Genomic DNA, 55783 nt, shown 5'->3' on the forward strand with positions numbered 1-55783 from the left:
CCGGCACTCGGCCTTACCGTCTATCGGATCATCCAGGAATCACTCACCAACGTTCTGCGCCATGCTAGAAGGGTGAGCTCAGCAACGGTCGAGGTGACGTGGATGCCCGATGACGTGACGATCCTCGTCAGAGATGCGGCGGCCGCGGTAGCGATGCCCGCCAGGGCCGGGCGTGGCATTCTAGGGATGCGCGAGCGAGCAGCGCTCTACGACGGCATCGTCGAATCAGAGCCTCACGAAGATGGTGGGTGGCGCGTATTCGCGCGACTGCGAGGGGAAGAGCGGTAGTGGCGGGAGACGCAATTCGAATACTCCTCGTCGACGACCAGGAACTCGTTCGCTTCGGCTTCCGGCTGATGCTCGAGTCCACACCAGGGATGACCGTGGTCGGCGAAGCGGCTGATGGCGCGCAGGCAATCGGAGCCGCCCAACGGCTTCGTCCTGACGTGGTCCTGATGGATATCCGCATGCCAGGCGTCGATGGAATCGAAGCCACGAAACGCATCACAGGACTCCGCCCCGAAACGCGCGTTCTGGTGCTCACTACCTATGATCTCGATCACTACGCGTTCGGTGCGCTCGGTGCCGGTGCTGCCGGATTCCTGCTCAAGGACACTCGCCCAGATGAGCTCGTTGCGGCGATTCGCGCGGTCAACTCGGGTGACGCGGTCGTCTCGCCCCGCATCACTGCGAAACTCATCGAGGTCGCAGCCCCGCACCTCGGTGTGCGGCGGACTGTTGACGCCGGCGAGTTGTCAGAGTTGACCGAGCGCGAACGCGAAACTTTCGTCCTCATCGGGCGCGGCGAGACGAACAGGGAGATCGCTGCGGCCCTCTTCGTGAGTGAGTCGACTGTCAAGGCGCACGTCGGCCGGGTTCTCTTCAAGCTCGGTCTGCGCAATCGCGTCGAAGCGGTGATCCGGGCCTATGAACTCGGAATCGTTGGTCAGTGACGGGAGCGACGAGCAGCACAGCCACCGATGCGCCGACTCCGGTTGCGGCGCCGAGCGACTGGACCTCGCACGGCTCCTGTCAGAGAGGCGTCGTTCAGTCGACGAGTTGACGTTGAAGAAACGCGGCGGTTCTGGCAAATGCCAGGGCCGCCGCGTTTTTGTCAAGCAGGTCGGGCACCGTCGCATTTGCAAACGAGTGCTCTGTGCCGAAGTAGTCGTGTCGCTCGACAGTGGTGCCGTCTTCCCGCAGGCGTGCAACAAACGAGTCGGGGTCGCCAGATGGGGCCCAGTCGTCGACCTCGGCGAAATGCAGTTGCACCGGACACGGCAGCACCCGGTGCTCATCGTCGTCGAGCGTGGCGTAGTAGGAGATCGCAGCGTCGATCTCGCCCGACTTGGCGAGGGTGAGCGCGAGCCAGCCACCCATTGAAAACCCGATCAGCCCAACGTGCGGGGCGCCGGCGGCGCGCTCCGTGCGGGCGAGGTCGCCGATATAGTCGAGCGCCTCCACCAGATCGAGGCCGTCGAGCAGGTCTTCGGCTGCGCGTTCGTCGGTCGTCGCCCATCCGTTGTACAGGTCGGGGATGAGTACGTGAAAGCCCTGCTGGGCGATGGCACGCCCGTACTCTTCTAACCACGGGAGGCGCCCATACCAGTCATGCACGACCACGACCACGGGTTGACTGGTTCTGCCGTACTCGAGGGGCAGCCCGGGGAACGGGATCTGGACGAGTGCCATGGTGCCCACCCTAACCCGTGGATACACAGTACGGTGAGGGCAAAAGGGATGCGCTTCGGGGAGGCTAAATGCAAGATATTGACCTGTCAGTGTTCGTGAGTCCCGCGCTCCTGACCATCGATTTCATCATCCGAATCATCGCGATAATCGTCATCCCGCGCAATCGGAAGCCCACGGCGGCGATGGCCTGGCTGCTGGCCGTCTTCTTCATCCCGTATGTCGGCCTGTTTTTCTTCCTCGTGATCGGCAGCTCCAAGCTGCCGAAGAAGCGGCGACTGAAGCAGTCGCAAATCAACGCGTTCATTCTTGAAAGCACGGCGGGCATGGACCTGGTGGTGCGGGAGCCCTCATGGCCGGCCTGGCTGGAGTCGGTGGTGCGGCTCAATCGCACCCTCGGCGCCATGCCGCTGGTCGGAGCGAACTCTGCCTCCCTGATCGGCGACTACAACGAATCGATTGCGGCGATGACAGCCGACGTCAACCGTGCTGAACGCTTCGTGCACTGCGAGTTCTACATCCTGTCGTACGACACGGTGACCGCCGACTTCTTCAAGGCGCTGGGCGATGCCGTCGCGCGCGGGGTGACGGTGCGCGTGCTGCTCGACCACGTGGCATCCATGCGGTCTCCCCGCCACAAGGAGACGGTGGCCACACTCAATCGCATCGGCGCGCAGTGGCGTTTCATGCTCCCCGTGCAGCCGTTGAAGGGCAAGTACCAGCGGCCAGACCTGCGCAATCACCGTAAGGTGCTGGTTGTTGACGGCCACGTGGCGTACATGGGGTCGCAGAACATGATCGACCGCAGCTACAACATCAAGAAGAACATCAGGCGCGGCCTGCAATGGCAAGACCTGATGACCCGGCTGCACGGCCCGATCGTCGCCGGGGTGAATGCCATCTTCATCACCGACTGGTTCAGCGAGACAGACGAGCTGCTCGCCAGGGAGACAGAGCCGATCAGAGCGGATGTCGTCACAGGGCCGAGCGCGCGGCTCGACTGCCAGGTCGTGCCGAGTGGCCCTGGGTTCGAAGGGGAGAACAACCTCCGGCTTTTCCTCGCACTGCTCTACAACGCCGAAGAGCGGATCATCATCACGAGCCCGTACTTCGTGCCAGATGAGTCGATGCTCTATGCCATCACCACAGCGACCCAGCGCGGCATCGACGTGCAGCTGTTCGTGTCGGAGATCGGCGACCAGGCGCTGGTGTTCCATGCCCAGCGGTCGTACTATGAGGCGCTGCTTCGGGCTGGCGTGCAAATCTGGATGTACCGCGCGCCGTACATCCTGCACGCCAAGCACTTCACCATCGATGACGATGTGGCCGTGATCGGGTCGAGCAATATGGACATCCGCTCATTCAGCTTGAACATGGAGGTGTCGCTCATGGTGCGCGGGCGGAGCTTTGTGGCGGAGATGCGCAAGATTGAGGACGGCTACCGGGCGGCCAGCCGTGAACTCACACTCGACGAGTGGATGCAGCGGCCATTCCGCTCGACAGTTCTCGACAATCTCGCCCGTCTGACGTCGGGGCTGCAGTAGCGCCCCCGCTCGCCGAGGCGGCTGTTCACGGCACGCACAACAGCGCGGCCCCTGGAGAGTGATCCAGGGGCCGCGCTGTGTGGTGTTGCGTGGTGTTTAGTACCAGTTGACCGCTTCAGAGTGGGCCCAGGCTGCGCACGGGGTGCCGTACGAGCTCTTGATGTACTGGAGGCCCCAGGTGATCTGGGTGGCTGGGTTGGTTGCCCAGTCGCTGCCGGCCGAGGCCATCTTGCTGCCTGGCAGGGCCTGCGGGATGCCGGTGGCACCGCCGCTGGCGTTGTACGCGGTGTACGACCAGCCGGACTCGCGCTCCCAGAGCTGCGAGAGGCAGCTGAACTGCGATTCACCCCAGCCATAGCTCGACGCGGCCATGTCGCGCGCAATGGCACGCGCGCCGGCTGGCGTCTTGGCGGCGGAGGCAGCGGCAGCGGCGTTGGCTGCAGCCTGGGCGGCGGCTGCGGCGGCCTGCTCTGCTGCGGCCTGGGCGGCCTGCTGCGCTGTCTGCTCTGCGGCGGCCTGGGCTGCTGCAGCGGCTGCGGCTTCAGCGGCAACGCGGTCGACTTCTGCCGCTGCGGCCTGGACCTTCTGCGTTTCCGTCTGGGTTGCCTTGGCCAGGGTGGCGATTGTGACCGAATCGAGCGAACGGTAGTTGCCGAGCGATGCTACGGATGAGGCGAGCGGTGTGGCGTCAACCTTGTCCTGTACACCGGCGATCACCTCGTTGGCTGAGGCAATGGTGGCCTCGGCGTACTGGTGCGTGCGCTCACGGTTCGGCGTGAGGAATGAGGTGAGCTGCAGGTGCTCGTCGGCGGTTCCGGCAATATCGGAAACTGAGGCCGCTGCGGTGCTCTCACTGGCGACGGGCGTTGCGGCATCCTGCAAGAAGACTGAGCCGGCCAGCAGGCCGAGCGAAAGAACGGATGCTGCGGCCACGGTGATGCGGCGCTTGGAGCGATCCTGGGTGTTGCGAGAGTTGCGGGTGGTGCGAGTTGCTACGGGCGTTGCGGATGTTTCAATTGGGTCGATGTGCATAACTTCCAATTTGTGAGCAGCCGGCAGCGCGCTTCGCGCGTCATCCTGGTCGCTCTCGGTTCTTATTCCGACGTATTTCGCCAAAAGGTGAAGTTGCAATACTGCAAGATTATTCTGGACGATCCCTCACTTTCACCTGTGCAAAAGATGCATAGCGGGCTCACAGGCCTGTGTTTTCGCGGGTTTAAGGGGGGAGAATTGCCTCATGAATGCGGCCGAAGAAACACCTGAGCAGGGTGGAAAGCAGCCGACGACGCTTGACAGGGTCTATGCCGTAGGAGTGGTCATCAAGGGCATCGACGGTGCCCTTGAGCTGCTGGTCGGACTGCTGTTGTGGCTGGCACCCGGCACACTTGCGGCGCTCATCGGCCGGGCAGCGGATGACGCGGCATCAGGTCATTCGGAGGCCGGGCATTTCGCCGCGCACTATCTCGGGCGACTTGACGACGCGCTCGTGCACGGCCCGCTCACGTTCGTGATTTTTTTCCTCGTGCTGCACGGCATCGTGAAACTCGGCCTGGTGTTTTGCCTGCTCAAGAAGCTCTACTGGGCCTACCCGTATGCGCTTGCTCTTCTGGGTCTTTTCCTCGTCTACCAGCTCTACGCGCTGGTCACCAACCCGACAGTGTGGATGATCGTCTTCACCGTGCTCGATGCGGCGATCATCTACCTTGTCTACAAGGAGTACCGCGAGCTGACAGCCGAGAAGGGTTCCGCTGCAGTGTCGCAGTGACTTAGTCGGCGGCGGCGGCTTCGGCAGCAGCAGCTGCTGCGGCCTCCGCTGCTTTCACCGCCTGATCTTCAGCGCTGCCGAGTGACGCCTCAGCCTCGGCCGGTACCGGTATGGAAGCGGGTTCGGCCCGCCCAGTACCGGTCACCTCCAGGCTGCCGTCTGGATACCAAACGGTGATCAGGTCAGTGAGTACCGACACGTCGATCCTGTCGCGAACAGGCACTCGCGCAGTAGCGGAGAGCCGGAGACCGGTGTCAGGAAAGTCCTCGTCACGTACGCAGGTCGCTACGAACTCGGTGTCAGCGCCGACTACCGCAAGACACACCAGATTCGCTCCCACCCGCGCTGCATATGGGCGTGGGTAGAAGTCGCCCGGATCACCCGGTGTTAACAGCCGGAATGTGACGCCATCGTATGCGGCAGGCACATGCTCGTCTGGGATGTCCTCTGCGATCTGTTCTCGTTCGAATACCGTCAAGGCTGGTACCCGTTGCGCATCAGGTATTGGAGTGCTGGAGACCACGGGTCCGCCTGCAAACGACGCGTCCGCGCTGCTCGACCGAAGCTGGGTGCCGATTCCAACGCCGAGTATGAGGGCAGCGACAACGCCAGCACTCACGATGGCAGTGCGAGAGGGACGGCGCCAGAAAGCAGCGGGTTCCTCCGGGTCGGTGGTCGTGACGTCATCGGTTGAAACATCATCGAGTTCACGGTCATCGAATACGACGTCATCGAAGCCGACGTCGTTGGATGCGTCGTTGCTTAATATGGTGTCGGCGGGGGAATCTCGGTCGGTGCTGTGCCGATCCGCCGGGGCAGTCGGTGCGCTACCGCGCGCGCCAGCCGCTGCGATGGCGGCATCGATGGCCTGGCGTTCGAACCGGAGCTCTGCCTCGACCTCACGGAGCCGCGTTGCGGCATCCTGATCGCCGGCCGCGCTCCCGGCGGCAGAGAACACTTGCCTCTGCAGTTCCCGAAGCTCGAGAGCGGGCGATGGGCAGCCACTCGGCGCCGACTCAAGTGGATGCTCGATCCACCACAGTGCGTCGAGAACCTCGTTCCTACCCGCGTATGCGTCCCTCACGCCGTCAAGGAAGTGCTGATCGCAAATTGCCCGTTCATAGGCGGTTTCGCCGGTACGTGCACTCGCCACTCAAGCCCCCCGACCATCGCTGATGTGCACATCCTGACATACCCGGTGATCAGCCGGGCAATGGGCCTGGCACTCGGCGCCGGGGCCTACCGTGCCGGTCGAGTTCCCACGACGACGGTCGCGTCGAGCTCATCGGAGTGCACGACACGGCAGGGCAGCCCATTGTCGGCGAGGAGTGCGGCGGTTCGCGGGGCCTGAAGCATGCTCGTCTCAATGAACACGTGACCGCCAGGGGCCAGCCAGCGTGCGGCATCCTGGGCGACCCTGCGCTGCACATCGAGCCCGTCCTCACCGCCGTCGAGTGCGATCAGGGGTTCATGAAACCGAGCCTCTGGCGGCATCATGGCAATGGCATCCGTTGGAACATACGGCGCATTGACGGCCAGGATGTCAACGCGCCCAGCCAGGATTCGGGGGAGCGGCGCGTAGAGGTCGCCGGCATACACGTGGCCGCCGAGCGGCTCGAGGTTGTGCCGTGCACACGCCACAGCGGCGGGATCGATGTCGCTGGCGTAGACGTCGGCGTCCTCCAGCACGGTGGCCAGCGCCGTGCCGACGGCGCCAGACCCGCAGCAGAGATCAACGATGACAGCGGGGTCGATGGCGACGGCCAGAGCCTCCTGCACGATGAGCTCGGTGCGTCGGCGGGGGACGAAGACGCCGTCTTCCACGTGGATGCGAACGCCGAAGAACTCCGCCCAGCCCAGGATGTGCTCAAGCGGCCGACCGGACACTCGCTGGTCCACCATGGCGGCGAGTTCGGCCGGCGTTGTCGCGGCGGCGATGATGAGGTCGGCTTCGTCTTCAGCGAAGACGCAGCCGGCAGCCCTGAGCGCAAGAATCACGCCAGAGCGGGAGGGTGAGAGCGGACGTACTGGCATGGGATGCCTTTCGGTTGACCGGGGGTAGTCCCCGGTTCACCTGGCCGAAGTCGTGAGTGAAGGCCATGCTATCGACACCGAGCATCATGCCGCATCACGGATTCGCCTGATGAATCAGTGAATATCGGCGTGGAGCGTACTCCCGGCGCTGGAACTGGGCTTTGCTTGGGTCGTCGGCATCGGCCGACAGGGTACTGAGGGGCAGCCATGGGACTATTCGATCGCCGACGAACCGTGGTGCATGTCACCCCGTCACCGTCGTCACGCCCGATTCGGACGCAGTGGAACGATGGCTTCGGGCGCCTCGCGACCCGAAGCGTGCAGATCATTGCCGTACTGATCGTCGTCAGTGTGCTCATTTTCGGCATCACGCAGCTCAGTTTGGTGTTCATCCCCATCGTGATTGCGCTGATCCTGGCATCCGCCATTAACCCGCTGATGAGCTGGATGCGATCGCACCACGTGCCAGCCATCCTGGCGACCTGGATTTCGCTCATCTCGCTCATCGTCATCCTGGGCGGTGTGGGGTGGCTGATCGTCAACGCGGTGCGCAACCAGTGGGGACAGCTGGTCGACTCGGCCACCAATGGCCTGGACGAGCTTCAGAAATCGATCTCGCACCTGCCGTTCGCGATCACCTCCGATCAGCTGGACTCCCTGCAGAAGACCGCGGCCGATTTCTTCACGAGCAGCCAGTTCGGCAGTGGCGCCATTGCCGGGGTGTCCGCGGCGACGAGCTTCATCACCGGCCTGGTGCTGATGGTCGTGCTGCTGTTCTTCTTCCTCAAGGACGGCCCGAAGATCTGGGAGTTCCTGCTCCGTCCGTTCACCGGTGTCCAGTATGAGCGCGCTCGCCGCGTCGGTGACACGACGGTGTCAACGCTCGGTGGCTATGTGCGCGGCACGGCCATCGTCGCGGCCGTTGATGCCATCGGAATCGGTGTGGCCCTTGCGATCCTGGGTGTGCCGCTGGCGTTGCCACTGTCCGTCATCGTCTTCCTCACCGCCTTCATCCCCATCGTGGGTGCGACAGTGGCCGGAATCCTCGCCGCGCTGGTGGCTCTCGTGGCAATTGGGCCGGGCGTGGCGCTGATCGTGATCATCGTGGTCGTTGCCGTCAACCAGCTCGAAGGCAACTTCCTGCAGCCTGTCGTCATGGCGCGTTCCCTCAAGCTGCATGCCCTCGTGGTGCTGCTCGCCTTGACCGTCGGCACAATTGTCGGCGGCATTGTCGGCGCTGTGCTCGCCGTGCCGATCGCCGCCGTGGCCTGGGGCATCGTGAAGATCTGGAACGGGCCGAACGAGCCCGCAGAGCCGGCCAAGCAGAAGCGACCTGAGTAGCCGCAACAGCTACCGGAGATTCGCCCTGAATGGCGCCCTCGATGGCAGCTCTGAATAGGCGCTCTGAATGGCCGGAACGGTAGCGCTGGCACCTGTCGGTCGGCGCTGCGGAGGCGGATAATTTTACTATCCCCGAAAGCGGCGTCGGGGGAGTGAGCGGAGGTGCCCGAGATGGGCAAGGTCATCGCAGTTGAGTACCTGTCGCTCGACGGCGTCATGGAAGAGCCGGGGTGGAGCGGGCTCTACTTCAACGACGAACTCGCGAAATTCCAGTCCGACAACCTGTTCGAGAGCGATGCCCTCTTGCTCGGTCGCATCACCTATGAGGGCTTCAAATCGGCGTGGCCGACGATGGAGGGAACAGGTGAGTTCGGCGAACGCATGAACGCGCTGCCCAAGTACGTCGCAACAAACACCCTGAAAGAGCCGGAGTGGAACGCCACATTCCTCGCCGGGGACGTGGCAAGCCAGGTCTCCAGGATCAAGGCAACGACGAGCGAATCGCTCCTCATCAATGGCAGCGGTCAGCTCTTCACCTACCTGGGCGAGCGCGGGCTCATCGACGAGTATCGCTTCATGGTCTTCCCCGTCGTCGTTGGAGCAGGGAAGCGCCTGTTCGATGACGGCAAGGGGCGAGCGTTCACACTGGTCAAGAGCCAGATCACGACGAGGGGCGTTGCGATCCTCACCTACACGCCGGCGGAGTAGCAAACGCGGTCGGCGGCATCCGCTTGAGGTATCCGAGCCAGACTACTTGTGCGCGAGCAGGCGCTCGACGCGGGGCTTGACCTCGGTGGCGAGCAATGTGATCGACTCCAGATAGTGCTTCTGTGGCAGTCCACCGATGTCCATCTGCAGGAAGTGCCTCATGTGGCCGAGGTGCCCGTGCAGGTCGACGATCCGTGCGGCGACGTCATCAGGGTCGCCGACGTAGTACGCACCGGCTCCGTGGGCCTGCGCGAGGAACTGGCGCTCGTCCGGTGCCGGCCAGCCGCGCAGCTTGCCCATCTCGATGTTCAGGTTGTACCAGCCGGGGTAGAAGCGCTCAAGCGCCTCGCTCTTGGTCGGGGCGATGAGTCCGAGCGCGGCAACGGAGACCTTGATGTTGTCGCCGGTGTGTCCGGCCTGGGCCGCGCTGCGACGATACAACTCGGCAAGTGGAGCGAAACGAGCCGGGGCGCCGCCGATGATGCCGTACGAAACGGGAAGTCCGAGCTTGCCGGCCCGGGCGGATGACGGTGCGCTGCCACCGGTGCCGACCCAAATGGGCAGGCTGCCGTTGACCGGGCGCGGCACGACGGTGAGGTCGTTGAGCGGTGGCCGGACGGATCCAGACCACGTCACCCGCTCATTCGCGTTGAGCTTCAGCAGCAGGTCGAGCTTCTCGGTGTACAGCTGGTCGTAGTCGCGCAGGTCATAACTGAAGAGCGGATACGACTCCACCGACGATCCTCGCCCCGCCGTGATCTCCACCCGACCGCCAGAGACTGCATCTGCGGTCGCGAACTGCTGGAAGACCCGCACAGGGTCATCCGTGCTGATCACGCTGACCGCGCTGCCGAGCTGAATCTGTTTCGTGGCACCGGCTGCCGCCGCGATCATGGCGCCGGGCGACGACGCCGGCATGTCGAGGGTGTGGTGTTCGCCGACGCCGAAGAAGTCGAGGCCGACCTCATCGGCCAGCACGATGCCGTCGAAGAGGTTCTTGATGGCCTCTGCGGTGGTTCGCAGGCTGCCGTCTGGTTCGCGCTGGGTGTCGCCGAAGCTGTAAACGCCGAGTTCCATGATGTGCTCCAAAATGTGGGGTTGAACGCTCAGACGTCCAATGGTGAACGGGAAATGGTGGGATAGCGAGGGGCGAGCGGATGTCCCGCGCCGAGGATCGCAGGCAGGCTTGGCCTAGGAGGCGGCGAGGGCGAAACCGGTCGAGCCGGCATCTGCGGTGTCGAGTCCCGCGGTGTTAAGTCCTGCGGTGTCGAGCCCTGCAGTGTCGATGCCTACGCGTCGCAGCTCGCGCCGCAGTGCATCCGCGGTGTGCGGACCGCCAAAGATCGTGGTGCCGGGCTGGACCGCGGCACCGGTGGCGAGCTGTCCGCTGTAAACCGGATCAAATCCGAAACCCTCAATGAGTTCCATGACGCGAGCGGCGGCATCCGCATCGTCGCTCGCAATGGCCAGGGCGCGACGGTTCTCGGCACCGGCCGGTAGTGGGTCGCTTTCCAGCTCGTGGTAACCGATGTGGTTGAGGGTCTTCACGACACGAGATGCGGCGAAGTGGTCGGCGACGATTTCGCTGCTGGTACGCGGGTCGTTCTCGAATGTGTCGAGCTCACCGTCGATCGGGGCCCAGTAGTTCATGGTGTCGATGACGACCTTGCCGGCCAACGAGTCGGCCGAGACGGTGTGGTGCTTGTGGAGGGGCACGGCCACGACCACGATGTCGACATCCTGCACCGCATCGGCGGCGGTCATGGCGTGAGCGCCGGGAACGATGATGTCGACGAGCAGTTCGATGTCTTCGGCAGGTCCTGAGGTGGCGATATTCACGGTGTAACCCGCCTTAAGCGCGGCACGACCGATCGCGGTGCCTACGCGGCCGGCGCCGAGTATGCCAATAGTTGTCATCAAATCTGCTCCTACCTGTTGCAGAAGCCGAAATGGTCGATCTGCGTTGCGACGGCCACCCTTATAGGTTGACCTGTCAACCACCATAGCTCTTTTGGGTGACATATCAACTACACTGGGTCTATGTCAGTTCCCGCACTCTCCGCAACTCAGGCCTCGTCGTGGTCGAGCTACCAGCGCATGCGTGCCAAGCTCACCGGCCGGTTGGGGCGCGAGCTGACGCGGGAGACGGGTGTCTCAGAGGCTGATTTCGAGATCTTGCTTGCCCTGGTCGAGTCGCCGGACGATTCCGTGCGCGCCCTCGCCCTGCGCTGCGGCCTGGAGTGGGAGAAGAGCCGCCTGTCGCACCAGTTGCGTCGTATGGAGCAGCGTGGGCTGGTCGCGCGTGACGAATGCGTCGAGGACAACCGCGGTTCGGTCGTGCGCATAACGGATGCCGGCCGTGCGCTTGCCCTGGAAGCCAAGCTCCAGCATGACCGGGCTGTGCAGCGCTATGTGGTGTCAGCGCTGACCCCCGCACAGCTTGAGTCGCTCGGCGAGATCGCCGAGTCGATCCTCGTGGGACTGGACGAACCGCACCGCGCGTAGGCGCCACAGCACCGATCAACGCAGCACCGATCAACGCAGCAGCGATCAACGCACAGAAGGCCCGACCATCCTGCATGGTCGGGCCTTCCGCGTGTGTGCTGTGGTGCGACCTAGTCGGTCGGCATCAGTACGGTGTCGATGAGGTAGACGGTCGCGTTGGCGGTGTGCACGCCTCCGCAGATGACGGTGGCGTCGTTGACCATGAGGTCGTCTCCGCTGCCGCTGACGGTGACGGTTCCACCTTCGACGGTGGTGAGGTCGCCGGTGAGCTCATCGGGCGAGATCTGGCCGGGGACCACGTGGTAGGTCAGGATCTTGGTGAGCGTCGCGGCACCTTCCGGCGTCTTCAGCGTCTCGATGGTTGCGGGGTCGATCTTGGCGAACGCGTCGTCCACCGGTGCGAAGACCGTGAATTCGCTGCCGTTGAGGGTGTCAACCAGGTTCACGTCCGGGTTGAGCTGTCCGGAGACGGCGGCGGTCAGGGTTGTGAGCATCGGGTTGTTGGATGCGGCGACAGCGACGGGCTCTGACGACATTCCGACGACAGATCCCGGTCCGTCCGGGTTGGCCTCCGCATAACCGGCGCAGCCTGCGCCGACGAGGTCGGCAGCCGGGTCAGCCGTCATAGCCGGGGAACTGGTGGCGCTGGACGACGGCGAGCTGGTGTCCTCTGTCGATGATTCCGTTGACGAACATGCCGAGAGGCCGAGCGTTGCGACAGCGACGAGTGCGAATGCTGCAACGGTGTGGCGCTTAGTGAATCGCATGGTACTTCTCCTTGATAGATGGGACCTGCACGTGAGACCTGTGAGTGAAATCAGTGCGTATTGCGGTGGATAACTTCGGCGGCTGGTCCTGCTCACCGCGGTGGGTGCGCAACCGGCCTTCATAGGGTCGTTCGGAAACGCATCCAGAACGGATTGGAAGTTTTTCGAGATTCTTTTTTCCAATCGAATTGGCTGTTCGTGCCGAACTCCCTTGTGACCCACATCTGGAGGACACGTGTTCACGCTCGCTCTCATCGGCTTTCTCGGAGGCCTCATCACGGGGATCTCTCCGTGCATCCTGCCTGTCTTGCCCGTCATCTTCTTTTCGGGCGGCGTGCAGGGGGCCAGAACGGATGCCGATGCGCTCGCTAGGCCGTCACGCTGGCGGCCCTACCTCGTGATCCTCGGCCTCATCACGAGCTTCAGCCTGGTGACGCTGATCGGCTCGCTGATCCTGAGCGTGCTCGGCCTCCCGCAGGACGTGCTGCGCTGGGCGGGAATCGTCGTGCTGATCCTGATCGGCATCGGGCTGATCGTGCCGGGCTTCCAGCACATCCTCGAGAAGCCCTTCTCCCTCATCCCGCAGAAGGCCGTCGGCACCGACCGTGGCGGCTTCCCGCTCGGTCTCGCACTCGGCGCCGTCTATGTTCCCTGCGCGGGTCCGGTGCTCGCGGCGATCACCGTGGCCGGCTCCACCGGGCGGATCGGCGTCGAGACCATCGTGCTCACCGTGACCTTCGCACTCGGCGCCGCGCTGCCGCTGCTGATCTTCGCGCTGGCCGGCCGCGGGGTGGCCGAGCGGGTGAAGGCATTCCGCAAGCGCCAGAAGGGCATCCGGATCACCGGCGGTGTCGTGATGATCGCCCTGGCGATTGGACTCGTCTTCAATGTGCCGCAGGTGCTGCAGCAGCTGGTGCCTGATTACACAAGCAACCTGCAGTCGCAGATCGCCGACTCCAAGGAGGTCACGGCTGCGCTCAACCTCGGTGGTCTGGTGAACGACGAGAACAAGGATCTCGACACGTGCACCGACGGGGCGACAGAGCTGGAGAGCTGTGGCACCGCACCGAGCATCACGGGCATCCAGCAGTGGTTCAACACCCCTGACAACCAGCCCATCAGCCTGGCCGACGAGAAGGGCACGGTGGTGCTGATCGACTTCTGGGCGTACTCCTGCATCAACTGCCAACGATCCCTGCCGCACGTGACCGCCTGGTACGACACCTACAAGGACTCTGGCCTGCAGGTCATCGGCGTGCACTCGCCCGAGTACGCGTTCGAGAAGGAGCCACGCAACGTGATCGCAGGGGCCGAGGGATTCGGCATCCGCTACCCGGTCGCCATCGACAACTCGCTGTCGACCTGGACCAACTACCGCAACCGCTACTGGCCGGCGCACTACCTGGTCGATGCTGAGGGTGTCGTGCGGAACATCAAGCTCGGTGAGGGTGGCTATGCGACGACCGAGAAGCTCATCCGCGAGCTGCTGACGCAGGCGAATCCGGATGTGACACTGCCGGCTGCGACAGAGATCGCCGACGATACGCCGGGGGTGGGCACGACGACACCCGAGACCTATCTCGGCACGACGAAGCAGGTGAACTTCGCCGGCACTGAGAAGTATCGCGCGGCGACCACCGAGTTCAGCCTCCCGAAGAACCAGCAGGCCGACACTTTCGCGCTCGACGGATCGTGGACGCTCGGCACCCAGTCGATCGCCCCGGTCGGCCCTGACGCTGCCACCCTGCGCCTCAACTACACCGGCAAGGAGGTGCGGATGGTGCTCTCAGGCGAGGGCATGATCACCGTCACTGTCAACGGCACGGCAACGCAGGTGTCGGTGAGCGGAACACCGAATTCGTACGAGATCCTGAAGAACGACACCGACTCATCCGGCACCATCGACGTGTCGGTGACGCCCGGTATCCAGGCCTACTCCTTCACTTTCGGATAGCGGGACCGGTGTGCTGCCATGCTTGAGCTTGTGAGCAATGATCGAGAACCTAGCGACGCCGAGGTCGACGAGGCCGTTGACGATGCAGTGGCGACCGTTGATCGACTCGTCGAGGGCGTCGCCACCGGCGACCAGAGTGCCTTCGCCGAGTTGTACGACCGGACAGCACCGCGGGTGCTCGGACTTGTCAGGCGGGTGCTGGTCGATCACGCGCAGTCGGAGGAAGTGGCGCAGGAAGTCTTCCTGGAGATCTGGAAGACCGCAACGCGGTTCGAGGTCGGACGCGGAAAAGCGATGACGTGGATCCTGACGATGGCGCACCGCCGGGCGATCGACCGGGTGCGGGCATCGCAGGCCGGGCGTGACAGAGACGAACGAATCGGCAAGCGGGACACAGAGCCCGACTACGACCAGGTCAGCGAAACAGCAGAGATCCGCATAGAGCACGAAAGGGTGAAGAGAGCCATGGCGCGGTTGACCGAGCTTCAACGCGAGGCGATCACGCTCGCTTACTACGGCGGCTACAGCCATACGGAGGTTGCAGAGATTCTCTCAGTACCTCTCGGTACCGTTAAAACCAGACTTCGAGATGGAATGATCAGGCTTCGAGACGAAATGGGGGTGGCATCATGACCGACAACACACGTGGCACCGGCCACGATGACGCTGACCCCCGCGACCTGAGCGGCGCATACGCGCTCGACGCGGTGACCCCAGACGAGGCGGCTGACTTCGAGCAGGCGGCCGACGCGTCGGAGTCACTGAGGGCCGAAGCGGATGGCCTCCAGGAGACTGCGAGCCTGCTTGGCCTGGCCGCCACTCCTGTTGCTCCGCCCGCGTGGATGAAGAGCGACCTGATGGCGAAGATCGCGTCGACGCCGCAACTTCCCGCGCCTGCCTCGGTGCCAGAGACTGCCTCGGCGCCCGCGACTGCTACGGTTTCTCCCGCCGCCGGGCAGGCCGAGACGCGTGCGCGCGTGCGGTGGTTTACTCGCCCGGCCAACATTTTGGTTGCCGCGGTCGCCGCCGTCGCGCTCTTCGTGGGAGGGGGCGTCGTCGGCGGCATCGTGACTCGTGAGAGCGCGCCATCCGCTATCGATGCCTCGGCCGCTGCGCTCGCCGACATTCTGGCGGCGAATGACGCCCAGCGCGCATCCGCTCCGATCGAGACAGGTGGCACGGCCACCCTCGTCTGGTCGAACACGCTCGGGCTGTCTGCCGTGCTGGTCGATGGGCTCCCTGAACTGCCAACGGGCCAGGTTTACGAGGCCTGGTACATCGACGACGGCGGTGCTGCATCGGCCGGAACCTTTACCCCGTCGCCCGTCGGTACAACGTGGCACGTGCTTGACGGAACCATGTCGGCCGGCGATGCGGTCGGTGTCACCGTGGAGCCGAAGGGCGGCTCAGACCAGCCGACGACGGATCCGATCCTGGTGATGCAGAGCGCCTAGCGCGTCCCCGGCCCGACCGTCTCGTACGCCTCTGTGACCAACGCTTCGATGGACGCGTCGAGATCGGAGATCTGCTCGATCGACAGGCGGTGCGTGAAGACCGTCTCTGTGGTGGGAAACGACGAACGCAGCCTCGGATGATCGACCTCGCGGAGAAGATCGATCGCAAGCTCGAGGCGGTGATGCGCGATGAAGGATGCCGCGAAAATACGCACGCGCACGTACTGCAGTTCGGTGCGGTGAATGCGCTCTTCGACGTCGGGATGCAGAAGGGCAAGCGATCGAAACGCCTCGAGCATTGCGATCTCTTTCGAGGTCATCTCGTCGGAGAATTCCTGCCACGTTGCCTGCACCATGTCGCGCCGCCCTCCACCCGGCTCGTTCGCTGCGACGCCACGGGAGCGGGCACGAGCGGATATGCCCTGCAGGGTACCCCCTGGGCTAGAGGGTGATCAGGCCCGTCGCGAGAGCGATGATGGCAATGATGGCAAGCACAATCGAGACGATGCAGAGCACCCACTCCCAGGGCGTGAAGACGCGCAGGCCACGCTCGCGCCGAGCGATGACGTAGAGGATGGTTCCGGGGGCGTAGATGATGAACGACACCAGGAGAAAGCTGGGGCCGGCGAAGATCACGAGGAACAGCGTGTAGATCGTCGCGAGCACCGCCACAGTTCGACCCCGCTTGGACCGGCCACCAGGGTCGTCGCTCGCTCGCGTTTCGAGCTTCAACGCGTACCCGGCTGTCAGCAGGTAGGGAATGAGCGCCAACGAGCCGCACATCTTCAACATGAGGGTGAAGGCATCCTCTGAGAAGAGCGTGACGACCAGCAGGAGCTGCACGAACAGGGCGGTGAACACGAGAGCGGCAACGGGCACACCGCGCGCGCTGGTTCGAGCCAGGAAGCGGGGCGCATCCTCGTTCCGTGCGGCCGAATACAGCACCTCGGATGCCATCAGGGTCCAGGCGAGATAGGCGCCGAGCACCGAGACCACCAGGCCGATACTGATGAACCAGTACCCCCACGGACCAACGATCGATTCCAGCACCCCTGCCACCGACGGTTGCCGCAGCACAGCGAGTTCACTGCGGGGGAGTACGCCGAATGAGAGCAGGCTCATCAGGAGGAACAGTCCGAGCACGCCCAAGAAGCCGAGCATGGTCGCGCGCCCGATGTCACGCCTGTTCTTGGCGTAGCGCGAGTAGACGGTGGCACCCTCGACACCGATGAACACGAATACCGTCACGAGCAGGGTCGATTGGACCTGGCCGAACAACGATCCGAGGTCGGGCTGCGCTGTGCCCCAGAGATTGAACGAGAATGTGGGCCAGTTGAAGCCGATGGCGGCGACGATGACGATGAACATCACCAGGGGCAGCAGCTTTGCCACCGTCACGATGGTGTTGATGATGGCTGCTTCTCGCACGCCGCGCGTGATCAGGAGGTGGAAGAGCCACACCCCTGCCGAGGAGACAACGACCGCCAGCACCGTGTCGCCATAGCCGAACCCAGGGAAGACGGCGCCAAGGGTCGACCCGATCAACACCCAGTATGTGACGTTCCCCGCGCATCCGCTTGCCCAGTAGCCAAACGCGGAGAAGAAGCCGACGTAGTCGCCGAAGCCGGCTTTGGCAAAGGCGTAGATGCCGGCATTGAGATCAGGCTTACGCACGGCGAGGCGCTGGAAGACGAACACGAGGGTCAGCATCCCCACCCCGGCAATGGCCCAGGCGATGACCGAGCCGATCACACCGGTTGACTGCGCGAAGTTGCGCGGCAACGAAAAGACGCCCGCACCCACCATTGAACCCACGACAAGGCCGGCCAGCGCGATCACCGGAAGGGTGCGCTTCTTCGTCGCCCCGGTGTGGTCGGTGCTCGATGGCGGGAGAGTCATGCGCGGTACCTCCGAGGACGGATGTCCAGGCGTTGGTTGTGTGACGTGCGAAAGCGGATGCCGACGCGCTGTGCGGGAAAGGGTCGGCACCACCACTGAGAGGGCGAGAGACGACGCGGATGTCCCGTGAGACACGGTGACATTCAATACTACGTACCGGAATCGGTGCGGCGGACAGCTGGGCGAGAGCTGGCGGGAAAGCTGGGCGACTGCCAGCACCGCCACGCTCGATGCAGTCACTGCACATATTCAGCTTCTGCAGCTAGCCTGCCGCTATGACAGAACTCATTTTGCAGGCGCGCGACATCGGGAAGTCCTACGGGACAGGTGACAGCCGCTTCGACGCGCTCAAGGGCGTGAGCCTCGACGTGCACACCGGGGAATCCGTCGCGATCGTCGGCAAAAGCGGATCGGGCAAGTCCACCCTGATGCACCTGCTCGCGCTGCTCGATGACCCGGACACCGGCACCATCAGCGTCGGCGGCAGGGATGCCCAGAAGCTGAAGTCCCGTGAGCTCAACACCCTGCGCAATGAGGACTTCGGGTTCGTCTTCCAGCAGTTCTTCCTGACGCCGAACGCGACAGTGCTTGAGAACGTGACGCTGCCGCTGATGATCGCCGGCGTGAGCGCGCGCGAACGCAAGGCGCGCGGCATGGCCGTGCTTGAGCAGATGGAACTCGCCGACAAGGCCAAGAACAAGGCAACGGACCTCTCCGGCGGCCAGAAGCAGCGCGCGGTCATCGCCCGCGCCCTCATCAACAATCCGTCGGTGATCTTCGCCGACGAGCCGACAGGCAACCTCGACACGGCCACCAGCGCCGTCGTCGAAGACATCCTGTTCTCGCTCAACAAAACGCGGGGCATCACGCTCATCATCGTCACGCACGACCTTGAGCTCGCGGCGCGGTGCGACAGGCAATTCTTCATCAAGGACGGGCGTGAGGCGACCCCCGATATCGACCCTGAATCCATCGTCACTGCGGCAGGGGCCCACGCATGAACTTCCTTGACATCCTCCGATCTGCGATCTCGAACACATTCCGCAGCAAGGTGCGCACCACACTCACCGTCATCGCGATCTTCATCGGCGCGTTCACGCTGACCCTGACGAGCGCCATCGGCGCCGGCGTCTCGAACTACATCGACACCCAGGTCGCATCCATCGGCGGCGACGACATGATGACCGTCTCCGTGGCAGCGGATGCCGCGGCCACCACTGACGGGCCGGCAGAGTACGACCCTGAGGCGAAGACCTCTGCACAGGGAATGTCGTTGCTCACCACTGCCGACCTCGACGCCATCGCAGCGACCGATGGAATCATCGACGTGCAGCCGGCCGTGATGCTGGCGCCTGATTACATTCAGTTCGGCGACAACGGCAAGTTCGAGCTGAGCGTCAATCCGATGGCGACGCTGAGCGAGGCTGACCTCGCTGCGGGAGACCAGCTCGACGACTCGGCAGACGGCAAGCAGATCATGCTGCCGAAGTCGTACCTCGAGAACCTCGGATTCGCTGATGCTGAGTCGGCGATCGGTGAGACCGTTTCCATCGGCATCACCGACTACGCGGGCACCCAGCACGTCGAAGAAGCCATGGTGCAGGGCGTGCAGAACGACTCGCTGTTCAGCTCAGGCGTCGGCATCAACTCTGAGCTCCGCGACACGCTCGACAGCGTGCAGCGCGCCGGTATGCCTGCGGGAGTCACGAGCGGCTACATTCTCGCTGTCGTGCACATCGACAGTGCGGCATCCGCTGATCAGATCGACGCGATCAAGGCCGACCTGGCTGACCAGGGCTACAGTGCGCTGACCGTCGCCGACCAGATCGGGGCCATCCAGGCCGTCATCAACGGCATCATCGGTGTGCTGAACGCGTTCGCCGTCATCGCGCTCATCGCTGCAGGCTTCGGCATCATCAACACGCTGCTCATGAGCGTGCAGGAGCGCACCCGCGAGATCGGCCTCATGAAGGCCATGGGAATGGGCAGCGGCAAGATCTTTGCCCTGTTCAGCCTTGAGGCGATCTTCATCGGCTTCCTCGGCTCGGCGATTGGCGCACTCGTGGCCATCCTCCTCGGCACGGGCATCAGCTCATTCCTCTCGAGCACCGTGCTCTCGACATTGCCCGGCCTGAACATCATGCTGTTCACACCGGCATCCGTTGCGACGATCATCGGAATTGTGATGCTCATCGCCTTCCTGGCCGGCACGCTGCCAGCCAGGCGTGCAGCGAAGCAGAACCCGATCGACGCACTTCGCTACGAGTAACGCGGTGGCTGGCTCGCCGGCTCGTGGCTGGCTCGTGGCTGGCTCGCTCGCGAACCGCGGGGTATGAATGGGTGACATGACGGAGCAAGATCACGTGAACGACCGGAGGGCCGGCGCAGCTGATGCCGGCCCTCTGGGGTCAGGCGCGACCAGTGCCGGCCACACTCCCCGCACTGAACACGCTGTGGGGCTGCGCGAACGCAAACGCGCGGCCACGCGTGCGGCCATTGAGAAGACGGCCATCGACCTCGCGCTCACGCACGGCTACGAGAACGTCACGGTTGACATGATCTGCGAGGCGAGCGTTGTGTCGCAGCGCACCTTCTTCAACTATTTCGGGTCGAAGGAGGGCGTCATCCTGCGCAGGGCTGCGTCGATGACGGATGCCGAGGCCACGTCGTTCATCGAGGACCGAACCGACGACGTCGTGCTCGACCTGCTGCGCATGATCTCGAAGGCGCTGGTCGATGGCTCGCAGGATCCCAGCCTCCTTGAGTCGCACCTCCGCGTGATCACGAGTTCTCCTGAACTGCTGGGCAAGCATATGGAGTGGATGGCGGCCCAGGAGCAACGCCTCACCGACGTGGTGCGCGAGCGCTTTCGCGCGGAGGGCCGCTCAGAGATAGACACGCCAGACCTGGCCGACGAAGCCAGCATGGTGGTCTGCCTCGCCATGAGCGCACTGCACTTCTCGCTTCAGAAGCAGTTCAGCTCGGCTGGCAACCAGTCATTGGCAGAGACGATCGAGCAGGCGGCGGGGCTCATCAACCGCATTGCGGGTGGCAGCAGCCATTGAGTTCGTAGCTCGAGTTCGTAGCTCGAGCTCGTGACAGGTGTGTGTAACCTGGCGAATTGTGCGCTCTGGCCGTCGTCAAACATGTTTGTGCTGCCCATAGAATGGGCCAAATGATTCGCAGTGACGCATGAGATCGACGCCCAATTCCTCGAGACCATCGTTCAGGAGTCAGTTCGTTGACCTGGCACCGCTGCGCTCATCGCCCGTCTTTGCCCGGTTGTGGATCGGGTCTGCGATTTCAGGCATCGGCGCCCAGCTGACGCTCGTCGCCGTCGGCCTGCAGATCTATGCGATCACCGATTCAACGCTCGCGGTGTCGCTGGTGGGCGGAATTGCCCTCATCCCGATGATTTTCGCGGGCCTGTGGGGCGGGATGCTCGCCGACGCCTTCGATCGGCGCCGGGTGCTGATTGTCACGTCGCTTGTCAGCTGGGTAAGCATCTTCGGCCTCGTCTGGCTGTCGATTGTGGAGGCCCAGAGCGGATCCTCCCACGTGCCGGTGTGGCCGATTTATGTGTTGACGACGATCACGACGATGTCGTCCACCATCTCCCTTGCCACTCGGTCTGCCGTGATTCCCCGGCTCCTTCCGGCCGACATGGTGTCGCGGGCGACAGCACTCAACGGAATCTCGGGGGGACTCCAGTTCACCGTCGGGCCTGCCCTGGCCGGAATTCTCGTTGCCACCGTTGGATTGCCCGCGGCGTTTGCCGTCGATGCGCTGCTCTTCACGGCCGGGTTCCTCGGCATCATCGGGCTGCCACGACTGGCCCCGCTGGCCACAGTGGCCAAACCAGGGCTGCAGTCGCTCAAAGACGGGATACGTTACCTGCGTTCAGCGCCCAACCTGCGGACCAGCTTCCTGTTCGACATCATCGCGATGACCTTCGGGCGCCCTGTCGTGCTGTTTCCCGCGATCGGAGCACTCGTCATCGGCGGCGGGGCAGTCACCGTGGGGTTCCTCACCGCAGCGGCAGCCGTCGGTGCGTTCCTGGCGAGCCTCTTCAGTGGTCGGATCCAGCATGTTTACCGGCATGGTTTGGCCGTCGCCAGGGCAATCAGCGTGTTTGGAATCTGCACGGCACTGTTTGGCATTGTCATCGCCGTCACGCAACTGGGCCTCGGCGACACCGCGAATACATCGAACCTGCAGCTGAATGTCGTCGCGCTGGTGCTGGCATGCCTCGCGCTTGCCGGCATGGGAGCGGCCGACGAAGTCAGCGCGATCTTCCGCTCCACCATCATGCTCACGGCCACACCAGATGAGATGCGCGGCCGGCTCCAGGGCGTGTTCATGGTCGTCGTCAGCGGCGGGCCGCGCGTCGGCGACCTCTACGCCGGCATCGTGGCGTCAATGCTGGCGCTCTGGTTCCCCCCGCTGCTTGGGGGGCTGGTCATTGTGGCGGTGATCGCTGTGCTCTTCAAGATGCGACCGGCTTTCAGGGAGTACGACGCGCGGCATCCCACTGCGTGACGGGGTCACCGTCTGACCGGGTGCCGACCTGCACTGAAAACAGGACGAATCGCACTGCTGTCACCGAAAACAGGACGGATCGCGCTCTCTCAGAGCACCCGTCCTGTTTTCGCGACGGCGGGAAGCGATCAGACGGCGGCGGATGCTCTTGCCGTACGCATGGCGTTCACGGATGCGCGCATTCAGCTGATTTGGGGGTTACCTGCAAGCGGGTGACGAGACTTTAATCGGAGCGTCGGACGCTTCGATCGGGTGCAACGCCGACCGGCAGAACATCGATGCAGAGAGTGCCGACACGCAGAGTACTGACACGCAGGATTCCGACCACGCGAAGGAGTGCGCATCATGACGACCATGCTCAATCCATACCTGAGCTTCCGCGATAACGCGAGGCAGGCGATGGAGTTCTATCAGTCGGTGTTCGGCGGTGACCTGACGATAAGCACCTTCGGCGAGTTCCAGGTCAGCGACGACCCCGCAGAGCAGAACAAGGTGATGCACGGCATGCTGACGGCCGATGGGGGGCTTGTGCTGATGGGGGCAGACACCCCGAACAGCATGCCGCTGACCCCTGGCAACAACTATTCGGTGTCGCTCAGTGGCGATGACGAGGCCACGTTGCGAGGCTACTGGGACAAGCTCACCGCGGGCGGTACCGCGACCATGCCGTTGGAGAAGGCGCCGTGGGGCGACTCGTTCGGCATGCTCAGCGACAAGTTCGGCGTCAGCTGGCTGGTGAACATCACGGGAACACCGGGGTAGGCGGCGCCGCTCAAGGCAAATGACCCGTAGGTTGAGGAAGGCGCGAGCTTGCGAGCCCCTGTCTCGAAACCACACGAGCCGATCCCAATAGCCAGCGACGGTTTCGAGACGGCCCGGCGGCCTCCTCAACCACCGAGAAATCAACCGCCGAGGAACGCTACAGCTGGTCGACTTGCTTTCGCAGATAGCGGCGGAGCGCGGCATCCGTTGTGAGGGCGATCGCCTTCTCGTAGGCGGCCGCGGCCTCCGCATCGCGACCGGCAGCGTGCAGCAGATGCGCGCGGGTCGCCCACGCCGGCTGGAACCGCTGGAGCGGGGAGGCCTCTCGGTCAGCGGAGCCGGCAGAGGGCGGCCCTCCCGGCTCATCGAGGATGGCCAGGCCGGCCTCAGGGCCGTCGAGCTCTCCCACGATCGCGGCGAGTGAGGCCAGGGCGCCCAGGGTGGGGGCGAGCTTAAGGAGCGCGTCGGTGAGGGTGCGAAGTGCGGCCCAGTCGGTAACGCCCGTTCGAGCACGTGCGCAGTGCACCGACTGCAGGGCTGCTTCGAGCTGGAATCGCCCGATCCGGCCGAACGAGTGCGCGCGTCGCAGGTAGTCTTCGCCGCGGGCAATGAGTGCCGGGTTCCACCGCGCCGGGTCTTGCTCGTAGAGGGGAACGAAGGTGGCTCCGTCGGGTTCGGAGGCCCTGGCATCCGTTCGAGAGATCGACAGGCAGAGGAGCGCGGCCAGGCCAAGCACCTCTGGCTCTGTGGGCAGGAGGTCGGCGAGAACGGTCGCCAGGTAGAGGGCCTCGGCCGACAGCGAGTAGCGCACAGTTTCGCCAGACGCGAGCTGCCAGTCGATGGCATAACAACCGTAAATTGCCTCGAGAACGGCGGGAAGTCGCGCCGGCATGTCGGCCAGATCTGGCACGACGAACGGGATGCGGGCATCGCGGATGCGCCGCTTGGCTCGCACGAGGCGCTGGGCCATGGCCGGGGCCGGGATGGCGAACGCCTGTGCGATCTGCGCCGACTCGAAACCGAGGACCGTCTGCAGCATCAGCGGCGTGCGGATGCCGGCCTCAATTGCCGGGTGGGCGCAGACGAAGAGTAGCGCGAGCCGTTTGTCGGGGATCGCGTCGATCTCGATGTCGTTGTCGGAGCCGATGTCGGAGTCGATGTCGGAGTTGGAGTCGTTGATCATGCTGGTCTTGTTCCGCGTGCGTTCGGTGGCGTCGAGCGGGACCGACAAGCGCTGGGCCGCAGAACGGTACCGATCGCGCTGCCGGTTGCGGGCGACCGTGAGGAGCCAGGCATCCGGATTATCGGGGATGCCCGAGGTCGGCCAGGTGGTCAGCGCCTGGACGAAGGCGTCTGACAGGGCGTCTTCCGCCCTCGGAATATCGCCAGTCGGTGCGGCAAGTATGGCCAGCAACCGACCGTAGGAGGCGCGGGCAACGCTCTCGGCCGCTCGCGCCTCCGGCGTCAGGTCAGTCGCATCAGGCGGTGACACTGCCGATCTCGTTCCATTGCCCGTCGAGGAACACGATGGCAGAGGGTCGAATCTCGATGACGCCGTACTGGGCGCCAGGGCATTTCTCGGCCCAGGCGAGCGCGGCGTCAAGATCGGGTACCTCGATCACGAAGGAGCCGGCGAGCTGCTCCCTGGTTTCAGCGAATGGGCCGTCCTGGATCTGGAGGCTGCCGTTTCGCAGCGTGAGTGTCGTTGCGGCAGCGACCGGTTGCAGGATGTCGGCCGATACCAGCACGCCCGCCGCATCGAGTGATTTCGCGTAGGCGTCGAAAGCGGCCCGCATCGGGGCCATGTCTTCTTCGGTGACACCGGCATCCTGTGCCTCGGGGTTGTGCAGAAGCAGTGAGTAGCGCATGACGCGTCCTTCCTCTTGTCCAACTGGCCTCTTGTCCAACTGGTTAATGGTCGCACCAGGCGACCGATATCCATATGACGGATGACGGGATCCCCAATCGACACTCGCGTCCGCCGTGCTGCTAAACGCTGGCTGTGCGTCCGCTCGCCGAGAATCGCCGTTACGCCCCAGAGTCGCCGTTCTAACGACGATTCTCGGCACAAACGGCGACTCTCGAGGGGAAGGTTGCGCTCGCAGAAGCAGCGATCGCGGCCCACTGCATAGACAGCCATATCGGCACACTGCTTGCCCAGACCTGGGGTGCTGGGCCATTACTGGAAGCAGACATCCGCCGCGGCATCCGTTGCAAACATTCGTGACTAGCCACCGCGGGATTCATTCGAGGGGACGGCGATGACAATCTGGAGCTGCTCAACGTGTGCCATCGAGCATCCGGACTCCGACGCGCCACCGGCCGTCTGCGCAATCTGCGCCGACGAGAGGCAGTTCGTGCCGGCATCCGGTCAGAGCTGGACTACTCGAGATGAGCTGGAACAGCGCGGCTATCGGATCACGGTGTCCGAGCTCGAACCAAACCTCCATGGCGTCAGCGCAAACCCGCGACTCGGCATCGGACAACGCGGTCTTCTCCTCTGCACAGACGGCGGAAACCTGCTGTGGGAGCCGCCAGGGTTCATCGACGCCGCCGGCATTGCGGCCGTCGGCGAGCGGGGAGGCATCGACGTCATCGCGGCGAGCCATCCGCATCTGACCGGCTCGTCGATTCAGTGGAGCCACGCGTTCGGACACATCCCCGTGTACGTGGCTGAGTCTGATGCGGCCTGGATCCGCAGGCCAGACCCCGTCATTCGGCTGTGGAGCGACTCGATCGAGCTGCTTCCCGGGGTGCGCATGCTGCAATGCGGCGGGCACTTCGCGGGCAGCAGCGTGGTGCACTGGCCTCAGGGCGCGAACGGCGCTGGCGCTTTGCTCACCGGCGACACGATCGCGGTGGGCGCCGACCGCTCCATCAACGCGATGCGGAGCTACGTGAACAACATTCCGCTGCCAGAGCGCGCAATCCGGCGAATCCTCGACACCGTCTTCCCGCTCGAATTCGATCGGATCTACAGCGCGTTCGGCATCGTCCAAGCGGATGCTCACGCCAACGTCGACACATCCCTTCACCGGTACATCGGCTGGGTGCGCGGGGATTTCGACGACTAGCCCCTCCCCAACTCGCGCATCGGTTATTAGCGTTAATGCATGTGCCGAAACATTCACACGCTCTATAACTTCGAGCCGGCAGCCACCGAGGACGAGGTGCACGCCGCCGCACTGCAGTACGTGCGCAAGATCAGCGGTTTCAGCAAGCCATCGAAGGCCAACGCTGAAGCCTTCGACAGGGCGGTTGCGGAGATCGCCCATATCTCGCGCCATCTGCTCGAAGACCTTGTCAGCGCCGCGCCGCCGAAAGACAGGGACATCGAAGCGGCCAAGGCGAAGGCACGTTCTGCCGGTCGGTACGCCGCGGCTTGACGTTTCGCCTGACTTCTCGCGAAGGCAACCGACACCCCATGGGGCACGCGGCTGGAAGAATGGCGCCATGACCACAACGTTGTCGCCCATGGGCCCTGCCGACCTGCAGCGCTGGTTCGTCTCAAGCAAGGCTGAGTACCTCGATGATTTGCTCCGCGCAGGCGAGACGCTCGATGCAGCCCAGGCCGGCGTTGACGAGTCGTTCGAGAGGTACTTTCCGGCCGGTGTTCCCGTGGGCGGGCACCTGGTCTTCACCGTCGTCTCAGCTGGAGCACCGGCCGGATACCTGTGGATCGGTCCGCACAACGACGGTGGAACCTCAGCGTGGTGGGTGTGGGACATCGTGATCAATGCCGACCAGCGTGGGCTCGGACTAGGCCGAGCCGCGATGCTGCTGGCCGAAGAGGTCGTTCGCGACCACGGTGGAACGACGCTCGGCCTCAACGTCTTCGGGTTCAACGCGCCGGCACGCGGACTCTACGAGTCGCTCGGCTACGAGATGACGTCGATGCGGATGCTGAAGAAGCTCACGCCGTAGCCTGCGCGGGCGCCCCTTGCCTGCAACCCCTGCAGCCCCTTGCCTCGGAGGTCCGCGGTGGCAATCTGTCACTGACAGTGCAGTCTTCGCGCGAGGAAGCAGGAGCCATGGACCAGAAACCGCCGACATCATCCATTGCAGCCGAACACAAACGCCTGTTAGCGGCGTTGCCGTTCGTTGATACCGCCGACTTTGACGACGCAGATCGTGGTTTTCTCCGGGCGCTCACACCCGGCATCGTGCACGCTGCCGACGGTCGTGTGGTCTGGAATAACGACACCTATGGTTTCCTCACGGGCGACGCGCCCGCATCCGTCAATCCAAGCCTCTGGCGCCAGTCGCGCCTGGTCGCCAAACAGGGTCTGTTTGAAGTCACCGACGGCATCTACCAGGTGCGCGGACTCGACCTCTCGAACATGACAATCGTCGAGGGCGCCAGCGGAATCATCGTGATCGACCCACTCATCTCCACCGAGACCGCAGCGGCCGCTCTGAAGCTGTATCGCGACGAGCGCGGCGACCGACCCGTCGTTGCGGTGATCTACACGCACAGCCACATCGATCACTTCGGCGGCGTATTTGGCGTGGCCACGCAGGCCGACGTGGATGCCGGTCGCACGCAGGTGATCGCGCCGGAAGGATTCGTCGAGGCGGCAGTGGCAGAGAACGTCTACGCCGGAACGGCCATGGGACGACGTGCCGGGTACATGTATGGCGCAGCCCTGGCGCGGGGGCCGCAGGGACAGGTTGGTGCTGGCCTCGGGCAAACCGCGTCCAACGGTGAAGTCGGGTTGATCGTTCCCACGCTCTTCATCAGCCAGACGGGAGAGACGCACACCATTGACGGCGTCGAGATTGAATTCCAAATGGCGCCCGGCACAGAGGCTCCCTCTGAGATGCATTTCTATTTCCCGAAGCACCGCGCACTCTGCATGGCAGAGAACGCGACACACAACCAGCACAACCTGCTCACCCTGCGGGGTGCCCTGGTGCGTGATCCTCACGTCTGGGCCACGTACCTCACGGAGGCCATCGACACCTTCGGCGCGCGAACGGATGTCGTCTTCGCGTCCCACCATTGGCCCACGTGGGGCACGGAGCGCGTCCACGACTTCCTCTCCATTCAGCGCGACCTCTACGCCTACCTGCACGACCAGACGCTCCGCCTGCTCAACCAGGGCTTCACGGGGCCAGAGATCGCCGAGATGTTTCAGATGCCACCCGCACTGGAGAGGGCATGGAGCACCCGCGGCTACTACGGGTCGATCAGCCATAACGTGAAAGCGATCTACCAGCGCTACCTGGGCTGGTTCGACGGCAACCCTGCCCGGCTGTGGCCGCATCCACCGCAGGCGTTGGCTACCCGATACGTCGAGGCGATCGGCGGTATCGACCGCGTTGTCGAGCTTGCCAGGGTGGCATTCGACGCCGGCGACTTCCGGTGGGCAGCGACACTGCTCGACCATGCTGTCTTCACCGACGACACCCATGCAGGGGCGCGCGAGCTCTACGCCGACACCCTTGAGCAGCTGGGTTATGGCGCCGAGAACGGAACGTGGCGAAACTTCTTCCTCTCCGGCACCACCGAACTTCGAGAGGGGAACTTCGGCACGCCGGCGGTGACGGCCGCACCTGCCATCCTCGCCCAGCTCACCCCAGAGCAGCTGCTCGATTCGCTGGCCATTTCGGTCGACGGGCCCGCGGCCTGGGATCTCGACCTGGCCATCGACCTCACGTTCAGTGAGCTGGGCACCAACTATCACGTCACGCTCCGAAACGGAGTGCTGGTCTATCGCACACGCCCCGCCGACGCCTCCACAGCCCTCTCCCTGCGACTGACCAAAGCCAGACTGCTTGCCCTCATGGCCGGCGATACAGACGGGCCTGGCATCGAGCTCACCGGAGATCGCGGCGCGCTTGATTCACTTCTGGGAGTGTTGGGTCGCGGAGATCCGGCGTTCAACATCGTCACGCCGTAGGAGTTACTCGGTAGCTGCAGGGTCCGTAGTTGTCGGCGTCGGTATCGGAGTTTGCGTCGGCGTCTCGGCTCGCCCCTGCCACGGCCACCGGCCCGTCATCTCGACCTCGAGGGAGAAGCTCAAAAACGTTCGGATCAGCACGATGCCACCGAGCACTGCAACGCTTTCCAGCGTTGGTGTGACGGCGACGGTTCGGATGATGTCCGCGGCGACCAGCAGCTCAAGGCCGAGGAGAATAGACCGCCCGAGAAACCGGCGGAACGACTGGTAGACACCGCGCTTCCGCTTGAAAGCCCCGTCGATGGCGAACACCGTCGCCGCAATCGCACCGATGACAATGGCCGCAACGCCGGCAGCATCGATCACCTTGCCGACGACCTCAATGACGTCCTGGAAATCCATATCTCGTTCTTACCGCATCCGCTGCACGTTGCGTCAAGAAAGTAACCAGCCTTCAATACCCCCGGGGGTGTAACCTGCACCGATAGGTATTGAGCCCAGGAGGCATTGTGGACATCGACCCCAACGACATGAGGGCCGTCATCAACCGGTTGAAGCGCGCGCAAGGCCAGTTGGCCGGCGTGACGCGGATGATCGAGGAGGGGCGCGACTGCAAGAGCGTCGTGACCCAGCTGTCCGCCGTATCCAGCGCCATCGACAAGGCGGGCTTCGCGATCATTGCCACTGCGCTCCAGCAGTGTCTGGCCCAAGATGACCCGAGCATCGACCAGGCTGAGCTGGAAAAGCTGTTCCTGACGCTGGCCTGACGCCTGGCCTGCGCTGGGTTGGCGCCCCGCTCCGAACGCCCCTGCCACAGCATCCGCACAGAAATATACCCCCGGGGGTATGTTAGCCTTGAGAAAACGTCAAGGAGAGATGCATGTGTAGAGCGACCACCTGTTCAACCTGTGGCAAGACGACATGGGCTGGATGCGGTCAGCACGTCGATCAGGTCATGGCCGGAGTCCCCGCGTCAGATCGATGCACGGGGCACGCTGACGACGTGACGCCGCAGGCCAGCGGTCGCGGCTTCTTTGCCCGCCTCTTCACCGGCCGATCGGGTCGGTAGGGCGAACCATGAATGAGGGAACCCCCAGCATGCACTCCGGCCCGAAGGTCGTGATCGTCGGCGGTGTCGCGGGTGGCATGTCGGCGGCAACCCGTCTGCGCCGCCTCGATGAGTCCGCTGAGATCGTGGTCTTCGAGCGCGGCCGCTACGTGTCATTCGCCAACTGCGGCCTGCCGTATTACGTCGGCGGCGTGATCGAGGAGCGCGACAGCCTGCTGCTGCAGACGCCTGACTCGCTCGCGGCCAGGTTCCGGCTCGACGTTCGTGTCGAACACGAGGTGCAGGGCATCGATCGCGACCAGAAGGTCGTCATCGTGCGAAACCTCGTGACCGGCGATGAGCTTCGGGAGCCCTACGATGCCCTGGTCCTCGCTGCAGGAGCAACGGCGCGTGCCGGGCTGACCGGGAGCTCCATTCCGGTGCATACCCTCCGCACGATCGACGACGTCGACGCCATCGATGCCATCCTGACCGCGGCGGGCCACTCGGGTCGCCCAGCCAATTCGGGTCGCACAGCCAGCGCCGTGGTTGTCGGCGGCGGCTTCATCGGACTCGAGGCCGTCGAAAACCTGGTGAAACGCGGCCTGCAGGTCACCCTCGTACAGCGCGGTGAGCAGGCGTTGTCGCCGCTCGACCCGGAGATGGCCACGCCCATCCTGGCTCTCCTCGCCAGCCACGGCGTCGATGTTCGCTTGAACTCCACCGTGACGCAGCTGGGCGATCGAGCGGTGCACCTCTCCGACGGCACCACGATCCCCGCCGACCTCGTGATCGAAGCCCGCGGCGTGCAGCCAGATACCGGACTGGCAGCTGGGGCAGGTCTGGTCATTGGCCAGGCCGGCGGCATCGTGGTCGACAACTTCCAGCGCACCAACGATCCCGCCATCTATGCCGTTGGCGATGGCGTGGAGAAAACGGATGCCGTCGACTTCACTCCAACGCTCGTCACCATGGCGGGCCTCGCCAACCGGCATGGCCGCACGGCGGCCGACGCGATCCACGGGGTGGCCGTGCCGAGCCCGCCTGCCCTTGGAACGGCGATCGTCGGAGTGTTCGATCGCACCGTTGCCATGGTCGGATGGAGTGAGAAGCGACTGGTGGCAGCCGGGCGTGCCCACCGAGTGGTGCACACGCATCCGCTGTCGCATGCCGGCTACTATCCAGGCGCTGAGCAGATGGCGTTGAAGCTGCTGATTGATGCAGAGACCGACCTCATTCTCGGCGCCCAGATCGTGGGCGGCGCCGGCGTCGACAAGCGGATCGACGTCATCGCGACCGCGATGACTGCTGGGCTCAGCGCGTCCGCACTCTCGCAACTCGAGCTCGCCTATGCGCCGCAGTATGGCTCGGCCAAGGATGCCGTGAATCTCGCCGGCTACGTGGCCCAGAATCTGGCCGCAGGCACCGTGCACAGCATCCAGTGGCATGAGCTTGAGACCTGGCAGCTGGCTGGTGCGGTTCTCATCGATGTGCGTACCGCGGGCGAATTCGAGAATGGGGGTATCGCCGGATCGATCAACGTGCCTCTCGACGAACTTCGTGACCGCCTTGGTGAACTACCGGATGCGCCGCTCATCGTGCACTGCCAGGTGGGCCAGCGCGGCCACACTGCCGCGCGGCTGCTGACGCAGCACGGGCTCGATGTGCGAAACCTCGACGGCGGCTACAAGACCTGGGAGGCAGGGACCGCCTCTCGGCTCGGCGGCACTGTCGTTCGCCTCTAGAATCGGCGCATGCCCCGTCTTGTCGTCGTTCTTCCGCTGTCTCCGCTGCACGAGGGTGACAGCTTCGAGGTGGCTGCCTGGCCGCTGCACATCACGGTGTTGCCGCCCTTCCACACGGAAGCCGAGCCGGCGGATGTGGCGTTGGTCATCGCATCCGTCGTCGCCGACCGACCGGCGATGACCGTGCGTGCTGGTGGCGACGAGATGTTCGGGCGACGAGAGAACGTGCCGGTGACACTCGTCGACGACCACGACGAGCTCACGAGGCTGCACCGGGATCTCGTCGCAGCGATGCGCCCACTCGCCACGTTTCCCGACGAGCCTGCCTTCACCGGGCCCGGCTTCCGCCCGCACATCACCATCAAGGGGGAAAGCAGGGTGCACGAGGGTGACGAGCTCACGCTCGGCCAGATCGCGCTCGTCGATATGGCACCCAGGGCGGCAGCGGGTGGCCGAACGGTGCTCGCCGCATTCCCACTGGCTGGGTGAGCCGGCGCGGGCCTCGGGCTCCGTCTGAGGTGTCAGCGAAGCCTACGACCGCACAGCCAGGTAGTTCTCGATCACATAGCTGGCAATGGACATTGACGAGGTGGCCGCAGGTGACGGCGCATTGCGGATCAACGTGACCGGGCCGACCTGGTCAACTGCGAAGTCGTCCAGCAGGGTGCCGTCCCTGCCCCACGCCTGCGCCCTGACTCCCGCAGCGGTCTTCGCCGTGAGATCCGTCATGGTCAACTCCGGTATGAACCGCCTGGCCTTCCGGTAGTACAGCGACTTGATGAGGGATCCGCTGATCTCGTCTGCCCCCATCCGCCAGTGTTGTTTCGCCAACGGCAATGCGCCCGGCCACGTGAGTGACTCCCAGGTGTCGCGCGCGGAGACGCTGCGCCAGCGGTACCCCTCGCGCGCCAGCGCAGGGACGGCATTGGGTCCGACGTGCACGTCGTCGTAGACGCCGCGTGTGAAGTGCACACCGAGGAACGGGAAACGCGGATCGGGCACCGGGTAAATCATGCCGCGCACCAGATCGGTGCGGTCAGCGGCAAGGGACCAGTACTCGCCGCGGAACGGCAGGATTCTGGGCGAGCTGTCTGCTCCCGTGAGGCGCGCGACGACGTCAGAATGAAGGCCTGGGCAGGCGATCACCCGGTCGAAGACGCGCTCAGCGCTTTCGGTGCGCATGCGCACCACCGATCCGTCGATATCGATGCCGATAACCTCCTGCCCGAGCAGGATTTCTCCGCCGGCCGCACGCACGTCCTGTGCCATGGCCTCGGTGATAGCCGCATAGTCGACCACCGCCGTGTGTGGCGAGTGGATGGCAGCGACGCCGGCGACGTGCGGCTCGATGTCTGACAGCTCGCTCCGATCATCGATGCGGCGCATGTCTGGCACGTTGTTGGCGATGGAACGCCGCTCAATGTCGGCCAGCGCCGCGAGCTCGGAGTCGTCAACGGCGACGACAAGCTTGCCCACCTCCCGGTAGGGCAGGCTCTTCTCCACGCAATAGTCGCGGATGGCCACGCGGCCGGCTGCGCACAGCTCTGCCTTCAGAGAACCAGGCTTGTAGTACAAGCCCGCATGCACGACACCGGAATTGTGTCCTGTTTGGTGCATTGCCAGCCGGGCTTCTTTCTCGAACACGGTCACCTCGCCGAGACCGCGCAGGGCCAACTCGCGTGCCAGCGCGATGCCGACGATGCCCCCGCCGATGATGCCGATCCGCTCGCCCATCTCAGCGGGCCCTGATCCCAAGCCCGGCATCGCCGACGACGAGAGTCTTCTTCAGGGTGGCCTTCATGGGATCCTTCCGAACTGCAGGGGAGCTGGCAGCTCGGGAATGATGCGGCCATGCACGCCACTCAACAGGATGTCGGTCGGGGAGGGGAAGAAGCAACACCCCTGGGTAACGAAATCGGAAATCGCTACGCGCCGAGTTCACGGCAACGCGTTGGAGTTCAGCGCACAAAGATTGCAAGAACGCATGTTTTTGGGTCTCCCTTGACCCTTCTGAGGGATGGTGTCAGCCTTGGGGCATTCCGGTTCGCCGCAATATGAGGGTCCGACGTTGGGCTCTGGTGGCGGACAGCTCTCGCACACGAAGAGCCCAATTCCCGGGGGTGTGGCCGCAGCGCCTACCCCGGTTGAGATCGGCCCGATCGGTCGTTCACTGTGGACAAAGGGGTACACGCATGTTGAAAATCTTCGGTCGTCCTGGCTCGCCGCGGCATCTCGTGGCAGCCATTGGCATACTCACCGCCGGACTGCTGGTGGCAGTTCCGGTCACGGCCGCGTCAGCGGTGCCGCAGCAGGTCCAATCAGGGTCGCCAGGAGATCACCCGACAGATCACCCGACGGATCACCCGACACCGACACCGACTCCGACTCCGACACCGGAGCCGCCGGACGAGGTCACGTGGGACAACGACCCGGCAGTCGAGGCGCGGGTCGACCAAATACTCGCCCAAATGAACCTCGAGCAGAAGGTCGACCTGGCGACGGGTGAACTCAACAACCTCTATGGGTTCTACAACAACGCCCAGCCGGAGTTCGGCATCCCGGCCCAGACCATGGCCGATGGGCCCGTCGGTGTACGGGTCGCCAACCCAGCGATCAATGAGGGCAAGTCGACCCAGCTGCCGTCGGCAAGCTCGTTGGCTGCGACGTTTGACGCGGAGTTGGCGCTGAAGTACGGCGCACTCATTGGTGATGAGGCGTTCAGGACCGGCAACAACATGTCGCTCGCGCCGAGCGCCGACCTCGCCCGCACCCCGCTCTGGGGTCGCGCGTTCGAGGGGTATGGCGAAGATCCGCTGCTCTCCGGACTTATGGCTGGTCAATTCATCAGCGGCGTTCAGAGCAATGTCGGAGTCGGTGCCACGCTCAAGCACTTCCAGGTCTATAACCAGGAGACAGACCGCTTTGAGGTCAACGTGCTCGTCGGACAGCGAGCCCTGAACGAGATCTACAACCGTGCGTTCAGCATCGCTACGGAGAACGGCCGCCCGGCTGCCGGAATGTGCTCCTTCAACAAGATCAACAGCGTTCACGCCTGCGCGAACTCGTTGATGACGAGCATGTTCAAGGGAACAGACGGACTCCGCGGGTTCATCATGAGTGACTACAACGCCACTCCAGACACGAACAACGCGGCCAATGCCGGCCTTGACCAGGAACAGCCTGGTGACCAGGGACCTGACACGGCCAACTTCGGTGCCCGCCTGGTCGCCGCTGTCAACGCCGGGCAGGTTCCGATCTCTCGCGTCGACGACATGGCCCGCCGCATCCTTCGCGGCATGGTCGGACTCGGACTCATCGACAACCCCGTGGTGATCCAGCCGCTGGAGGTCGATGCAGACGCAGCGCTCGCCGAGCAAGTTGCCGCAGACGGCATGGTTCTGTTGAAGAACGAGAACGAGGTGCTGCCGGTCACACTGGGCGGCGACTCAGACTCGATCGCTGTGCTCGGCCCTGATGCCGATGACATCTCCGCACAGGGCGGTGGCTCATCGACCGTGTCGAAGCCGACAGTGACCGACAACAACCCGCTGGCCGGAATCACGGCGCGTGCAGGGGCGGATGCCACTGTCACGTACAGCCCCGGCACCGATGGAATCTCAGAAGGTGCACTGCTTCCCGGCGCTGCCCCCGTGCCGTCATCCGTTCTCACTCCTGTGGGCGGCGGAGCGGACGATCACGGGCTCTCGGCCCAGTACTGGTCGAACGACACGTTCTCTGGCGAACCGCATCTGGTGCAGGTCGACACGAACGTGAACGTGGACTTCGGGTTCCAGAACTTCCCCGGATTCAACGTCGCGTCGCCCAAGATTCCGACAGTTCGCGGCGACTTCGCCCTGCTGGGGAACCTCTCCGCGAAGTGGGACGGCACCTTCACCGCACCGGCAACAGCTGAGTACACCCTGGGCCTCACGGCTCGCGGGAATGCGACGCTGACCATCGACGGCGAAGAGTTCGTCACGCACTCAGGCGATCTCTCCTCGGTCGGCAAGGCAGTCACGTTGACGGAGGGCGAACCGCACACGGTCTCGATCACCTATGACGCGCCCGCCTTGAACCAGTACACCGGTGGACAGGTGCGGATGTTCTGGACTCACCCAGAGGACGTGCTGGCGCCGGCGATGCAGGCTGCTGTCGATGAGGCAGCCAAGGCCGACACCGCGATCATCGTCGTTCGCGACTATGAAACCGAAGCTGTTGACCGTCCAAGCCTGGAGCTCCCGAACGAGCAACCGCAGCTGATCCGGCAGGTTGCCGCGGTCAACCCGAACACGATTGTCGTCATCGAGACGGGCGCAGTATCGACCATGTCGACGTGGGACGAGAATGTCGCGTCGGTGGTCCAGGCCTGGTACCCAGGCCAGGAGCAGGGAAGCGCGATCGCCAGCGTGTTGTTCGGCGACGTGAATCCCTCGGGCAGGTTGCCCGTCACCGCTCCGGTCGACGAATCGCAGGTTCCGGGCACACCGGCCGGCACCGTCGAGTACAGCGAAGGCGTCTTCATGGGCTACCGCGGATACGAGCACAACGATTACGAACCGCAGTATCCGTTCGGCCATGGTCTCTCGTACACGACCTTCGAGTACAGCGACCTGAATGCTGAGGTCAGTTCAGGAACGGATGTGACGGCAACGTTCACCGTGACGAACACCGGCAGCGTGGCTGGCAAGACGGTGCCGCAGCTCTACGTCGGCACACTCCCGACCGATGTTCCGACACCACCGGTGCAGCTTGCCGGGTGGGACAAGGTCAGCCTGGAGCCCGGTGAGAGCACAGAGGTCACCGTCACTCTCAACAAGGAGTCGATGTCGTACTGGGATTCATACGCCAACGCGTGGATCATGCCGTCTGGTCGGCTTGATGTCTCAGTGGGGACATCCGCTACCGACCTCGTACTCACCGACAAGGTGCGTGTGCGTTCGGATGACAAGGAAGGCGGCGGCCGCATCGAGCAAGGAGTGAGCTACAGCATCACCAACCAGCTGACCTCCAAGTGCGTCGATGCGCTGGATCACGGCACCTCGAATGGCACCCCGATCCAGATGTACGACTGCCCGGCGCCCGGACTCAACCAGCAATGGCAGTTCGAGAAGTCCGGACGCGGCGTCTTCACGATCACCGGCGTGGAAGCATCGCCCAAGGTGCTTGACGTCGCTGGCGGGCCAGCCGGAACGGAGGACGGTGCGAAGCTCCAACTCTGGACAGATGCAGGCCAGGACAACCAGCAGTTCAAGCCGGTGCGCGTCGGTGACGGAGGCTACCAATTCGTCATCAGGAGCAGCGGCAAGTGCCTGGGTGTCACCGGCGGATCTGTCGACAACGGGGCGCTGGTGGAGCAGCAGACCTGTGAGGACGGCAACGCGGCACAGACCTTCCAGCTCAACAAGATAACGGCAGCGGATGATGCAGGGTGACGCCAGTGAGTGACAGCCATTGGGCGGGTTGAGCACACGCTCTCCCGCAGGGGCTGACAGCATCCGCTCCCAGCAGCGCTGGTCACGAGTTCTCGTGCCAGCGTTGCTGGGCGTTGTGCTGCTTGCCGTGATGCTCTCGGCCTGTACAGGGCGGACGTCACCGTCGCCCACACCCTCGCCGTCGAGGACCGGGGGGCTGCCCGCGGCGGGGTGGGTGACCTCTGGCGATGGCTCAAAACTGCTCGCCGACCTGCCGGTCATGCTCACGACCAGCTCGTCGGGCACGCCGGATATCGCCATCGACACGGGTGCGGACAACCAGGCGATGGACGGCTTCGGCGCCGCACTCACGCACTCGGCCGCCGACGTGTTGATGCAGTTGCCGGAGGATCGCCGGTCAGACCTGATGACCGAGCTGTTCGACCCGGCAGGGCCGGTGCGAATCTCGCTCCTGCGCATCCCGATCGGCGCTTCAGACTTCGTTCCGTCTGAGGCCTTCACCCTCGACGATGTGCCGAGCGGTGAGCAGGACTGGGACCTCCAGCAATTCAGCACGGCCCCAGACCAAAACACCCTGCAGCCTCTGCTGCGGCAAGCCCTGGAGCTGAACCCCGACCTCAAGATCATCGCGTCGCCCTGGAGCCCTCCTGCCTGGTTGAAGACGTCGGGCAGCCTCGACGGCGGTGCGCTGATCGACGACCAGCGGGCGTATGACACCTATGCCCAGTACCTGGTGAGGTTCGTGCAGGACTACCGGGAGGCGGGCATCGACATCTGGGCGCTCACCGTTCAAAACGAACCTCAGTTGCGCAACCCCGACGGCTATCCAGGAACCGATATGCCGGTCTTCCAGGAAGCCAGACTCATCGAGACCCTGGGCCCGAAGCTCACAGACGCCGGCCTCGCCACCGGAATCATGGGCTTCGACCACAACTGGGAGCTGAATCCAGCGGATGCCGCTGCCACCCCAGACGGACAGGACCCTGCCTACCAATACCCCGCAGACCTGCTGCGCACACCGGCTGCCGAGTGGCTGATCGGCACCGCGTTCCACTGCTATTACGGCTCGGCCTCGGCGCAGTCCGAGCTGCATGACGCGTTCCCCGACAAGGGCATCTGGGTCACCGAGTGCTCAGGGTCGCACAGTGAGGGGGACAGCGAGGAGAAGATCTTCGCCGATACCCTGGACTGGCAGTCGACCAACCTGCTGATTCCGGCCACGCGCAACTGGGCGCAGGGGGTGCAGACGTTCAACCTGGCGCTCGACCCAGACGGTGGTCCTCACGTGGGCGGATGCGACACGTGCACGGCCGTGGTGACGGTGCACCCCGACGGCACGGTCACCCGGAACGCCGAGTACTACCTGCTCGCCCAGGCCGGGCAGTTCGTGCAGCCGGGTGCTGTGCGCCTCGGCTCTGACACCGGCGACGACAGCCCCATCGCGCAGGTGGCTTTCCGAAACCCCGACGGGTCACTCGCCCTCATCGCCTACAACTCAGCGGATGCCGCAACCAGGGTCACGGTCGCCGCCGGCGGAGCGCGACTGACGGCAACGCTGCCGGCGAAGTCGCTCGCGACCCTGGTCTGGGGTGCGGGCTAGCCAACGTCGGTGGCCCCGCTGGTCGAGGAGCGAGCGCCAGCGAGTGTCTCGAGACCCCGCGGCCTGAGTCCCCGAGACCCCGGAGGCGAACCACTGGTGCGGGAATACCCCACGGGGGTATCGTGGTTGTACATTCCGATACCCCTCACGGGTATATTCAGCAAAGGAGACAACTATGACTACGAGTGAATACCAGGTGACCGGAATGACCTGCGGCCACTGCGAGATGTCAGTTCGAGAAGAAGTCAGCCAGATCGCGGGCGTCGACTCCCTCACTGTCGCTGCAGCGACCGGTCAACTTTTGGTGACCAGCCAGGACACCCTCGATGACGCCGCCGTGATCGCCGCTGTTGAAGAGGCCGGATACCAGGCGGTGCGCATACCGTGAGCCGTCCGATGAGTTCTGAATCGACATCCGCAGCGGCCTCCGCACCCGCCACCGAACTGGGTTCCACGGTCGCCGAACCAGGCTCCGCGCCAGCCGTACCGGGTGCCGTCGTCGAGTTGGCGATCAGCGGAATGACCTGCGCTTCCTGCGCAATGCGCATCGAGAAGAAGCTCAACAAGCTCGACGGTGTCGTCGCAACAGTCAACTACGCCACGGAGAAGGCCAAGGTCACCACTCCTGCTGACTTGGATCCGCTCGCATTGATCGCCGAGATTGAGAAGACCGGATACTCGGCAACTCTCTCTGCGTCCACGACCAGGCTGCGTTCAAGCTCCCGCCCGGCGCGGCCGAGCGACCCGCTGGCCGCGCAACCCAGCGAGCTGCCCGCCGACCAGCCAGAGCCCGAGCTCACAACCCTCCGCACCCGGCTGGTCGCCTCGATCGTGCTGTCGATCCCGGTGATCGCCATGGCCATGATCCCCGTGCTGCAGTTCCCGTATTGGCAGTGGGTGTCGCTGGTTCTCGCATCCCCCGTCATCCTTTGGGCGGCGTGGCCGTTCCACCAGGCGACCTGGACCAACCTGCGTCATGGCGCAGCCACCATGGACACGCTCATCTCCGTTGGTACCCTCTCCGCCTACATCTGGTCGCTGTATGCCCTGTTCTTTGGCACCGCCGGCATGCCAGGCATGACCCACGGATTCGAGTTCACCGTTGCGCCAAGCGATGGCGCCGGAAACATCTACTTCGAGGTCGCCGCCGGCGTCACCATGTTCGTCCTGGCCGGCCGCTACGTCGAAAAACGCTCCAAGCGCCAGGCCGGCGCCGCCCTGCGCGCACTGCTCGGCCTCGGGGCCAAAGACGTTGCGCGGCTGAGAGATGGCGCCGAAACCCGCATCCCGATTGAGCAGCTGTCTGTGGGAGACGAGTTCGTCGTGCGGCCGGGAGAGAAGATCGCGACAGACGGGGTGATCGTCTCCGGCACCTCTGCCGTTGACGTGAGCATGCTGACCGGCGAATCGATCCCCGTCGAGGTGGGCGAGGGCGACGCCGTGACCGGAGCCACCCTGAACGCCAGCGGACGCCTCGTCGTTCGTGCCACCCGTGTCGGCGCCGACACCCAGCTGGCCCAAATGGCCACACTCGTTGAAGACGCCCAGTCGGGCAAAGCGGATGTCCAAAGGCTCGCCGACAAGGTATCCGGCGTATTCGTGCCCATCGTCATTGTCATCGCGCTCGCCGTGCTCGGCGCCTGGATCATGCTCGGCTTCCCGCTGGCCTCCGCGTTCACGGCCGCCGTTGCCGTGCTCATCATCGCCTGCCCGTGCGCGCTAGGACTGGCAACGCCGACGGCCTTGCTCGTCGGCACCGGCAGAGGTGCCCAGCTCGGCATCCTGATCAAGGGCCCTGAGATACTGGAGTCCACCCGCACGGTCGACACGATCGTGCTCGACAAGACCGGAACCGTGACAACGGGCAAGATGACGCTGCTCGACGTGCTGACCGTCGACGGCACCTCCCGCGAAGACCTGCTCAGGTTGGCCGGCGCGCTGGAGGACGCCTCAGAGCACCCCATCGCCCAGGCCATTGCCAAGGCTGCCACCCAGCAGGTCGGGCCGCTGCCCGTTCCAGAGTCATTCACCAACGTCGAGGGCAAGGGCGTACAGGGAATCGTTGATGGGCATGCCGTGCTCGTCGGGCGTGACAGCCTGCTGGCCGACTGGTCGCAGCAGCTTCCAGAGGAGCTCGCCCTCGCGAAAGCTGCGGCCGAGTCCGCGGGCAAGACCGCGGTCGCGGTGGGCTGGGACGGTGAGGCCCGCGGTGTGCTGGTCGTCGCCGATGCGATCAAGGCCACCAGCGCCGAAGCCATCGCCCAATTCAGGGCGCTCGGGCTGACGCCGGTCCTGCTCACCGGTGACAACCGCGCCGTCGCCGAACAGGTCGCTGCGGAGGTCGGTATCACCGACGTCATCGCAGAGGTGATGCCGAGTGACAAGGTCGACGTGATCATCCGCTTGCAGTCAGAAGGCAAGGTCGTCGCGATGGTCGGCGACGGTGTCAACGACGCCGCTGCCCTCGCGCAGGCCGACCTGGGCCTAGCCATGGGCACGGGAACGGATGCCGCGATCGAAGCCGCAGACATCACCCTCGTCCGTGGTGATCTCCGCGCTGCAGCGGATGCCATCCGGCTTTCCCGTCGCACGCTCGGCACGATCAAGACCAATCTGTTCTGGGCGTTCGCGTACAACGTGGCGGCGATTCCGCTCGCCGCACTTGGACTGCTGAACCCCATGCTCGCCGGGGCTGCCATGGCGTTCTCGAGCGTGTTCGTGGTGGGCAACAGCCTGCGTCTGCGCTCGTTCAGGTAGCTCGTTCAGGTAGGCGGTACGCGCCTTGCCGCCGCGTGCAGTGCAGCGTTGAATTCAGCACACAGGCGTCGCACCCGTACCATCTACAGGGGGCGATTTCGGTAGCGGTAGGTACCAGCCGATCAATCGGCCAGTGCCAGGTGGGCATCCGGCAGACATCACTCAGACCACCAACAACCCAACGGAGTACGCATCGTGAAGCAGAGAACACGCTGGCTGGCGGCTTTGATCGCTGTGCCGCTCGCATTGCCGCTTGCCCTGGCGGGCTGCACCGCCACCGGCACCGCGAGCACGGCGTCGGCCGGGTCGGCCTCCGGCTCCGGCTCAGGCGACAAGGTCACGATCGCGGTCGTCACGCACGGCACCGCCGGCGACGCCTTCTGGGATGTCGTCAAGAGCGGGGCAGAGCAGGCGGGAGCAGACCTCGGCGCCACGGTCACCTATCAGGGTGACGGCGATCCGGTCAATCAGAGCCAGCTCATCGAATCGGCGATCGCCATGAAGCCAGACGGTCTCATCGTGTCGATGGCCAACCCGGATGGCGTCAAAGACGCCGTCGAGAAGGCCGTCGCCGCCGGTATCCCGGTCATCACCATCAACTCCGGCCTCGACAGGTCGAAGGAGTTCGGCGCACAGACCCACGTGGGCCAGAGCGAATTCATCGGCGGGCAGGGTGCCGGCGAGAAGCTCGCTGATGCCGGCGCGAAGAACGTGATCTGCGTCATTCACGAGGCCGGAAACACGGGACTTGAGGATCGCTGCAACGGTGCAGCCGACACACTCGGCGGCACGATGAGTAACGTGCAGGTCGATATCTCCAATCTCGCGGATGCCCAGAACACCATCAAGAGCAAGCTGCTGGCCGACCCGTCCATCGACGGCGTGCTCGCGCTCAACTCCGCGATCGGCGTGGCCGCCAGCCAGGCCGTGACAGAGGCGAAGAGCAAGGCCGTGCTCGGAACGTTTGACGTGTCAGCGGATGTCACGCAGCTCATTACCGACGGAAAGATCCTCTTCGCTGTTGACCAGCAGCCGTATTCGCAGGGCTACCTGCCTGTCACGTTCCTGGTGCTGCAGGCGCGCAATGGCGACGTCGTCGGTGGCGGGCAGCCGGTCTACTCCGGCCCTGGCTTCGTGACCAAGGAGAACGTCGCGCAGGTGGCGGCGTTCGCAAAGAACGGCACCCGATGAATGGCATCCGATGAGCGACACCCGATGAACGACGCCCCGATGAGCGGCATCCGATGAGCGAGACTGCCCTCACAACGACACCGGCCGATGAACGGGTGAAGGCGACCAACCCGATCGTCACACTGTTGCGCCGCCCTGAAATCGGCGCGGCGATCGCCGCACTCGCAATCTTCATCTTCTTCTCGGTGATCACCGACGCATTCCTGACTCCGGCCGGGGTGTCCACCTGGCTGTACTCCGCGTCTCTGTTCGGCATCATGGCGGTGGCCGTCGCGCTCCTCATGATCGGCGGCGAATTCGACCTCTCCGCTGGCGCGATGACCGGCACGACCGGCCTGATCGTGGGCGTGATCACCACGCAGTGGGGCATGAACATCTGGCTCGCGATGGCCATCGCCCTCGTGGCGGCGCTCTTGATTGGCGCGGCCAATGGCTACGTCGTGATGAAGACCGGTCTGCCCAGCTTCATCGTGACCCTGGCCACGTTCTTCATCCTGCAGGGTCTCAACTTGGCGGTGACCAAACTCATCACCGGCACGGTCGCCATCCAGGGTATGGGCGCGGTTCCCGGCTTCGACACGGTCAAGACCTTCTTCGGATCGTCCGTCCCCGTCTTCGGCATGGACCTGAAGGTCTCCGTCATCTGGTGGATCGTGCTGGTCGCCGTCGCAACCTGGGTGCTGCTCCGTACCAGGGCCGGCAACTGGATCTTCGCCGTCGGCGGCGATGCCGCGAGTGCGCGCCAGACCGGTGTCCCGGTTATGAAGACCAAGATCGGGCTGTTCATGACGACGGCGGGTGCCGGCTGGCTCGTCGGGATGCTGCAGCTCTTCGACGTCTCCACCGTGCAGGCCACGACCGGCATTGGCCAGGAGTTCATCTACATCATCTGCGCCGTTGTGGGCGGTTGCCTGCTCACGGGCGGGTACGGCTCGGCTATCGGTGCCGCTCTCGGCGCGCTCATCTACGGCATGACGCTGCAGGGCATCGTCTTCGCCCAGTGGGACAACAACTGGCTGAAGGCCTTCCTCGGCGGGATGCTGCTGCTCGCGGTGCTCGTCAATCTCTCGGTGCGCAGGCAGGCAGGGGTGCGCTCATGAGCCAGGATGAGGCATCCGCTGGCGTGCCAGCTGCCGAACAGGCAGGCGCAGCCGCACAGGCAGGCGCAGCCGCACAGGCAGGCGCCGTCGCACAAACAGGCGCCAGCGCGCAGCCGCTGCTTGAGGTGCGCAACATCGGCAAGTCCTACGGGTCGATCATCGCGTTGCGGGGTGTCAGCGCGTCGGTGGGCGCTGGCGAGGTGCTGTGCGTGCTGGGCGACAACGGCGCAGGCAAGTCCACGTTCATCAAGATTTTGGCCGGTGCGCACCAGCATTCTGAGGGCACCTTGCTCGCCTACGGCGAGGAGCGCACGTTCTCGAGCCCGCGGGACGCCCTCGACCTCGGCATTGCCACCGTCTACCAGGACCTGGCCGTCGTTCCCCTCATGCCGGTCTGGCGCAACTTCTTCCTCGGGTCGGAGAAGACGCGCGGGCGCGGTCCGCTCAGCAGGCTTGATGTGAAGGCGATGCGCCGCATCACCAAGGACGAACTCGGCAAGATGGGCATCGACCTGCGCGACGTCGACCAGCCGATCGGCACGCTCTCCGGGGGAGAACGGCAGTCGGTGGCGATTGCGCGCGCCGTGTATTTCGGGGCCAAGATCGTCATTCTGGATGAGCCGACATCCGCTCTCGGCGTGAAGCAGGCCGGCCTCGTGCTCCGCTACATCGCGCAGGCACGCGACCGCGGACTCGGCGTGGTCTTCATCACGCACAACCCGCAGCACGCCTATCCCGTTGGCGACCGATTCCTGTTGCTGAAACGCGGCACGAGCATCGGCACCTTCACCAAGGCTGAGATCGCGATCGATGAGATGACGCGGCTCATGGCCGGCGGCGATGAGCTGGAGGCGCTGGCGCACGAGCTCGAGCGGTGACAGGATGCTAGTGCTCGGAAGGGGGTAGAGGTGGGCGCAGCACGCACGCCGTCGACACAGGGTTTCTGGTCGGGCTTGATCACGCCAGAGTCTGTCTACGGCACGATCCTTGTCGGAGGTGTTGTCGTTGGCTCCGGGGCGGTCGACGCGACAGCGTGGCACACCTTCCTCGCGATGCTCGGCACCGTTCTGGTCTTTTGGTCGGCCCATGTGTACGCCGGCACGATCGCTGCCCACGCGGAGAGCGCGGAGGCAGAGACGAGGATTCGCCCCGCGCTCCAGCGATCCATCCACCGCTCGCTGGGCTTCCTCACGTCTGCCGTGCTGCCCATGGTTGTTCTTCTCCTCGGGGCGCTCGAGGTTATTCCCGACGAACTATCGATGTGGATCGCGCTCTGGCTAGGCGTCGTCATCCTCGGAGTAATCGGCTACAGCGCTTTCACGCTGCGGGGGAGCAGCCTGCCGGTTCGGATTCTCGGCTGCGTGGGAACCGCTGCTTTCGGAATAGCAATCATTGCGCTGAAAGCGCTCATCCACTGAATCGCCTGTAGCGGAGTTGGTTACGCGCCGAAGCCGGCAATCCGGTTCATCGCTGCGCGCCTGATGAGGTCGCGAGGGTCGGCGATCACCTGGTGGTTGAGGTAGAAACCTTCGAACCAGGCCAGCACTTCTGCCGCCGGCATTCCGATGGTCTCCCAGTCGATGCCCGGCTCTGCAGCGGATGCCGGATGGCCGGTTTCGCTGTTCAGCCAGGCTCGCGCAATCGGCACGTCGGCCGGCTCGTGCTCCGGCGTCCAGAGCAGGGCGATCGGCTGGTCTGCGCCGTCGAGGTGCGTGTGGTCAACCTGGCCGGCACCGAGCCAGGGGAGCATCAACAGGTCGCCTTCCACCTGCACTTCAATGATTTCGAGGGGCACAGGCTCGTAGTCGCGCGCGTAGACGGGCAGGCCAATGTAGCACCACTCCGCCGCCTCCTCGATGTCGTCAAGCAGCTCTGGCAGGAGCGGAAGCACGTGTGCAATTTGGCGCGTGATCCACTCGAAGAGCGCTTCGGTGTCGGCGGCGGGCCAGGGGCTCGCGTCGAGTGGCTCGCCAGCTCCGTCGTGGAAATGGTGGTCGAGTCGATCGCCGCTGACCTCAAGGTGGAGCTGCCCGTCTGGGAACTCGATGTAGAAGGCCGCGAACTCTTTGCCCTCGTCTTCGAGCAATTCAGCGTCGAAGTCGGGGTGCTGGAATCGGGCGGGCAGCGATGGGCCGCCGACCGGAACATGTCCCAGATTAAGGACGGCGCGGAAGGTGGTCGCTGGCAGGCGAAGCGTCGGGTCGGTCACCACGTCGAGAATAGCGGAGATGGCGCGGTCGGGCACCTTTACCGCCCACCTGTCGGCCCGCCTGCCCGCCCGCCAGCCTGCCTAGGCTTCTGGAATTGGGCGCCCGAACGTCTCGAGCGTGATCACCTCAGGCTCTGGTCCGCCGCGCACCCCGGTATCCAGGGCGTCGATCTCGCGCAGCTCATCAGTCGTGAGTTCGAAGTCGAACACGTCGAAGTTCTCCCGAATGCGCTCTGGCCTGACCGACTTCGGGATCGCGGAGCGACCCTCCTGCAGGTGCCAGCGCAGCATGACCTGGGCGGCCGTCTTCCCGTGCGCCTCACCGATGCGCAGCAGCACCGGATCGTTGAACGTGCTGCGACGCTCGTCTCCCCGGTACGAGGTGATGCCGCCGATCGGCGACCAGGCCTGCGTGACGATGCCGTTGTCGGCATCCGCTTTCTGCACATCTGGCTGGGTAAAGTACGGATGCACCTCCACCTGGTTCAGCGCTGGGACGACGTCGATGTGCTTGAGCAGCGGCGCCAGGTGCCGCGGCATGAAGTTGCTCACGCCGGTCGCCCGCACTCGCCCATCGGAGAGCAGGGTTTCGAGCGCCCGGTATGCGTTCACCGTCCGGTCGAACTCGCCGGGGAGCGCCTGGTGCAGGATCAGCAGGTCGATGGTCTCGACACCGAGCTTCCGGCTGCTCTTCTCGAACGCATGCAGCGTCTCGTCGTAGCCGTAGTCGCTGATCCAGACCTTCGTCTCGATGAAGATCTCGTCGCGGTCCAGCCCTGAGTTGCGGATGGCCGCGCCGACCTCACGCTCGTTGCCGTATGCGGCAGCCGTGTCGATGAGGCGGTAGCCGGTCTGGAGGGCTGCTTCGACGGCATCCGTTGTCACGTCTGGTGGGGTCTGAAAGACGCCGAACCCGAGGGCCGGCATCGGGACGCCGCCGGCCAGTGTGATGGTGTGTGTGTCCATGGTCCGACACTATGCCTGCGTTGTCGGGGGAGGCAGGTCCTGTCAGTACTCCCGGCCTGGCGGCTCAGGCCTCTGGCTGGTCTGCGAGAAGCTCTGCGAGGAGCTGCTCGATGCGGCGCTTGATGTCGTCTCGAATGGGGCGCACGGCGTCGATGCCCTGGCCGGCCGGGTCGTCAAGCTGCCAGTCCTCGTAGCGCTTGCCGGGGAAGATGGGGCAGGCGTCGCCACAGCCCATCGTGATGACGACGTCGGAATCGCGCACGGCATCCGTTGTGAGGATCTTGGGGATGTTGCCCGCAATGTCGATGCCGTCTTCAGCCATGGCCGCAATTGCAACCGGGTTGATCTGGTCCTTCGGCTCCGAGCCGGCAGAGAGCACGTCGACGCGTCCGCCGGAGAGGGCCTGCAGGTAGCCGGCGGCCATCTGTGACCGGCCGGCGTTGTGCACGCACACGAAGAGAACGGTGGGCTTCTCGGGTGCTTCGATGTTCGAGGGCTCGGTGTTCAAGGGCATTGTGGGACGCCATTCTGCGTGGAATTCCGCGTGGTTCAGCGCCACGCTTCATCGGGAAAACATCGACAACTGTCTATTTCACAGCGTAAAGAACTACATTGATGTTTGTCAATATAGTGCCGTTCCTGACGCAGAAGCGAAGCTGAGTGCGGAAAGCCCGGCCCCGCAACGGGACCGGGCTCTCTCACACGAACGGATTTCTCAGCCGCGACCCTGCTCTGCATAGGGGTTGATGATGGCGGCGAGCGTATCCGGGTGCACGCCCTCTTCGGTTGCGCTGGGGCCGTCGGCTGGCGGGAACGATTCCGTCATCGACATCGGCATCGAGCCGTTGCGGTAGAAGTTGTTCGACCCCTGCGACGGCTTCCAGTCGTGGGGCTCCCAGTCGGGGACGTAGTTGCGGTACCCGCCGGTGTTGACCTCCACCCGCATGCCGCTCGGGTCTCGGAAGTAGAGGAAGCTCTGCTCTCCGATGCCGTGGATGGACGGACCGTACTCGATGTTGGTGCCGTTCTCCATGAGGATGTCAGCACCCTGGAGGAGCTCTTCCCTGGTGTCGACCCAGTACGCGTAGTGGTTGACGCGGCCGGCGCGGCTGGATCCGTCATAGACGATGCCGAGGTCGTGCGACTTCTCGTTCGTTGTGATGACGCCGAAGACGGTGAGCGGAGCCTCATCGAGCTCGGTGAAGGCCATCGACCTGAAGCCGAGTACGTCGCCGTACCACTGGGCGAATCCCTTGACATCGCTTGCGGCAACGGTCACGTGATCGAGCTGTCGAGGTGCCACGGCGTGCGTGCTTCGGCGCTCAGGCCGATCAGGGTAGATTGAAGCAAACTCGCCCTCGCCCTTGTACTTCTCGACATCCCAGTAAAGCTCCATGGTGTGTCCGTATGGACCGGTGAACGTGTAGGAGCGGCCGTGCCCGAAGCTCTTCTGGTTCCATGTGCCAGCATGGCCAGCCTCTTCAATCCGACGAACGGCTTCATCGAGAGCCTCGTCGCTGGCGGTGCGCCAGGCCATGACCGCGAGAGTCGTTTCCGGCCCTTCGGAGATCACCAGGCTGTGGGTGTAATAGTCGCCCCACGCCCGCAGGTAGTGCTTGCCGTCCTCGGTGTGGATGGTGCGAAGCCCCACCTGCTTTTCGTAAAAGCTGACGGAAGCGGCGACATCCGGAGTCGTAATTTCGACGTGCGACAAGTGAGAGAGCAGTTTGATCATCATTGATCCCTTCGGTTCGTGAAAGTCGGCGGGCATTGTTCTGCCAGCCCACCCACTGTCGCTTCCCCTGTTCCATCAAGGAAGCTGAAACTCCTGATGCCGATCATCAGGTTGGGTTATGGGTCGCCGATGCCCTGACACGGGTATCAGCCCAGTCGATGACGAGCATCAGCGATATGCACTTCACTGATGGCGTCAGAGTCGCTTGGATGAGCATCACGCCCCGCGACGCTGCGAGGCCGTGATCGGAGATCTACGTGACATCGTCGTCAACAGGCCTAACGGCCCCCTTCGCACTTGCCCGCTACCGTCTCGGCGCGCCGGCCTCGCCGGATGCCCCAGCTCGCGAAGGCACCAACCCGCCGATCCTCGGCCTGGTCGTGGCTGATCGCATTCGGCCGCTCACTTCGACTGAACTCGGCGCGGCCGATCTGAACAGCTTCCTGTCCGAGTGCCCGGCCGCGTGGGATCGACTTGCTCAGCTGGTTGACGCGGAGACGACGGATGCCGGTTCTCCGTGGATCCCACTCGCCGACGTCACGCTCACGGCCCCCGTCGAGCCCCAACAGGTGCTGCAGACTGGCGCGAACTACCGGACGCACGTGATCGACCTGGTCGTCGCTGGTCGTCAGAAGTCTGATCCCCGTCCGGTCGAGGAACTGCGTGAATGGGCAGGGAACATGATGGACACCCGGGCACGCGAGGGCATTCCGTACTTCTTCATCGGGCTCCCGGCGTGCGTTGTGGGGGACGACGTCGACCTCGTCCTTCCCGGGTACAGCGACCAACACGACTGGGAAATCGAACTCGCCATCGTGATCGGCAAGCCGGCATACAGGGTGGATCGGGAGCACGCGCTTGAGCACGTCGCCGGCTACACGATCGCGAATGACATCACGACCCGCGACCTGGTCTTCCGCACCGACATGAAGGAGATCGGCACCGACTGGTATCGCGCCAAGAACGCACCGGGCTTCCTTCCGGTCGGTCCCTTCCTCGTGCCGGTGGGTGCGGTGGCTGACGCTGGTGACCTGCGCCTGACGCTCACGCTCAATGGCGACACGATGCAGGACGCGACGACGAGCGATCTGCTCTTCGACATCCCTGCACTCATCTCCGGCGCCTCGCAGAATATGCCTCTACTTCCAGGTGATCTGCTGCTCACCGGTAGCCCGGCAGGCAACGGCGCGAAATGGGGACGGCTTCTGCGAGACGGAGACGTCATGGTTGCCACGATTGACGGCTTCGGCACTCAGACCGTCCGGTGCGTCGAGGAGGTCACACGATGACCTCACCGACGGAAGACCCCGCCGAACTCGACCGCACCGACGCTGGCCGCCATGTTGCCGAGAGCGCGAAAGCCTTCCGCAACTGGGGTCGATGGGGCGACGATGACGCCATCGGAACACTGAACTTCATCGACGACGCCGGCCGGGCGAGTGCGGCAAAACTCGTGCGATCTGGACGCAGCTTCTCCCTGTCACAGCCGTTCGACATGAACGGTCCGCAGCTGGGATGGAGGCGCCGCACCAATCCTGTGCACACCATGCTCGACACTGGCACCGATGCCGCCGCCGGAATCCAAGGGTTTCCTCATGGCCTGGGCGGAGCAGACGACGTCGTCGCGATGCCCCTGCAATGCTCTACCCAGTGGGATGGTCTCGGCCACATCTTCGACAACGGAGTCGCGTGGAACGGGCGCCCGGCCGGGTCCGTCGTCACGAGCGAGGGAGATCTTGTCACGGGCATCGAACATGCAGCCGGCGTGATCACCGGACGCGGAGTCCTGCTTGATCTCGGCAGGCACCTGGCACCCGACTCAGGAGAGCTCGACGACGGATACGCCATCACGACCGCTGAGCTCCTCGCTTGCATCGAAGCGCAGGGAGCGACGAGTGCTGTCGGCCGCGGCGACATCGTGCTGGTACGGACAGGGCGCTACACCCGTGCGCGCCGCGAAGGCTGGAACGGATACGCCGGCGGACCGAGCGCCGGGCTGTCATTCACCACCGCCGGATGGCTGCATCGAACTGAGATCGCCGCGATCGCCACCGATACCTGGGGATTCGAAGTCCGTCCGAACGAGTTCGACGAGGCTTTCCAGCCATTGCATCAGATCGCCATCCCCAACATCGGACTGACTATCGGCGAGATGTGGGATCTCGACGCACTCGCCGAGTACTGCGCTGCATCCGGAAACTACGACTTCCTCCTCACCGCCCCTCCGTTACCGATCACAGGGGCAGTCGGGTCACCGGTCAACCCCATCGCCCTCACCTGACCCGCTATTCGCCAGACTAAGGAACAAACATGACTGCAGTTGAACGAGTCGCAATCGCCGGAGGCGGGGCGGCCGGAACCGCCGCCGCGATCCTCCTCGCCGAGAAGGGCGTCACCGTCGACGTCTTCGAAGCCAAGAACAGCCTGACCGCCCTCGGGTCAGGAATCACCCTGCAAGGAAATGCGCTTCGAGTCCTCGACCAGCTGGGCGTGTGGGACGAGGCCAAAAAGCACGGATATGGGTTCGATGTCGTGGGGTTGCGCGCACCAGGCCCAGACGCGACCATCATCGCCCAGATCCCGGACCAACGAACGGGTGGTCCGAAGTACCCGGCAACAATGGGCATGTACCGGCCGGATCTCGCGCGCATCCTCGTCGACCGCGCGGTGGCCGTCGGAGCATCCGTGCACTTCGGGACCACCGTCACCGGGTTCAACTCCGACGAGGCTGGCGTGGACGTCACGCTCTCCGATGGGCGGACCGAACGATACGACCTGCTTATCGGGGCCGACGGGCTGCACTCCCGGGTGCGGGAACTCCTGGGCGTCCACGCCACTCCGCTCCGCACGGGAATGGGTATCTGGCGCGCCTTCGTGAAGCGTCCGGCATCCGTCACGCACACCGAGCTCTACTACGGGGGACCCTGCTACATCGCGGGTTACTGCCCAACAGGTGACGACACGATGTACGCGTACCTCGTGGAAAAGGCCGAGGACAGATCGGACGTCACGGAAGAACAAGCGGTCGAGATCATGCGTGGCCTCTCCCAGGGGTACCACGGTCCGTGGGACGACTTCCGCGCAGACCTGTCGACTGCATCGCGTGTGAACTACACGTGGTTCACCGAGCACCTCGTCCACGATGCCTGGAATCGCGGGCGCGTCGTCCTTATCGGTGAAGCTGCACACAGCGCACCCCCCACCCTCGCCCAGGGCGCCGCCCAGGCGCTGGAGGATGCAACTGTTCTGGCGGAACTGCTCCTCGCACGCGACACCGTCGATCAGGAGCTGTGGGATGACTTCCACGAACGACGGATCCCACGAGTCACCGAGGTCGTCGAGGCCTCCGTGCAGCTCGGTACCTGGCTGATCGAGGAGCAGCGGGACGCGAATATCCCCGGCCTCATGGGTCGGATCGGCGCTCTGGTCAGCGAGCCGGCATGAGCATCGTCGACGTACACGCCCACGTTCTCCTTCCCGCACTGCAGGCCGCGATACGGGAAGGAGATCCAACCGGATTCGCGGCGGCGGCGGCTCTCGAGGCCACAAGGAACGGGCCGGAATCGATGGCTGCCTCCGGGCAGATGATCGGCGAGCGAATCCCCCGACTGACGCAGCTCCCGCTTCGTCTGGCCGACATGGATGAGCAGGGCGTCGACATCCAGGTCGTGTCCCCATCGCCCTCGCACTATTACCCATGGGCAGCACCAGAACTGGCGAGTTGGGCCGCCCGCGAAGCATCGCGAATGACCGCAGAGCACATCAAGGGAGCACCCGGCCGGCTTCTCGGTCTGGGGCTCGTGCCGCTACAGCATCCTGAGCTCATCGTCGGGGCGCTCGAGTACGCGGTCAACGAACTGGGACTCGCCGGCGTCGAGATCTCGTCGAGCGCCGGGGACGTCGAACTCTCCGACCCCCGCCTCGAGCCGCTCTGGGCACGAGCGACCGAACTCGATGCAGTGGTCTTCCTGCATCCCTTCGGCTGCACGCTTGATGAGCGCCTCGACAGCTTCTACCTGTCGAACACTGTCGGCCAACCGACTGAAAACGCCGTCGCGCTCTCCCACCTCATTTTCTCTGGGGTGCTTGATCGGCACCCGACACTTCGCATCGTCGCGGCGCACGGCGGAGGCTATCTCCCTGGCTACATCGGACGGAGCGACCACGCCTGGCGGGTACGACCCGAAGCCCACGGATGCACCAACCCACCCTCGAGCTACCTGCGACGGATCTGGTTCGACTCGCTCGTCCACGATGCGGCAGGCCTCCGCACGCTCATCGCGGCCGTGGGCGCCGACCGCGTGGTGCTCGGCAGCGACTACCCCTTCGATATGGGCGAGGAGAGACCGGTGCACTTCGTGCGCGGCGCCGGACTCGATGTCGACGTCGAGACCGCGATCCTGCAGGACAATGTGCACGGGCTCCTACCCGCGCTCGCGCGAGCGACGCGATGAAAATCGCACGGTGGTCCCACGCTGGTCACACCCGTGACGGATTCGTCATCGGAGAACGCGTGGTTCCATTTCCCGACGGACTGACAGTCGCCGATGTCGTCGCCACCGGTCTCGCGGCACTTCCAGCGATCGTCGACCGTGTGACGTCAGCTACCTCGGTTGCTCTCGGAGACGTCGAGCTCCTGATCCCCATCGTTCCGGCGAGCGTGCGTGACTTCGTTGCCTTCGAAGAACACGTTGAGGGAGTTGTGCAATCCGTCAGCGGCGGCCACGGTGTCGATCCGGAATGGTACGAGTTCCCGACCTTCTATTTCACCAATCCGCACTCCATGATCCCGACTGCGACGACGGTTCGCCCACCACTCACCGATCGGCTCGACTTCGAACTCGAAGTTGCAGCCGTGATCGGTGCAGTTCCCAGTTCCGATGGCCGCGACCTTCACCCAGACGAGGCGGCCGACCACATCTTCGGATACACGATCTTCAACGACTGGTCGGCCAGGGACATCCAGTCCAGGGAGATGAAGGTCAGACTCGGCCCGTGCAAGGGCAAGGATTTCGCCAGCACCCTCGGGCCATGGATCGTCACAGCGGACGAGTTCGCCGGCAGGCTTGATGAGGACGGCTTCCTTCCGATCGTGATGGAAGTCTTCGTCAACGGCCAGCTCATCGGCCGGGATCTGCTGTCGAATATGGGCTGGCCGTTCGCCGACCTCATCGCCTACGCCTCTCGCGCCTCTCGGGTTGTCCCTGGCGACGTGCTTGGCTCCGGCACGGCCGGGAACGGTGGCTGCCTCGCAGAACTGTGGGGACGACGCGGAGAGGTCTCACCGCCTCCCCTCTGCCAGGGCGACGAAGTTGTCATGCGGGTCGAAGGCATCGGAGAGATCCGCAACGTGGTCGGCCACCCGGCAGAGGCGCCGCCCATTCCGCCGGCGCGTGCGCGACCCAGACTCAGGGAGCACGCCTAGTCGCTCAAGAACTCCGCGCCTCGTGGACGCGGTTCCGTAACACCCACATTCCCAATACAGGAGATTCAATGACGAACTCATCCATCGCAGCTCCGCGGGCTGCCGTCCGCAGTGCGGGCATCTGGCAGGCGGTGCTGTTGCTTGCAGGAAGCTGCATGCCCGTGCTCGGCGCCGTCCTAATCACGCCGATCCTCGCCCAACTCAGTGAACATTTTGCTGGAGAGGCCGGCGCCGTCGTTCTCGTGCCGATGATCGTGGCGATCCCGGCACTTATGATCGCAATCTTCGCACCGTTCGCAGGGCAGATCGTCGACAGGCTGGGCCGAAAGAAGCTGCTCATCGTCGCGATGATCGCTTACGCCTTTGTCGGAACGGCTCCTGCCTACCTCGAGTCGCTGCAGCTCATCCTGGTCACCAGAATCGGAGTCGGCATCACCGAAGCGGCGATCATGACCGTCTGCACCACACTGATCATCGACTACTTCCATGAGGAAAAGCGACGCAACAAATACCTCGGACTGCAGACCGTTGTCACCACGCTTGCCGCAACCGTCTTCATCATCCTCGGCGGCGCCCTCGGAGTCGGCGGCTGGCACACGCCTTTCTGGGTCTACGCTTTGAGCCTCATCATTGCCGTTCCGATGATCTTCCTCCTCTGGGAGCCCAACCGCGCCGACGCTACAGACGCGCATAGCCCGTCAGCGACGAAGGTACCCGTTCCGTGGCGACGGCTTCGCCTGCCCCTGATCGTCGCGCTGTTCGGCGGTTTCACCTTCTACGTCATGCTCATCGAGGCCAGCTACCTCCTTGTCGCGAACGGAGTCAAGGCAAACGACACCGCCACGATCGGGGCTGTCGCAGCGCTTGCGTCCCTGATAACAGCAGCGGGAGCGCTGTCATTTCCGAAACTCGCCAAGCGGGGGCCACGATTCCTCCTCCCACTCGCATTCGCCCTGCAGTCGATCGGCATGCTCACCATCTGGTTGGTTGGAGGCGTTCCCGGCGTTGCGATCGGAGCTGTCATCGCGGGCTTCGGCTCAGGACTTCTGTTGCCTTCCATGGTCACGTGGGCGCTCTCCGGCACCCGATTCGAGGAGCGCGGGCGTGCGACTGGTTGGTGGCAGTCAGCATTCTTCTTCGGTCAGTTCCTGACCCCCATCCTGATGGGCGGAATCGCCGCTGCTGTCGGAGGCTTGCCCATGGCCGTCGGTGTCGTCGGCATCGCCTGCGCACTCGTGGCCGTCGCCCTCGGGCTTGGGCTCCGTACTCGCTCCGAGGAGTTCGCCGAAGCGCCCCTCGGCTCAGTGCAGCGCTAACGCGTGGGGTCGGGACCAGAACGGGTTGGTCCCGACCCGATCGGGCTTTCGAACAATCGGCCAGCCTCCGAGAAGAGGTCGCGCATCCAGATGTGCTCTGGATCTCGCCGGTGGATCGGATGCCACCACAGTGCGTTCGTGATCGGGGTGGCCTCGAACGGAGGAGTCAACACTCGAATGGCGGGGTTTTGCAGGGCGAACTCCGTGAGGTGCGCCTGGATGAGTCCAAGCCGTCGCGTGCCGGCGATGAATGATGGCAGCGCGAGGAAGCCCTCGACGACGCAGACGACGTTTGGCTCGACCCCCAGCTGCTGCAGCTGACGCGTTGCCGAGGTGAACGCAGACCGGGACTGATAAGTGAACACCCATGGAGCTGCCGCAACGTCAGCCATCGA

Annotated in this window: 55 protein-coding genes (2 of these 55 running past the window's edge); 37 read left to right on the top strand and 18 right to left on the bottom strand. The window is 64.4% G+C overall.

The window, feature by feature from the left end:
* Positions 1–288 carry the 3' end of a sensor histidine kinase gene (locus AC25Y4_RS14105; protein WP_488121050.1) on the top strand. It extends 963 nt beyond the left edge of the window, so only the last 288 of its 1251 coding nucleotides appear in the window; its start codon lies beyond the left edge, outside the window; its stop codon occupies positions 286–288.
* Positions 288–953, top strand: a complete 666-nt coding sequence (locus AC25Y4_RS14110) for a response regulator (protein WP_488121051.1) — start codon at positions 288–290, stop codon at positions 951–953. The genes AC25Y4_RS14105 and AC25Y4_RS14110 overlap by 1 nt, the downstream gene beginning before the upstream one ends.
* Positions 954–1047: 94 nt before the next feature.
* On the opposite strand, the gene AC25Y4_RS14115 is transcribed toward AC25Y4_RS14110, so the two are convergent.
* On the bottom strand, positions 1048–1692 hold the full coding sequence (locus AC25Y4_RS14115) for a dienelactone hydrolase family protein (protein ID WP_488121052.1): 645 nt from the start codon (positions 1690–1692) through the stop codon (positions 1048–1050).
* 68 nt (positions 1693–1760) lie between these two features.
* Here AC25Y4_RS14115 and cls point away from each other — a divergent pair, with 68 nt between their 5' ends.
* Entirely contained in the window at positions 1761–3233 is a 1473-nt protein-coding gene (gene cls / locus AC25Y4_RS14120; RefSeq protein ID WP_488121053.1) for a cardiolipin synthase, read from the top strand.
* Between the two features lie 96 nt (positions 3234–3329).
* Here the strand turns inward: cls and AC25Y4_RS14125 are convergent, their stop codons facing one another.
* A complete protein-coding gene (locus AC25Y4_RS14125; RefSeq protein ID WP_488121054.1) occupies positions 3330–4265 on the bottom strand; it encodes an aggregation-promoting factor C-terminal-like domain-containing protein in 936 nt (311 codons plus the stop codon).
* Between the two features lie 205 nt (positions 4266–4470).
* Between AC25Y4_RS14125 and AC25Y4_RS14130 the strand changes: the two genes are divergently transcribed.
* The gene (locus AC25Y4_RS14130) at positions 4471–4998 is read left to right on the top strand and encodes a DUF2127 domain-containing protein (protein ID WP_488121055.1); all 528 of its coding nucleotides are present in this window, start codon (positions 4471–4473) and stop codon (positions 4996–4998) included.
* 1 nt (position 4999) lies between these two features.
* On the opposite strand, the gene AC25Y4_RS14135 is transcribed toward AC25Y4_RS14130, so the two are convergent.
* Both AC25Y4_RS14135 and AC25Y4_RS14140 read right to left on the bottom strand, forming a co-directional pair.
* On the bottom strand, positions 5000–6151 hold the full coding sequence (locus AC25Y4_RS14135) for a hypothetical protein (RefSeq protein WP_488121056.1): 1152 nt from the start codon (positions 6149–6151) through the stop codon (positions 5000–5002).
* 86 nt (positions 6152–6237) lie between these two features.
* Positions 6238–7032, bottom strand: coding sequence for a putative protein N(5)-glutamine methyltransferase (locus AC25Y4_RS14140; protein WP_488121057.1), 795 nt, complete (start codon positions 7030–7032; stop codon positions 6238–6240).
* 207 nt (positions 7033–7239) lie between these two features.
* Between AC25Y4_RS14140 and AC25Y4_RS14145 the strand changes: the two genes are divergently transcribed.
* Together AC25Y4_RS14145 and AC25Y4_RS14150 are read left to right on the top strand one after the other, a co-directional pair.
* Complete coding sequence (locus AC25Y4_RS14145; RefSeq protein WP_488121058.1) at positions 7240–8373, top strand: AI-2E family transporter; 1134 nt, start codon at positions 7240–7242, stop codon at positions 8371–8373.
* 171 nt (positions 8374–8544) lie between these two features.
* The gene (locus AC25Y4_RS14150; RefSeq protein ID WP_488121059.1) at positions 8545–9081 is read left to right on the top strand and encodes a dihydrofolate reductase family protein; all 537 of its coding nucleotides are present in this window, start codon (positions 8545–8547) and stop codon (positions 9079–9081) included.
* 42 nt (positions 9082–9123) lie between these two features.
* Here the strand turns inward: AC25Y4_RS14150 and AC25Y4_RS14155 are convergent, their stop codons facing one another.
* Positions 9124–10158 carry an LLM class flavin-dependent oxidoreductase gene (locus tag AC25Y4_RS14155; RefSeq protein ID WP_488121060.1) on the bottom strand — a complete coding sequence of 345 codons (1035 nt, stop codon included), beginning with the start codon at positions 10156–10158 and terminating at the stop codon, positions 9124–9126.
* Between the two features lie 114 nt (positions 10159–10272).
* Positions 10273–10998, bottom strand: coding sequence for an NADPH-dependent F420 reductase (locus AC25Y4_RS14160; RefSeq protein ID WP_488121061.1), 726 nt, complete (start codon positions 10996–10998; stop codon positions 10273–10275).
* A gap of 123 nt (positions 10999–11121) precedes the next feature.
* Between AC25Y4_RS14160 and AC25Y4_RS14165 the strand changes: the two genes are divergently transcribed.
* On the top strand, positions 11122–11586 hold the full coding sequence (locus tag AC25Y4_RS14165; RefSeq protein ID WP_488121062.1) for a MarR family winged helix-turn-helix transcriptional regulator: 465 nt from the start codon (positions 11122–11124) through the stop codon (positions 11584–11586).
* Positions 11587–11696: 110 nt separating this feature from the next.
* Here AC25Y4_RS14165 and AC25Y4_RS14170 read toward each other — a convergent pair whose 3' ends face one another.
* Positions 11697–12353, bottom strand: a complete 657-nt coding sequence (locus tag AC25Y4_RS14170) for a fasciclin domain-containing protein (protein ID WP_488121063.1) — start codon at positions 12351–12353, stop codon at positions 11697–11699.
* 235 nt (positions 12354–12588) lie between these two features.
* Here AC25Y4_RS14170 and AC25Y4_RS14175 point away from each other — a divergent pair, with 235 nt between their 5' ends.
* The 3 genes from AC25Y4_RS14175 to AC25Y4_RS14185 are packed head-to-tail and all read left to right on the top strand — an operon-like array spanning position 12589 to position 15761.
* Positions 12589–14307 carry a cytochrome c biogenesis protein DipZ gene (locus tag AC25Y4_RS14175; protein WP_488121064.1) on the top strand — a complete coding sequence of 573 codons (1719 nt, stop codon included), beginning with the start codon at positions 12589–12591 and terminating at the stop codon, positions 14305–14307.
* Positions 14308–14325: 18 nt separating this feature from the next.
* The gene (gene sigK / locus AC25Y4_RS14180) at positions 14326–14940 is read left to right on the top strand and encodes an ECF RNA polymerase sigma factor SigK (protein WP_488121065.1); all 615 of its coding nucleotides are present in this window, start codon (positions 14326–14328) and stop codon (positions 14938–14940) included.
* Positions 14937–15761 (top strand): anti-sigma factor, encoded by an 825-nt coding sequence (locus AC25Y4_RS14185; protein WP_488121066.1) that lies wholly within the window; start codon positions 14937–14939, stop codon positions 15759–15761. The genes sigK and AC25Y4_RS14185 overlap by 4 nt, the downstream gene beginning before the upstream one ends.
* Here the strand turns inward: AC25Y4_RS14185 and AC25Y4_RS14190 are convergent.
* Together AC25Y4_RS14190 and AC25Y4_RS14195 are read right to left on the bottom strand one after the other, a co-directional pair.
* A complete protein-coding gene (locus AC25Y4_RS14190; RefSeq protein ID WP_488121067.1) occupies positions 15758–16117 on the bottom strand; it encodes a DUF5655 domain-containing protein in 360 nt (119 codons plus the stop codon). The two genes, AC25Y4_RS14185 and AC25Y4_RS14190, sit on opposite strands and share 4 nt — an antisense overlap.
* Before the next feature lie 85 nt (positions 16118–16202).
* Positions 16203–17660, bottom strand: a complete 1458-nt coding sequence (locus AC25Y4_RS14195; protein ID WP_488121068.1) for a basic amino acid/polyamine antiporter — start codon at positions 17658–17660, stop codon at positions 16203–16205.
* Between the two features lie 275 nt (positions 17661–17935).
* On the opposite strand from AC25Y4_RS14195, the gene AC25Y4_RS14200 reads away from it, so the two are divergent.
* From AC25Y4_RS14200 to AC25Y4_RS14220, 5 genes are all read left to right on the top strand, one after another.
* Entirely contained in the window at positions 17936–18661 is a 726-nt protein-coding gene (locus AC25Y4_RS14200; RefSeq protein WP_488121069.1) for an ABC transporter ATP-binding protein, read from the top strand.
* Positions 18658–19929: an ABC transporter permease gene (locus AC25Y4_RS14205; protein ID WP_488121070.1), complete on the top strand. Its 1272-nt coding sequence runs from the start codon at positions 18658–18660 to the stop codon at positions 19927–19929. Before AC25Y4_RS14200 ends, AC25Y4_RS14205 begins: the two co-directional genes overlap by 4 nt.
* A 76-nt stretch (positions 19930–20005) precedes the next feature.
* Positions 20006–20725, top strand: coding sequence for a TetR/AcrR family transcriptional regulator (locus AC25Y4_RS14210; protein ID WP_488121071.1), 720 nt, complete (start codon positions 20006–20008; stop codon positions 20723–20725).
* 127 nt (positions 20726–20852) lie between these two features.
* Positions 20853–22199, top strand: a complete 1347-nt coding sequence (locus AC25Y4_RS14215) for an MFS transporter (protein ID WP_488121072.1) — start codon at positions 20853–20855, stop codon at positions 22197–22199.
* Between the two features lie 345 nt (positions 22200–22544).
* Positions 22545–22961: a VOC family protein gene (locus AC25Y4_RS14220; RefSeq protein WP_488121073.1), complete on the top strand. Its 417-nt coding sequence runs from the start codon at positions 22545–22547 to the stop codon at positions 22959–22961.
* A gap of 157 nt (positions 22962–23118) precedes the next feature.
* Here the strand turns inward: AC25Y4_RS14220 and AC25Y4_RS14225 are convergent, their stop codons facing one another.
* Together AC25Y4_RS14225 and AC25Y4_RS14230 are read right to left on the bottom strand one after the other, a co-directional pair.
* Positions 23119–24453: an RNA polymerase sigma factor gene (locus AC25Y4_RS14225; RefSeq protein WP_488121074.1), complete on the bottom strand. Its 1335-nt coding sequence runs from the start codon at positions 24451–24453 to the stop codon at positions 23119–23121.
* On the bottom strand, positions 24440–24829 hold the full coding sequence (locus AC25Y4_RS14230; RefSeq protein WP_488121075.1) for a YciI family protein: 390 nt from the start codon (positions 24827–24829) through the stop codon (positions 24440–24442). Before AC25Y4_RS14230 ends, AC25Y4_RS14225 begins: the two co-directional genes overlap by 14 nt.
* A gap of 393 nt (positions 24830–25222) precedes the next feature.
* On the opposite strand from AC25Y4_RS14230, the gene AC25Y4_RS14235 reads away from it, so the two are divergent.
* The 4 genes from AC25Y4_RS14235 to AC25Y4_RS14250 all read left to right on the top strand — a co-directional run bounded on the left by AC25Y4_RS14235 (position 25223) and on the right by AC25Y4_RS14250 (position 28864).
* A complete protein-coding gene (locus AC25Y4_RS14235; RefSeq protein ID WP_488121076.1) occupies positions 25223–26035 on the top strand; it encodes an MBL fold metallo-hydrolase in 813 nt (270 codons plus the stop codon).
* Between the two features lie 39 nt (positions 26036–26074).
* Positions 26075–26347 carry a DUF2277 domain-containing protein gene (locus tag AC25Y4_RS14240; protein ID WP_488121077.1) on the top strand — a complete coding sequence of 91 codons (273 nt, stop codon included), beginning with the start codon at positions 26075–26077 and terminating at the stop codon, positions 26345–26347.
* Between the two features lie 67 nt (positions 26348–26414).
* Positions 26415–26885, top strand: a complete 471-nt coding sequence (locus AC25Y4_RS14245; RefSeq protein WP_488121078.1) for a GNAT family N-acetyltransferase — start codon at positions 26415–26417, stop codon at positions 26883–26885.
* Between the two features lie 107 nt (positions 26886–26992).
* The gene (locus tag AC25Y4_RS14250; RefSeq protein ID WP_488121079.1) at positions 26993–28864 is read left to right on the top strand and encodes an alkyl/aryl-sulfatase; all 1872 of its coding nucleotides are present in this window, start codon (positions 26993–26995) and stop codon (positions 28862–28864) included.
* Between the two features lie 3 nt (positions 28865–28867).
* On the opposite strand, the gene AC25Y4_RS14255 is transcribed toward AC25Y4_RS14250, so the two are convergent.
* Positions 28868–29266: a DUF1622 domain-containing protein gene (locus tag AC25Y4_RS14255; protein ID WP_488121080.1), complete on the bottom strand. Its 399-nt coding sequence runs from the start codon at positions 29264–29266 to the stop codon at positions 28868–28870.
* A 128-nt stretch (positions 29267–29394) separates the two neighbouring features.
* Here AC25Y4_RS14255 and AC25Y4_RS14260 point away from each other — a divergent pair, with 128 nt between their 5' ends.
* The 4 genes from AC25Y4_RS14260 to AC25Y4_RS14275 all read left to right on the top strand — a co-directional run bounded on the left by AC25Y4_RS14260 (position 29395) and on the right by AC25Y4_RS14275 (position 32146).
* On the top strand, positions 29395–29631 hold the full coding sequence (locus AC25Y4_RS14260; protein ID WP_488121261.1) for a metal-sensitive transcriptional regulator: 237 nt from the start codon (positions 29395–29397) through the stop codon (positions 29629–29631).
* Between the two features lie 113 nt (positions 29632–29744).
* A complete protein-coding gene (locus tag AC25Y4_RS14265; RefSeq protein WP_488121081.1) occupies positions 29745–29933 on the top strand; it encodes a hypothetical protein in 189 nt (62 codons plus the stop codon).
* Between the two features lie 8 nt (positions 29934–29941).
* Positions 29942–31657: an FAD-dependent oxidoreductase gene (locus AC25Y4_RS14270; RefSeq protein ID WP_488121082.1), complete on the top strand. Its 1716-nt coding sequence runs from the start codon at positions 29942–29944 to the stop codon at positions 31655–31657.
* A gap of 9 nt (positions 31658–31666) precedes the next feature.
* Entirely contained in the window at positions 31667–32146 is a 480-nt protein-coding gene (locus AC25Y4_RS14275; RefSeq protein WP_488121083.1) for a 2'-5' RNA ligase family protein, read from the top strand.
* A gap of 42 nt (positions 32147–32188) precedes the next feature.
* Here the strand turns inward: AC25Y4_RS14275 and lhgO are convergent, their stop codons facing one another.
* On the bottom strand, positions 32189–33421 hold the full coding sequence (gene lhgO / locus AC25Y4_RS14280) for an L-2-hydroxyglutarate oxidase (protein WP_488121084.1): 1233 nt from the start codon (positions 33419–33421) through the stop codon (positions 32189–32191).
* A gap of 428 nt (positions 33422–33849) precedes the next feature.
* Between lhgO and AC25Y4_RS14285 the strand changes: the two genes are divergently transcribed.
* The 8 genes from AC25Y4_RS14285 (at position 33850) to AC25Y4_RS14320 (ending at position 45155) form a co-directional block, all read left to right on the top strand.
* On the top strand, positions 33850–37089 hold the full coding sequence (locus AC25Y4_RS14285; protein WP_488121085.1) for a glycoside hydrolase family 3 C-terminal domain-containing protein: 3240 nt from the start codon (positions 33850–33852) through the stop codon (positions 37087–37089).
* A 28-nt stretch (positions 37090–37117) separates the two neighbouring features.
* Positions 37118–38689 (top strand): glycoside hydrolase family 30 protein, encoded by a 1572-nt coding sequence (locus tag AC25Y4_RS14290; RefSeq protein ID WP_488121086.1) that lies wholly within the window; start codon positions 37118–37120, stop codon positions 38687–38689.
* 175 nt (positions 38690–38864) lie between these two features.
* Positions 38865–39077, top strand: a complete 213-nt coding sequence (locus AC25Y4_RS14295) for a heavy-metal-associated domain-containing protein (RefSeq protein ID WP_488121087.1) — start codon at positions 38865–38867, stop codon at positions 39075–39077.
* Between the two features lie 131 nt (positions 39078–39208).
* On the top strand, positions 39209–41446 hold the full coding sequence (locus AC25Y4_RS14300; protein WP_488121262.1) for a heavy metal translocating P-type ATPase: 2238 nt from the start codon (positions 39209–39211) through the stop codon (positions 41444–41446).
* A gap of 195 nt (positions 41447–41641) precedes the next feature.
* Entirely contained in the window at positions 41642–42637 is a 996-nt protein-coding gene (locus AC25Y4_RS14305) for a sugar ABC transporter substrate-binding protein (RefSeq protein ID WP_488121088.1), read from the top strand.
* A 53-nt stretch (positions 42638–42690) separates the two neighbouring features.
* The gene (locus AC25Y4_RS14310) at positions 42691–43737 is read left to right on the top strand and encodes an ABC transporter permease (protein WP_488121089.1); all 1047 of its coding nucleotides are present in this window, start codon (positions 42691–42693) and stop codon (positions 43735–43737) included.
* Positions 43734–44615 carry an ATP-binding cassette domain-containing protein gene (locus tag AC25Y4_RS14315; protein ID WP_488121090.1) on the top strand — a complete coding sequence of 294 codons (882 nt, stop codon included), beginning with the start codon at positions 43734–43736 and terminating at the stop codon, positions 44613–44615. Before AC25Y4_RS14310 ends, AC25Y4_RS14315 begins: the two co-directional genes overlap by 4 nt.
* 30 nt (positions 44616–44645) lie before the next feature.
* On the top strand, positions 44646–45155 hold the full coding sequence (locus AC25Y4_RS14320) for a hypothetical protein (RefSeq protein WP_488121091.1): 510 nt from the start codon (positions 44646–44648) through the stop codon (positions 45153–45155).
* A gap of 20 nt (positions 45156–45175) precedes the next feature.
* Here AC25Y4_RS14320 and AC25Y4_RS14325 read toward each other — a convergent pair whose 3' ends face one another.
* The 4 genes from AC25Y4_RS14325 to AC25Y4_RS14340 all read right to left on the bottom strand — a co-directional run bounded on the left by AC25Y4_RS14325 (position 45176) and on the right by AC25Y4_RS14340 (position 48647).
* Positions 45176–45982: a hypothetical protein gene (locus AC25Y4_RS14325; RefSeq protein ID WP_488121092.1), complete on the bottom strand. Its 807-nt coding sequence runs from the start codon at positions 45980–45982 to the stop codon at positions 45176–45178.
* A 45-nt stretch (positions 45983–46027) separates the two neighbouring features.
* On the bottom strand, positions 46028–46912 hold the full coding sequence (locus AC25Y4_RS14330) for an aldo/keto reductase (protein WP_488121093.1): 885 nt from the start codon (positions 46910–46912) through the stop codon (positions 46028–46030).
* Between the two features lie 64 nt (positions 46913–46976).
* On the bottom strand, positions 46977–47426 hold the full coding sequence (locus AC25Y4_RS14335; protein WP_488121094.1) for an arsenate reductase ArsC: 450 nt from the start codon (positions 47424–47426) through the stop codon (positions 46977–46979).
* A gap of 201 nt (positions 47427–47627) precedes the next feature.
* On the bottom strand, positions 47628–48647 hold the full coding sequence (locus AC25Y4_RS14340; RefSeq protein WP_488121263.1) for a VOC family protein: 1020 nt from the start codon (positions 48645–48647) through the stop codon (positions 47628–47630).
* A gap of 257 nt (positions 48648–48904) precedes the next feature.
* Between AC25Y4_RS14340 and AC25Y4_RS14345 the strand changes: the two genes are divergently transcribed.
* From AC25Y4_RS14345 to AC25Y4_RS14370, 6 genes are all read left to right on the top strand, one after another.
* Positions 48905–49936 (top strand): fumarylacetoacetate hydrolase family protein, encoded by a 1032-nt coding sequence (locus tag AC25Y4_RS14345; RefSeq protein WP_488121095.1) that lies wholly within the window; start codon positions 48905–48907, stop codon positions 49934–49936.
* Positions 49933–50928 carry a cyclase family protein gene (locus AC25Y4_RS14350; RefSeq protein ID WP_488121096.1) on the top strand — a complete coding sequence of 332 codons (996 nt, stop codon included), beginning with the start codon at positions 49933–49935 and terminating at the stop codon, positions 50926–50928. Before AC25Y4_RS14345 ends, AC25Y4_RS14350 begins: the two co-directional genes overlap by 4 nt.
* 29 nt (positions 50929–50957) lie before the next feature.
* Complete coding sequence (locus AC25Y4_RS14355) at positions 50958–52091, top strand: FAD-dependent monooxygenase (protein ID WP_488121097.1); 1134 nt, start codon at positions 50958–50960, stop codon at positions 52089–52091.
* On the top strand, positions 52088–53101 hold the full coding sequence (locus tag AC25Y4_RS14360; RefSeq protein WP_488121098.1) for an amidohydrolase family protein: 1014 nt from the start codon (positions 52088–52090) through the stop codon (positions 53099–53101). The genes AC25Y4_RS14355 and AC25Y4_RS14360 overlap by 4 nt, the downstream gene beginning before the upstream one ends.
* A complete protein-coding gene (locus tag AC25Y4_RS14365) occupies positions 53098–54072 on the top strand; it encodes a fumarylacetoacetate hydrolase family protein (RefSeq protein ID WP_488121099.1) in 975 nt (324 codons plus the stop codon). The genes AC25Y4_RS14360 and AC25Y4_RS14365 overlap by 4 nt, the downstream gene beginning before the upstream one ends.
* Before the next feature lie 68 nt (positions 54073–54140).
* Positions 54141–55388, top strand: coding sequence for an MFS transporter (locus AC25Y4_RS14370; protein WP_488121100.1), 1248 nt, complete (start codon positions 54141–54143; stop codon positions 55386–55388).
* Here the strand turns inward: AC25Y4_RS14370 and AC25Y4_RS14375 are convergent.
* Positions 55385–55783, bottom strand: the final stretch of a protein-coding gene (locus AC25Y4_RS14375) for a LysR substrate-binding domain-containing protein (protein ID WP_488121101.1). The gene runs 570 nt beyond the window's last position; the window shows 399 of its 969 coding nt (coding positions 571–969); its start codon lies off the right edge, out of view; it ends in the stop codon at positions 55385–55387. The genes AC25Y4_RS14370 and AC25Y4_RS14375 overlap by 4 nt on opposite strands.

The sequence above is a fragment of the Leifsonia sp. Y878 genome, assembly GCF_057669685.1.

Excerpts from the sequence above, each read along its gene's own strand:
- AC25Y4_RS14115 (WP_488121052.1), bottom strand. The coding sequence starts at position 1,692 with ATGGCACTCGTCCAGATCCCGTTCCCCGGGCTGCCCCTCGAGTACGGC.
- cls (WP_488121053.1), top strand. The coding sequence starts at position 1,761 with ATGCAAGATATTGACCTGTCAGTGTTCGTGAGTCCCGCGCTCCTGACC.
- AC25Y4_RS14125 (WP_488121054.1), bottom strand. The coding sequence starts at position 4,265 with ATGCACATCGACCCAATTGAAACATCCGCAACGCCCGTAGCAACTCGC.
- AC25Y4_RS14130 (WP_488121055.1), top strand. The coding sequence starts at position 4,471 with ATGAATGCGGCCGAAGAAACACCTGAGCAGGGTGGAAAGCAGCCGACG.
- AC25Y4_RS14140 (WP_488121057.1), bottom strand. The coding sequence starts at position 7,032 with ATGCCAGTACGTCCGCTCTCACCCTCCCGCTCTGGCGTGATTCTTGCG.
- AC25Y4_RS14145 (WP_488121058.1), top strand. The coding sequence starts at position 7,240 with ATGGGACTATTCGATCGCCGACGAACCGTGGTGCATGTCACCCCGTCA.
- AC25Y4_RS14150 (WP_488121059.1), top strand. The coding sequence starts at position 8,545 with ATGGGCAAGGTCATCGCAGTTGAGTACCTGTCGCTCGACGGCGTCATG.
- AC25Y4_RS14155 (WP_488121060.1), bottom strand. The coding sequence starts at position 10,158 with ATGGAACTCGGCGTTTACAGCTTCGGCGACACCCAGCGCGAACCAGAC.
- AC25Y4_RS14160 (WP_488121061.1), bottom strand. The coding sequence starts at position 10,998 with ATGACAACTATTGGCATACTCGGCGCCGGCCGCGTAGGCACCGCGATC.
- AC25Y4_RS14165 (WP_488121062.1), top strand. The coding sequence starts at position 11,122 with ATGTCAGTTCCCGCACTCTCCGCAACTCAGGCCTCGTCGTGGTCGAGC.
- AC25Y4_RS14170 (WP_488121063.1), bottom strand. The coding sequence starts at position 12,353 with ATGCGATTCACTAAGCGCCACACCGTTGCAGCATTCGCACTCGTCGCT.
- sigK (WP_488121065.1), top strand. The coding sequence starts at position 14,326 with ATGCTTGAGCTTGTGAGCAATGATCGAGAACCTAGCGACGCCGAGGTC.
- AC25Y4_RS14185 (WP_488121066.1), top strand. The coding sequence starts at position 14,937 with ATGACCGACAACACACGTGGCACCGGCCACGATGACGCTGACCCCCGC.
- AC25Y4_RS14190 (WP_488121067.1), bottom strand. The coding sequence starts at position 16,117 with ATGGTGCAGGCAACGTGGCAGGAATTCTCCGACGAGATGACCTCGAAA.
- AC25Y4_RS14195 (WP_488121068.1), bottom strand. The coding sequence starts at position 17,660 with ATGACTCTCCCGCCATCGAGCACCGACCACACCGGGGCGACGAAGAAG.
- AC25Y4_RS14200 (WP_488121069.1), top strand. The coding sequence starts at position 17,936 with ATGACAGAACTCATTTTGCAGGCGCGCGACATCGGGAAGTCCTACGGG.
- AC25Y4_RS14205 (WP_488121070.1), top strand. The coding sequence starts at position 18,658 with ATGAACTTCCTTGACATCCTCCGATCTGCGATCTCGAACACATTCCGC.
- AC25Y4_RS14210 (WP_488121071.1), top strand. The coding sequence starts at position 20,006 with ATGACGGAGCAAGATCACGTGAACGACCGGAGGGCCGGCGCAGCTGAT.
- AC25Y4_RS14215 (WP_488121072.1), top strand. The coding sequence starts at position 20,853 with ATGAGATCGACGCCCAATTCCTCGAGACCATCGTTCAGGAGTCAGTTC.
- AC25Y4_RS14220 (WP_488121073.1), top strand. The coding sequence starts at position 22,545 with ATGACGACCATGCTCAATCCATACCTGAGCTTCCGCGATAACGCGAGG.
- AC25Y4_RS14230 (WP_488121075.1), bottom strand. The coding sequence starts at position 24,829 with ATGCGCTACTCACTGCTTCTGCACAACCCCGAGGCACAGGATGCCGGT.
- AC25Y4_RS14235 (WP_488121076.1), top strand. The coding sequence starts at position 25,223 with ATGACAATCTGGAGCTGCTCAACGTGTGCCATCGAGCATCCGGACTCC.
- AC25Y4_RS14240 (WP_488121077.1), top strand. The coding sequence starts at position 26,075 with ATGTGCCGAAACATTCACACGCTCTATAACTTCGAGCCGGCAGCCACC.
- AC25Y4_RS14245 (WP_488121078.1), top strand. The coding sequence starts at position 26,415 with ATGACCACAACGTTGTCGCCCATGGGCCCTGCCGACCTGCAGCGCTGG.
- AC25Y4_RS14250 (WP_488121079.1), top strand. The coding sequence starts at position 26,993 with ATGGACCAGAAACCGCCGACATCATCCATTGCAGCCGAACACAAACGC.
- AC25Y4_RS14255 (WP_488121080.1), bottom strand. The coding sequence starts at position 29,266 with ATGGATTTCCAGGACGTCATTGAGGTCGTCGGCAAGGTGATCGATGCT.
- AC25Y4_RS14260 (WP_488121261.1), top strand. The coding sequence starts at position 29,395 with ATGAGGGCCGTCATCAACCGGTTGAAGCGCGCGCAAGGCCAGTTGGCC.
- AC25Y4_RS14265 (WP_488121081.1), top strand. The coding sequence starts at position 29,745 with ATGTGTAGAGCGACCACCTGTTCAACCTGTGGCAAGACGACATGGGCT.
- AC25Y4_RS14270 (WP_488121082.1), top strand. The coding sequence starts at position 29,942 with ATGAATGAGGGAACCCCCAGCATGCACTCCGGCCCGAAGGTCGTGATC.
- AC25Y4_RS14275 (WP_488121083.1), top strand. The coding sequence starts at position 31,667 with ATGCCCCGTCTTGTCGTCGTTCTTCCGCTGTCTCCGCTGCACGAGGGT.
- lhgO (WP_488121084.1), bottom strand. The coding sequence starts at position 33,421 with ATGCCGGGCTTGGGATCAGGGCCCGCTGAGATGGGCGAGCGGATCGGC.
- AC25Y4_RS14285 (WP_488121085.1), top strand. The coding sequence starts at position 33,850 with ATGTTGAAAATCTTCGGTCGTCCTGGCTCGCCGCGGCATCTCGTGGCA.
- AC25Y4_RS14295 (WP_488121087.1), top strand. The coding sequence starts at position 38,865 with ATGACTACGAGTGAATACCAGGTGACCGGAATGACCTGCGGCCACTGC.
- AC25Y4_RS14300 (WP_488121262.1), top strand. The coding sequence starts at position 39,209 with ATGACCTGCGCTTCCTGCGCAATGCGCATCGAGAAGAAGCTCAACAAG.
- AC25Y4_RS14310 (WP_488121089.1), top strand. The coding sequence starts at position 42,691 with ATGAGCGAGACTGCCCTCACAACGACACCGGCCGATGAACGGGTGAAG.
- AC25Y4_RS14315 (WP_488121090.1), top strand. The coding sequence starts at position 43,734 with ATGAGCCAGGATGAGGCATCCGCTGGCGTGCCAGCTGCCGAACAGGCA.
- AC25Y4_RS14330 (WP_488121093.1), bottom strand. The coding sequence starts at position 46,912 with ATGGACACACACACCATCACACTGGCCGGCGGCGTCCCGATGCCGGCC.
- AC25Y4_RS14335 (WP_488121094.1), bottom strand. The coding sequence starts at position 47,426 with ATGCCCTTGAACACCGAGCCCTCGAACATCGAAGCACCCGAGAAGCCC.
- AC25Y4_RS14340 (WP_488121263.1), bottom strand. The coding sequence starts at position 48,647 with ATGATCAAACTGCTCTCTCACTTGTCGCACGTCGAAATTACGACTCCG.
- AC25Y4_RS14350 (WP_488121096.1), top strand. The coding sequence starts at position 49,933 with ATGACCTCACCGACGGAAGACCCCGCCGAACTCGACCGCACCGACGCT.
- AC25Y4_RS14355 (WP_488121097.1), top strand. The coding sequence starts at position 50,958 with ATGACTGCAGTTGAACGAGTCGCAATCGCCGGAGGCGGGGCGGCCGGA.
- AC25Y4_RS14360 (WP_488121098.1), top strand. The coding sequence starts at position 52,088 with ATGAGCATCGTCGACGTACACGCCCACGTTCTCCTTCCCGCACTGCAG.
- AC25Y4_RS14365 (WP_488121099.1), top strand. The coding sequence starts at position 53,098 with ATGAAAATCGCACGGTGGTCCCACGCTGGTCACACCCGTGACGGATTC.
- AC25Y4_RS14370 (WP_488121100.1), top strand. The coding sequence starts at position 54,141 with ATGACGAACTCATCCATCGCAGCTCCGCGGGCTGCCGTCCGCAGTGCG.